Annotated in this window: 58 protein-coding genes and 1 tRNA gene (1 of these 59 only partly in view); 32 read left to right on the forward strand and 27 right to left on the reverse strand. The window is 74.6% G+C overall.

The annotated features are described in order from the left end of the window. On the forward strand, positions 1–285 hold a 285-nt coding region (locus tag KK617_RS04495), incomplete at its 5' end, for a hypothetical protein (RefSeq protein WP_277498362.1). A 37-nt stretch (positions 286–322) separates the two neighbouring features. On the opposite strand, the gene KK617_RS04500 is transcribed toward KK617_RS04495, so the two are convergent. Genes KK617_RS04500 through KK617_RS04510 form a run of 3 tightly spaced genes read right to left on the reverse strand, consistent with a single transcriptional unit; the run spans position 323 to position 3232 of the window. Further along, entirely contained in the window at positions 323–988 is a 666-nt protein-coding gene (locus KK617_RS04500; protein WP_277498363.1) for a pentapeptide repeat-containing protein, read from the reverse strand. Then, positions 985–1446 (reverse strand): PPOX class F420-dependent oxidoreductase, encoded by a 462-nt coding sequence (locus KK617_RS04505; protein WP_277498364.1) that lies wholly within the window; start codon positions 1444–1446, stop codon positions 985–987. The genes KK617_RS04500 and KK617_RS04505 overlap by 4 nt, the downstream gene beginning before the upstream one ends. A 52-nt stretch (positions 1447–1498) precedes the next feature. Further along, a complete protein-coding gene (locus KK617_RS04510; RefSeq protein ID WP_277498365.1) occupies positions 1499–3232 on the reverse strand; it encodes a tetratricopeptide repeat protein in 1734 nt (577 codons plus the stop codon). Between the two features lie 743 nt (positions 3233–3975). Here KK617_RS04510 and KK617_RS04515 point away from each other — a divergent pair. Further along, complete coding sequence (locus tag KK617_RS04515) at positions 3976–4215, forward strand: DUF6458 family protein (protein WP_277498366.1); 240 nt, start codon at positions 3976–3978, stop codon at positions 4213–4215. A 135-nt stretch (positions 4216–4350) separates the two neighbouring features. Here KK617_RS04515 and KK617_RS04520 read toward each other — a convergent pair whose 3' ends face one another. Next, complete coding sequence (locus tag KK617_RS04520; protein WP_277498367.1) at positions 4351–6471, reverse strand: alpha/beta fold hydrolase; 2121 nt, start codon at positions 6469–6471, stop codon at positions 4351–4353. A 91-nt stretch (positions 6472–6562) separates the two neighbouring features. Between KK617_RS04520 and KK617_RS04525 the strand changes: the two genes are divergently transcribed. Next, positions 6563–7282, forward strand: coding sequence for a M50 family metallopeptidase (locus KK617_RS04525; RefSeq protein WP_277498369.1), 720 nt, complete (start codon positions 6563–6565; stop codon positions 7280–7282). 48 nt (positions 7283–7330) lie between these two features. Beyond that, a complete protein-coding gene (locus tag KK617_RS04530; protein ID WP_277498370.1) occupies positions 7331–7738 on the forward strand; it encodes a DUF5709 domain-containing protein in 408 nt (135 codons plus the stop codon). A gap of 116 nt (positions 7739–7854) precedes the next feature. Here the strand turns inward: KK617_RS04530 and KK617_RS04535 are convergent, their stop codons facing one another. Then, positions 7855–9495 carry an MXAN_6640 family putative metalloprotease gene (locus KK617_RS04535; RefSeq protein ID WP_277498371.1) on the reverse strand — a complete coding sequence of 547 codons (1641 nt, stop codon included), beginning with the start codon at positions 9493–9495 and terminating at the stop codon, positions 7855–7857. Positions 9496–9672: 177 nt separating this feature from the next. Between KK617_RS04535 and KK617_RS04540 the strand changes: the two genes are divergently transcribed. Both KK617_RS04540 and KK617_RS04545 read left to right on the forward strand, forming a co-directional pair. Beyond that, positions 9673–10938, forward strand: coding sequence for a DUF445 domain-containing protein (locus KK617_RS04540; protein ID WP_277498372.1), 1266 nt, complete (start codon positions 9673–9675; stop codon positions 10936–10938). Positions 10939–11004: 66 nt separating this feature from the next. Then, positions 11005–11253 carry an RNA-binding S4 domain-containing protein gene (locus tag KK617_RS04545; protein ID WP_277498373.1) on the forward strand — a complete coding sequence of 83 codons (249 nt, stop codon included), beginning with the start codon at positions 11005–11007 and terminating at the stop codon, positions 11251–11253. Between the two features lie 60 nt (positions 11254–11313). Here the strand turns inward: KK617_RS04545 and KK617_RS04550 are convergent, their stop codons facing one another. The 6 genes from KK617_RS04550 to KK617_RS04575 all read right to left on the reverse strand — a co-directional run bounded on the left by KK617_RS04550 (position 11314) and on the right by KK617_RS04575 (position 16118). After that, positions 11314–11682: an FKBP-type peptidyl-prolyl cis-trans isomerase gene (locus KK617_RS04550; RefSeq protein ID WP_277498374.1), complete on the reverse strand. Its 369-nt coding sequence runs from the start codon at positions 11680–11682 to the stop codon at positions 11314–11316. 49 nt (positions 11683–11731) lie between these two features. After that, positions 11732–12169 carry a CBS domain-containing protein gene (locus tag KK617_RS04555; RefSeq protein WP_277498375.1) on the reverse strand — a complete coding sequence of 146 codons (438 nt, stop codon included), beginning with the start codon at positions 12167–12169 and terminating at the stop codon, positions 11732–11734. A gap of 77 nt (positions 12170–12246) precedes the next feature. Then, positions 12247–13128, reverse strand: coding sequence for an inositol monophosphatase family protein (locus KK617_RS04560; protein ID WP_277498376.1), 882 nt, complete (start codon positions 13126–13128; stop codon positions 12247–12249). Positions 13129–13171: 43 nt separating this feature from the next. After that, on the reverse strand, positions 13172–14188 hold the full coding sequence (gene rsgA / locus KK617_RS04565; protein ID WP_277498377.1) for a ribosome small subunit-dependent GTPase A: 1017 nt from the start codon (positions 14186–14188) through the stop codon (positions 13172–13174). A 1-nt stretch (position 14189) separates the two neighbouring features. Beyond that, a complete protein-coding gene (gene aroA / locus KK617_RS04570; protein WP_277498379.1) occupies positions 14190–15512 on the reverse strand; it encodes a 3-phosphoshikimate 1-carboxyvinyltransferase in 1323 nt (440 codons plus the stop codon). Positions 15513–15593: 81 nt separating this feature from the next. Further along, positions 15594–16118 (reverse strand): DoxX family protein, encoded by a 525-nt coding sequence (locus KK617_RS04575; RefSeq protein WP_277498380.1) that lies wholly within the window; start codon positions 16116–16118, stop codon positions 15594–15596. Between the two features lie 49 nt (positions 16119–16167). Here KK617_RS04575 and KK617_RS04580 point away from each other — a divergent pair, with 49 nt between their 5' ends. The 10 genes from KK617_RS04580 (at position 16168) to KK617_RS04625 (ending at position 24478) form a co-directional block, all read left to right on the forward strand. Continuing rightward, complete coding sequence (locus KK617_RS04580; protein ID WP_277498381.1) at positions 16168–16932, forward strand: SOS response-associated peptidase; 765 nt, start codon at positions 16168–16170, stop codon at positions 16930–16932. A 1-nt stretch (position 16933) separates the two neighbouring features. Further along, positions 16934–17641 carry an alpha/beta family hydrolase gene (locus tag KK617_RS04585; protein WP_277498382.1) on the forward strand — a complete coding sequence of 236 codons (708 nt, stop codon included), beginning with the start codon at positions 16934–16936 and terminating at the stop codon, positions 17639–17641. Between the two features lie 167 nt (positions 17642–17808). Beyond that, complete coding sequence (locus KK617_RS04590; RefSeq protein WP_277498383.1) at positions 17809–18474, forward strand: sigma-70 family RNA polymerase sigma factor; 666 nt, start codon at positions 17809–17811, stop codon at positions 18472–18474. After that, positions 18471–18776, forward strand: a complete 306-nt coding sequence (rsrA, locus tag KK617_RS04595; RefSeq protein ID WP_277498384.1) for a mycothiol system anti-sigma-R factor — start codon at positions 18471–18473, stop codon at positions 18774–18776. Before KK617_RS04590 ends, rsrA begins: the two co-directional genes overlap by 4 nt. Before the next feature lie 251 nt (positions 18777–19027). Next, positions 19028–19462 (forward strand): thioesterase, encoded by a 435-nt coding sequence (locus tag KK617_RS04600; protein WP_277498386.1) that lies wholly within the window; start codon positions 19028–19030, stop codon positions 19460–19462. A 116-nt stretch (positions 19463–19578) separates the two neighbouring features. Beyond that, the gene (locus tag KK617_RS04605) at positions 19579–20115 is read left to right on the forward strand and encodes a SigE family RNA polymerase sigma factor (protein WP_277498387.1); all 537 of its coding nucleotides are present in this window, start codon (positions 19579–19581) and stop codon (positions 20113–20115) included. Beyond that, positions 20112–20975 carry a PASTA domain-containing protein gene (locus KK617_RS04610; RefSeq protein WP_277498388.1) on the forward strand — a complete coding sequence of 288 codons (864 nt, stop codon included), beginning with the start codon at positions 20112–20114 and terminating at the stop codon, positions 20973–20975. The genes KK617_RS04605 and KK617_RS04610 overlap by 4 nt, the downstream gene beginning before the upstream one ends. 122 nt (positions 20976–21097) lie before the next feature. Further along, positions 21098–22117, forward strand: a complete 1020-nt coding sequence (locus tag KK617_RS04615; protein WP_277498390.1) for a hypothetical protein — start codon at positions 21098–21100, stop codon at positions 22115–22117. After that, positions 22114–23265, forward strand: a complete 1152-nt coding sequence (locus KK617_RS04620) for a PASTA domain-containing protein (RefSeq protein WP_277498391.1) — start codon at positions 22114–22116, stop codon at positions 23263–23265. The genes KK617_RS04615 and KK617_RS04620 overlap by 4 nt, the downstream gene beginning before the upstream one ends. A 16-nt stretch (positions 23266–23281) precedes the next feature. Continuing rightward, a complete protein-coding gene (locus KK617_RS04625) occupies positions 23282–24478 on the forward strand; it encodes a hypothetical protein (RefSeq protein ID WP_277498392.1) in 1197 nt (398 codons plus the stop codon). A gap of 107 nt (positions 24479–24585) precedes the next feature. Here KK617_RS04625 and KK617_RS04630 read toward each other — a convergent pair whose 3' ends face one another. Genes KK617_RS04630 through KK617_RS04640 form a run of 3 tightly spaced genes read right to left on the reverse strand, consistent with a single transcriptional unit; the run spans position 24586 to position 27683 of the window. Beyond that, positions 24586–25092, reverse strand: coding sequence for a GNAT family N-acetyltransferase (locus tag KK617_RS04630; RefSeq protein ID WP_277498393.1), 507 nt, complete (start codon positions 25090–25092; stop codon positions 24586–24588). Between the two features lie 7 nt (positions 25093–25099). Next, positions 25100–26785 (reverse strand): acetolactate synthase, encoded by a 1686-nt coding sequence (locus KK617_RS04635; protein ID WP_277498394.1) that lies wholly within the window; start codon positions 26783–26785, stop codon positions 25100–25102. 58 nt (positions 26786–26843) lie between these two features. After that, entirely contained in the window at positions 26844–27683 is an 840-nt protein-coding gene (locus KK617_RS04640; protein ID WP_277498396.1) for a DUF2785 domain-containing protein, read from the reverse strand. Positions 27684–27757: 74 nt separating this feature from the next. Between KK617_RS04640 and KK617_RS04645 the strand changes: the two genes are divergently transcribed. Further along, positions 27758–29227, forward strand: a complete 1470-nt coding sequence (locus KK617_RS04645; protein WP_346812811.1) for a histidine kinase N-terminal domain-containing protein — start codon at positions 27758–27760, stop codon at positions 29225–29227. Positions 29228–29338: 111 nt separating this feature from the next. On the opposite strand, the gene KK617_RS04650 is transcribed toward KK617_RS04645, so the two are convergent. Continuing rightward, positions 29339–29590: a WhiB family transcriptional regulator gene (locus tag KK617_RS04650; protein WP_277498398.1), complete on the reverse strand. Its 252-nt coding sequence runs from the start codon at positions 29588–29590 to the stop codon at positions 29339–29341. A 203-nt stretch (positions 29591–29793) separates the two neighbouring features. Between KK617_RS04650 and KK617_RS04655 the strand changes: the two genes are divergently transcribed. Further along, positions 29794–30228: a hypothetical protein gene (locus KK617_RS04655; protein ID WP_277498399.1), complete on the forward strand. Its 435-nt coding sequence runs from the start codon at positions 29794–29796 to the stop codon at positions 30226–30228. A gap of 12 nt (positions 30229–30240) precedes the next feature. On the opposite strand, the gene KK617_RS04660 is transcribed toward KK617_RS04655, so the two are convergent. Together KK617_RS04660 and KK617_RS04665 are read right to left on the reverse strand one after the other, a co-directional pair. After that, entirely contained in the window at positions 30241–31119 is an 879-nt protein-coding gene (locus KK617_RS04660) for an RNA polymerase sigma factor SigF (RefSeq protein ID WP_277498400.1), read from the reverse strand. A gap of 1 nt (position 31120) precedes the next feature. Next, positions 31121–31528, reverse strand: a complete 408-nt coding sequence (locus KK617_RS04665) for an anti-sigma factor (RefSeq protein ID WP_277498401.1) — start codon at positions 31526–31528, stop codon at positions 31121–31123. Between the two features lie 109 nt (positions 31529–31637). On the opposite strand from KK617_RS04665, the gene KK617_RS04670 reads away from it, so the two are divergent. After that, positions 31638–32036 (forward strand): hypothetical protein, encoded by a 399-nt coding sequence (locus KK617_RS04670; protein WP_277498402.1) that lies wholly within the window; start codon positions 31638–31640, stop codon positions 32034–32036. 80 nt (positions 32037–32116) lie between these two features. On the opposite strand, the gene sodN is transcribed toward KK617_RS04670, so the two are convergent. Beyond that, on the reverse strand, positions 32117–32518 hold the full coding sequence (gene sodN, locus KK617_RS04675; RefSeq protein WP_277498403.1) for a superoxide dismutase, Ni: 402 nt from the start codon (positions 32516–32518) through the stop codon (positions 32117–32119). A gap of 73 nt (positions 32519–32591) precedes the next feature. Here sodN and KK617_RS04680 point away from each other — a divergent pair, with 73 nt between their 5' ends. From KK617_RS04680 to KK617_RS04695, 4 genes are all read left to right on the forward strand, one after another. Continuing rightward, positions 32592–32978 carry a S24/S26 family peptidase gene (locus KK617_RS04680; protein WP_277498404.1) on the forward strand — a complete coding sequence of 129 codons (387 nt, stop codon included), beginning with the start codon at positions 32592–32594 and terminating at the stop codon, positions 32976–32978. Positions 32979–33071: 93 nt separating this feature from the next. Continuing rightward, positions 33072–34271: an NADP-dependent malic enzyme gene (locus KK617_RS04685; RefSeq protein ID WP_277498405.1), complete on the forward strand. Its 1200-nt coding sequence runs from the start codon at positions 33072–33074 to the stop codon at positions 34269–34271. A 68-nt stretch (positions 34272–34339) separates the two neighbouring features. Next, a complete protein-coding gene (locus KK617_RS04690) occupies positions 34340–35308 on the forward strand; it encodes a zinc-binding dehydrogenase (RefSeq protein ID WP_277498406.1) in 969 nt (322 codons plus the stop codon). Next, the gene (locus KK617_RS04695; protein ID WP_277498407.1) at positions 35305–36009 is read left to right on the forward strand and encodes an SDR family oxidoreductase; all 705 of its coding nucleotides are present in this window, start codon (positions 35305–35307) and stop codon (positions 36007–36009) included. Before KK617_RS04690 ends, KK617_RS04695 begins: the two co-directional genes overlap by 4 nt. A 7-nt stretch (positions 36010–36016) precedes the next feature. Here KK617_RS04695 and KK617_RS04700 read toward each other — a convergent pair whose 3' ends face one another. Beyond that, on the reverse strand, positions 36017–36652 hold the full coding sequence (locus KK617_RS04700) for a TetR family transcriptional regulator (protein ID WP_277498408.1): 636 nt from the start codon (positions 36650–36652) through the stop codon (positions 36017–36019). A 146-nt stretch (positions 36653–36798) separates the two neighbouring features. On the opposite strand from KK617_RS04700, the gene KK617_RS04705 reads away from it, so the two are divergent. The 4 genes from KK617_RS04705 to KK617_RS04720 all read left to right on the forward strand — a co-directional run bounded on the left by KK617_RS04705 (position 36799) and on the right by KK617_RS04720 (position 41853). Further along, positions 36799–37893 carry a ferredoxin reductase gene (locus tag KK617_RS04705; protein ID WP_277498410.1) on the forward strand — a complete coding sequence of 365 codons (1095 nt, stop codon included), beginning with the start codon at positions 36799–36801 and terminating at the stop codon, positions 37891–37893. Positions 37894–37953: 60 nt separating this feature from the next. Next, entirely contained in the window at positions 37954–39156 is a 1203-nt protein-coding gene (locus tag KK617_RS04710) for an acyl-CoA desaturase (RefSeq protein ID WP_277498411.1), read from the forward strand. Positions 39157–39167: 11 nt separating this feature from the next. After that, on the forward strand, positions 39168–39398 hold the full coding sequence (locus KK617_RS04715) for a hypothetical protein (RefSeq protein ID WP_277498412.1): 231 nt from the start codon (positions 39168–39170) through the stop codon (positions 39396–39398). Between the two features lie 181 nt (positions 39399–39579). Next, a complete protein-coding gene (locus KK617_RS04720) occupies positions 39580–41853 on the forward strand; it encodes a bifunctional serine/threonine-protein kinase/ABC transporter substrate-binding protein (RefSeq protein WP_277498413.1) in 2274 nt (757 codons plus the stop codon). Between the two features lie 18 nt (positions 41854–41871). On the opposite strand, the gene KK617_RS04725 is transcribed toward KK617_RS04720, so the two are convergent. The 4 genes from KK617_RS04725 to KK617_RS04740 form a co-directional block, all read right to left on the reverse strand. After that, complete coding sequence (locus KK617_RS04725; RefSeq protein WP_277498414.1) at positions 41872–42852, reverse strand: LLM class flavin-dependent oxidoreductase; 981 nt, start codon at positions 42850–42852, stop codon at positions 41872–41874. Positions 42853–42932: 80 nt separating this feature from the next. Further along, positions 42933–43109 carry a DUF6104 family protein gene (locus tag KK617_RS04730; RefSeq protein ID WP_277498415.1) on the reverse strand — a complete coding sequence of 59 codons (177 nt, stop codon included), beginning with the start codon at positions 43107–43109 and terminating at the stop codon, positions 42933–42935. A gap of 92 nt (positions 43110–43201) precedes the next feature. Next, positions 43202–46948 (reverse strand): multifunctional oxoglutarate decarboxylase/oxoglutarate dehydrogenase thiamine pyrophosphate-binding subunit/dihydrolipoyllysine-residue succinyltransferase subunit, encoded by a 3747-nt coding sequence (locus KK617_RS04735; protein WP_277498416.1) that lies wholly within the window; start codon positions 46946–46948, stop codon positions 43202–43204. A gap of 184 nt (positions 46949–47132) precedes the next feature. Next, positions 47133–48725 (reverse strand): phospholipase D family protein, encoded by a 1593-nt coding sequence (locus tag KK617_RS04740; RefSeq protein WP_277498417.1) that lies wholly within the window; start codon positions 48723–48725, stop codon positions 47133–47135. Positions 48726–48776: 51 nt separating this feature from the next. Here KK617_RS04740 and KK617_RS04745 point away from each other — a divergent pair, with 51 nt between their 5' ends. Continuing rightward, positions 48777–49271 (forward strand): DUF427 domain-containing protein, encoded by a 495-nt coding sequence (locus KK617_RS04745; protein WP_277498418.1) that lies wholly within the window; start codon positions 48777–48779, stop codon positions 49269–49271. A 3-nt stretch (positions 49272–49274) separates the two neighbouring features. On the opposite strand, the gene KK617_RS04750 is transcribed toward KK617_RS04745, so the two are convergent. Both KK617_RS04750 and purT read right to left on the reverse strand, forming a co-directional pair. Next, complete coding sequence (locus tag KK617_RS04750) at positions 49275–49898, reverse strand: ATP-binding protein (RefSeq protein WP_277498419.1); 624 nt, start codon at positions 49896–49898, stop codon at positions 49275–49277. A 94-nt stretch (positions 49899–49992) separates the two neighbouring features. Further along, entirely contained in the window at positions 49993–51228 is a 1236-nt protein-coding gene (purT, locus tag KK617_RS04755; RefSeq protein WP_277498420.1) for a formate-dependent phosphoribosylglycinamide formyltransferase, read from the reverse strand. Positions 51229–51374: 146 nt separating this feature from the next. On the opposite strand from purT, the gene KK617_RS04760 reads away from it, so the two are divergent. Continuing rightward, entirely contained in the window at positions 51375–51866 is a 492-nt protein-coding gene (locus KK617_RS04760; RefSeq protein WP_277498421.1) for a septum formation family protein, read from the forward strand. Between the two features lie 68 nt (positions 51867–51934). Here the strand turns inward: KK617_RS04760 and KK617_RS04765 are convergent, their stop codons facing one another. Beyond that, on the reverse strand, positions 51935–52291 hold the full coding sequence (locus KK617_RS04765) for a hypothetical protein (RefSeq protein WP_277498422.1): 357 nt from the start codon (positions 52289–52291) through the stop codon (positions 51935–51937). 82 nt (positions 52292–52373) lie between these two features. Next, positions 52374–52446, reverse strand: a tRNA-Arg gene (locus tag KK617_RS04770). Positions 52447–52594: 148 nt separating this feature from the next. On the opposite strand from KK617_RS04770, the gene argS reads away from it, so the two are divergent. The 3 genes from argS to KK617_RS04785 all read left to right on the forward strand — a co-directional run. Further along, entirely contained in the window at positions 52595–54277 is a 1683-nt protein-coding gene (gene argS, locus KK617_RS04775) for an arginine--tRNA ligase (RefSeq protein WP_277498423.1), read from the forward strand. A 1-nt stretch (position 54278) separates the two neighbouring features. Then, on the forward strand, positions 54279–55688 hold the full coding sequence (gene lysA / locus KK617_RS04780; protein ID WP_277498424.1) for a diaminopimelate decarboxylase: 1410 nt from the start codon (positions 54279–54281) through the stop codon (positions 55686–55688). A gap of 67 nt (positions 55689–55755) precedes the next feature. Then, positions 55756–56049, forward strand: the 5' end (the start) of a protein-coding gene (locus KK617_RS04785; RefSeq protein ID WP_277498425.1) for a homoserine dehydrogenase. It continues 1017 nt past the right edge of the window; 294 of the gene's 1311 nt are visible here — the first part of the coding sequence; it begins with the start codon at positions 55756–55758; the stop codon falls past the right edge of the window.

Below are 56049 nucleotides of genomic sequence, written 5' to 3' on the forward strand. Positions count from 1 at the left end.
CTGACCGTCCTGACGCACGGCGTGCCGGAGACCGAGCGCCCGGACGCCAACGCGCTGCGGCCGTTGCGGTACGCCCTGAGCCGCTACCTCTCCGCCGCCGCCGACTCGGGCTGGCCCCGTGACGTGGAGCCCCCGCCCGCGCCGTCACTGGAGACGCTGCGCGAGGCCGGGGTACCCCTCGTGGCGACGGAGATCCTCCGGGCCGCGCTGGACGCCGAGGCCGACCGCCGGGTGCGGTTGCACCGCCTCGTCCTCAGCGACGGCTGGTCCTGGCCCGTGCCCTGACCGGCCGGCGCGGGCGCCGGTCGCCTCGTCGTCCCCGTCAGGGCTCGACGCGCAGCCCGATCCCGGCGGCGAGCAGCGGTGCCAGCGCCTCGAGCTGCTCGGGGGTGACGACAGCCCCGCCGAGGTCCATCGGCCCCTCGACCTCGCTGAGCGTGGCGCCCCGCAGGTCGACGTCACGCATCTCGCTGCGTCGTACGTCGAGACGCCCCACCCGCGTGCCGCTCAGGCGCACCCGCGACAGGCGGGCGTCGGCCAGGTCGAGCTCCTCCACGACACAGTCGGTGAGGGCGACGTCGACCAGCTCGGCGCCGCGCAGGTTGACGAAGCCGAGCTTGCAGCCGACGAGGTGCACCGAGCGCCAGCGTGACTCGTAGGCCTCCATCGAGCCGAGGCGCCCGGTCACCTCGACGTCGCGCCACTGCCCCCGGGAGGCGCGCACCACCGTCAGGTCGACGCCCTCGAGCCCCACGCCGGTGAGGCGCGCGCCGCCCAGGTCGGTCTCGTGGGCGGCCAGGTCGCGCAGGCGGACGTCGGTCAGCACCGCCCCGTCGAGGTCGAGGTGCTCGACCCGGACCTCGCTGACCTGCATGGCCTCGAGGTCGGCGCGGGGCCGGAGGTCGTCGGCGGAGCCGTCGGCGAGCCGCTCCAGGTAGGGCGCCTCGATGCGGGGCGCCGCCACCGCGGCGCGGCGCCGCGCGCTCACGCGAGCCGCGCGGGGAAGCCGCCGGTCGCGACCGGGCTCCACCGGGTCGGCGTGATGCGGATGATCGACTTGCCCTGGTCGAGCATCGCCTGCCGGTACTCGTCCCAGTCCGGGTGCTCGCCCGCGATGTTGCGGAAGTACTCCACGAACGCGTCGAGCGCCTCCGGCACGTCGAGCACCTCGCTCGTGCCGTCGACCTGCACCCACGGGCCGTCCCACTCGTCGGAGAGCACCACGACGCTGGCCTCCGGGCGGCGACGGGCGTTGCGCGTCTTCGCCCGCTCCGGGTACGTCGAGATGACGATGCGCCCGGCGTCGTCGAGGCCGCCGGTGACGGGGGAGGCCTGCGGCGACCCGTCGGCACGCCGGGTCAGCAGCACCATGCGGTGGCGCGGGCGCACGAAGTCCTGCAGGGCGGCGAGGTCGACGTCGGTGGTGGTGGCGATGGTGCGGGGCACGGCGCGGCTCCTCGGAAGGGTTGGCGGGGACCCTGCGATCCTGCCAGGCCCCTCAGCGCGCCAGCACGGCCAGGATCCGGTCGTGCAGCGCCGGCGGCAGCGCACCGGCGCGCTCGCGCACGTCGAGGCCGTGGTGCTCCGCCAGCCCCAGGAGGTCGCGGGCCCGGTCCTCGTCGGGCGCCCCGCCCTCACCGGTCAGCAGCATCACGCCCGCCGTGAACGCCGCCTGCGCGTGACCGCGGTCCGCGGCCCGCTCGTACAGCTCCACCGCACGAGCGGCGTCGGCCGGCACCCCGCGTCCGGTGGCGTGCATCGCCGCGAGGTTGTGCAGCGCCCGGGGATGGTCCTGCGCTGCCGCCTGCTCGAGGTGCTCCAGGGCGAGACGCGGGTCCCGCTCGACGCCCTGGCCCGTCCCGTGGAGCACCGAGAGCTCGAAGTGGGCGTCCGCGTTGCCCCGTCCCGCGGCCGTGCGGTGGTCCGTCGCGGCGGCCGCGGCGTCCTGCGGGTAGCCCCAGCCCTTGAACCGCATCCACCCGCGCAGCACGTGCGCGCGCCCGTCGGCGTCGTCGGCCACGAGCTGCTCGACGCGCGTGACGGCGTGGCGGGGGTCGCCGGTCCCGGCGAAGTAGGTCTCGCGCACCCAGCCGAGGGCCCCGTCGCGCGAGCCCGCGGCGTCGGCTCGTTGGTACGCCGCGATCGCCCGCGCCGGGTCGGGGGACCCGGTCCGCGGCGCGCGCCACCAGTCGCCCAGGTCGACCAGCGCCTCGCCGGTGCCGGCCCGCTCCCACAGCTCGACCAGGACGTCGGGTGCCTCGCCGGGCAGGAGGCCGATGAGGTGCTCGGAGCGCTCGAAGCAGCCGCGCACCTCGCGGGCCGCGGCGAGCAGCTCCGTGGGGGAGGTGTGCTCGCCGTTGAGCGCCTGCACCGCCCGGGCGTACGTCGGGCTGCCGCCGCGCGGGACGGTGCGCTGCGGGCGCGTCGCCCCGGAGGCCGCGGGAGCCGGGCCCGCCGGGCCCGCCGGGCCCGCCGGGGCCGCCTCTGCCTGTCGACGGTCGTGCTCGGCGGCGTCCCAGATCAAGTTGCCGGCCGGGTTGCGGAGGAACGCGGTGCGCCCGCCCGACCACACGGCGCGGAACCCGACGGGGAGCCCCAGGTAGCGGGTGAGCTCGGGTCGGCGCCGCCAGACCTCCTTCGCCGCCAGCACCTCGACGTCGGCGCTCGGGGTGGGCGAGGTGCCGACGTACCACCCGGAGTCGGGGTGCTCGCCCGGCTGACGGCGCAGCAGGTGGACCTCGGGGGCCTCGAGGGACCCCGGCTCGACCGCGACGGTCCGCAGGAAGTTGACGGAGTCCCGCTGCGCGCGGCAGAAGCCCACCATCTCGACCTGCTGGCGCATCACCTCGAGCGCGGGGTCCACGTTCCAGCTGGTCGCGTCCTCGACCCGACCGAGGTCGGAGGCGGCGACGCGCAGGCCGTCGCCCTCGCTGCTCCGGCTGAGCGCGGTCCACCAGAACCCGAACCAGATGCCGCGCCCGCCGGTGATGCGGTCGGCCGGCTGCCGGGTCCACGCGTCCACGAGCTGCTGGCCGAACGGGGCGAGCAACGGGGTCGTGCGCAGCCAGACGCGGGTGCCGTGGGCGTCGGCCTCGCACAGCACCGTGCCCTGCTGCGCGGCGGGCGGGGCCGGCGGGGCGGGAGGAGCCGGGGGGCTGGGGGAGCAGCGGACGCGGTGGTGGTCGTCGCGGGGGCAGGCGGGGCGGCGGGGGTCGGCGTACCGCTGGCCCACCAGCGCACGGCGTCGGCGTTCGGCGGGGGCCAGGGGTGCCGCGTGTTCGCGATCGGGTCCAGCGCGGTCACCTCCCCGTCGAGGCGCACCGCGACGTACCAGTGCCCGGGGCCCTGGTCGCGGTCCACCCCGACGAGCAGGTGGGTGGTGGGGTCGGCGTCGGCGAGCCGCGCCGCGACCTCGTCGGGCGTGGTCGGTCGCAACGGGCTGCCGACGAGGTCCTCGAGCTCGGCCTGGGTGGGCCCGGTCGGCTCGGCGGTGCCCCTCTCGCCGCCCCGCAGGACGCGGATCATCGCCGCCACGGCGGACGCGGCGTGGTTGAGCGGCCGCTCGGCCAGCGTCGCGAGGTCGCTGCGTCGGCCGTGCTGGTGGAAGTCGCGCATCTGCGCCGCGGTGAAGCACGACTCGCGGACGTAGACCGCCTGGTCGAGCCCCATGACGAGCTGCAGGCCGCCCCGCCCGGGGGTCCACACGTGGAAGAGGCCCGCCGCGACGTCGGCGTGGCTGTGGGTCGCCACCTCGCCGGGCAGGAGGCCGAGCAGCCTCCCGGCCGCGGTCGCGTGGAGGGGGAAGTCGTCCGTCCAGTGGGTGTCGCGCTCAGGCACGGAGCCCAGGGTGGTCCGCCGGGGCGGGCGCCAAACATCGGGCGACCAGCCGGGGCCGGTCCTTGTGAACGGGCCCGGGCGTGGGCATGCTGACACGAATCCCTCGCGGGAGTCCCTCTCAAGGAAGCAGGTGCGGCAATGGGTTACGGGTTCGGTGGTTTCTTGCTGGTGGTGGGTCTCGTCCTCGCCCTCGCGGTGCAGGACCGGGTCGAGGCCGTCGACCTGACCATGGTCGGCTGGATCATGGCCGGTGTCGGGCTCCTCGTCATCCTCCTGACCGCGCTGACGCTCAACCGTGGCGGCGGGGCGCGCTCGCGCACGACCGTCACCCACGCCGACGGCACGCAGAGCGTGCGCGACAGCCGCACAGACATCTGACCGGACGGCACGACGGCACGCAGCACTCGACGGGGGGACGAAGCGCGGAGGGGGCCGACCGGTGGTCGGCGCCCTCCGGTGCGTCCGGGTGGTGGTCGGCGGTCGCCAGCGTTGGCCGGCGGTGGCCGGCGGCGCTCAGCCCAGCAGGCGCGGGCGCTCCCACTCCTCGCCCAGCACGTGCTCGGCGAGGAACGCGAAGACCGTCTGGTACCAGACCTTCGCGTGCTGCGGCTTGAGGATCCAGTGGTTCTCGTCGGGGAAGTACAGGTACCGGTGCGGCATCGTGCCGTCCTCGGCGGCGTGGTGCTCCGCCAGGTCCGCCCACAGCCGGTTCCCCTCGCCGATCGGCACCCGGTAGTCCTTGTCGCCGTGGATCACGAGCATCGGCGTCGTGATCCGTTCCACGTGCGTGTGGGGCGAGTTCGCGGCCAGGCCCTCGTCGTCGAAGATCTCGTCCCAGTACGGCGCGCCGTCGGTCGTGCCGCGGAACTGGTCGAGCGCCCACAGGCTGGCGTGGGTGACGATCGCGTCGAAGCGGTCGGTGTGGCCGGCCACCCAGTTCGCCATGTAGCCGCCGAACGAGCCGCCCATCGCGGCGGTGCGGGTGGCGTCGACCTCCTCGCGCACGACGGTCGCGTCGGTGATCGCCATGAGGTCGGTGAAGGGCGCGCCGCCCCACGCGTTCCACCCGCGCGCGATGAAGTCGAGGCCGTAGCCCGTCGACAGCGCCGGGTCGGGCAGCAGCACGGCGTACCCCTGGGCCACGGCGAGCTGGGCGCACCAGCGCCAGCTCCAGGCGTTCCAGGAGTTCAGCGGGCCGCCGTGGATCCACAGCAGCAGCGGGGCCGGCGCCTGCGCCGACGCGGACGGCGGCACGAGCAGCCAGCCGCGCACGCGGGAGCCGTCCTCCGCGGTGGTCTCGACCTCGTCCATGCGGGCCACCGGGGCGGGCGGCGGTGCCGGGGTGGTCAGGGGCGTCACCGTGCCGTCGGGTGCGATGCGCACCGGGTGCGACGGCACCTGCCAGCTGGAGCGCAGGGCGACGAGCGTGCCGTCGCGGGGGTCGACCCGCACGTGGGAGTAGGCGTGGTCGTCGGTCGTCACCTGCACCACCGGGCCGCCGTCGAGCGGGACGCGGAAGACGGGCGCCCGCCCGTCCTGGTCGGCGACGACGACGAGGGCGGCGTCGTCGTGGTCGAACACGAGGCTGGCCGGCCAGCGGTCCCAGCCGTCGGCGAGGCGCCGCGGGTCGCTCCCGTCGATCCCGCTGACCCACAGCTCCTGGTCGGCCGGGCCGGCGGGCGTCGAGAACGCCGAGCGCACGTAGGCGACGAGCCGGCCGTCACGGCTGACGGTGGGTGACTCGACGTAGGTCGACGGCTCGTCGACCAGGGTCGTGCGGGCGCCGGTGGCGACGTCGACGGTCACCAGCGCGAACCGCTCCGCGCGGCCCTGCGGGCGTCGTACCGCCGCCACCAGGGTGCGCCCGTCGGGTGTCAGGGCGACCCCCGCGGTCGCCGCCGAGCGGCCCGGCCGGGGAGTGAGGTCGGTGGGGCGCAGGAGGTGGGCGGGGTACGGCGTGCCCGCCCCCGCGTCGTCGTCCGCGCCGTCGCCGGCGCCGTCGCCGTCCTCGCGGGCGGGCGGGACCACGGTCTCCGGACCGGCCGCGTCCAGGTCGAGGGCCAGCAGGTGGGGCTCGGCCGGTCCGAGGTCGTGGTCCCAGTGGCGCACCGGGTACCGCTCGTGGAGGATCGCCGTCACCTTGCGCCGGGCCCGCTCGGCGCGCAGCGCCGCGTCCTCCTCCAGGGTGGACGCACCCGGCAGCAGCGGGGCGTCGAGCACGACGGTGCCGCTCGCGAGGGCGGTGGCGGCGACCGCGTCGACCCCGCCCGCGAGCGCGGTCACGGGCCGGGCCTCGCCGCCACCGGCGGGCAGCAGCCACAGCTGGCCCACGGGCTTCCCGTCCTGCTCCGGCCCGCCGCCCCCGGTGCGTCCCGAGGTGAACAGCAGGTCGCCCGAGCCGGTGAAGGTGGCGCCGCCCTCGCCGGCGGCGCTGCGCGTGAGGCGCCGGGGCGTGCCGGTCCCGTCGGCGGCGACCTCCCACAGCGCCCGCTCGTAGCGGGTGCGGTCGTCGGTCAGCGTCGCCACGGTCAGCACCACCCGGGTGCCGTCGGGGGAGAGGGCGAGGCCCTCGACGCGGGGGAGGGCGAGGTAGTCGTCCAGGGAGGAGAAGGGTGCAGCATCCGAGAGGGTCACCGCCGCACGCTATCGACCCGGCGGGCCCGCCGCAGCGGCGGCGACGTCACGATGTGGACACGGCTCGCGGCCGCCCCGGCATGCTGGAGGGATGCAGGAGGTCCTCGACCGCGTCCTGGGCGACGTGGTCGCCCGCCAGCCGGCGCTCGACCCGCGACTGGTCGCGCTCACCGCCGTCCTGGCCGCGGTGCTGGTGGTGTGGCGCCCGGCGTGGCGGCGGGCCCGGCACGTGGTGACGATCGTGCACGAGGGCGGTCACGGCGTGGCCGCCCTCGCGAGCGGGCGCCGGCTCGAGGGCATCCGGCTGCACTCCGACACCTCCGGTCTCACCGTCTCCCGCGGTCGTCCGAGCGGTCCGGGGATGGTGGTGACCGCCGCCTCGGGGTACGTCGCGCCCAGCGTCCTCGGCCTCGTGGCCGCGGTCGTGCTCTCGCGGGGCTACGCCCTCGCGGCCCTGTGGGTGGCCCTCGGGCTCCTCGCGCTCCTGCTGCTGCAGATCCGCAACTTCTTCGGCCTGTACGCCGTGCTGCTGGCCGGGCTCGCCGTCTTCGCCGTGTCGTGGTGGGGCAGCGAGCAGCTGCGGGTGGGGGCGGCGTACCTGCTGACCTGGTTCCTGCTCCTGGCCGCCCCACGGCCGGTCGTCGAGCTGCAGGGGCAGCGGCGCCGGGGGCGCGCCCCGCACTCCGACGCCGACGTGCTGGGCCGGCTGACGCCGCTGCCCGGCGGCGCCTGGGTCGTCCTGCTGGGTGCCGCCACGGTCGCCGCGGCCGCGCTCGGCGGCTGGTTGCTGGCCGGGGCTGCCCGCGGCTGACGACGACGCGGCGGCGGGCGTCACCAGCGCCCGCCTAGGTTCGTGGACATGAGTGAGGAGCAGCTGCAGCCGCAGGACACGCTGGACGACCGCGGGGTGGACGACGTCCTGGACGAGGGGTTCTCCCCGCCGGAGCACCTGCGGGGCTCGAACCTGAAGGACGTGACGGCGGCCGGCGAGCTCGAGGGCGAGACGATCGACGAGCGCCTGCGCCAGGAGGAGCCCGAGGAGTGGGCGGGCCTCCAGGAGGAGCTGGACGCCGACGTCGTCGACGGTCCCGTGGGCGGCGAGGTCGGGGGTGCCCGCACGGGCCGCCTGGTCGCGGAGGCCGACGGCACCCGCGCCGACGAGGACCACCTCACGTACGCCGAGGACGAGGGCATCGACGGCGCCGGGGCCAGCGCCGAGGAGGCCGCCATGCACACCATCGACCCCGACGACGACCCGGTCTACTGACGTCCCGCCGGCCGCCCGCAGGGCCGGCACCGAGACGGGCGACGCCCCTGCATCCGGGTGGGTGCAGGGGCGTCGCCGTGTCTGGCCGTCGTGTCTGGCCGGAGCCGTGGGGAGCCTCAGTAGCGCTCGGCGCGGGCGGTCCAGCGCACCTGGACGCCGTTGTCGAGGGGGTAGCCGTAGCAGGCGCGCTCGACCTCGTCGCCCTCACCGCAGGCCATGCGCGACGACGCGTTGGCGAAGGTGACGTAGACGCGTCGCACCTGACCCGTCGTGAACGGCAGCACGACCGTGGTCGAGCCCGCCGTCAGGCGCAGCGGGATGCGCTGCACCCGGCCGGCGGCGTCGTAGACGGCGACGTACGCGCCCGGCGTCGTGGCCGAGGGCGGGGTCGTGAACTGGAAGCGCAGTCGGGTGCGCTGGCCCGTCGCCGCCGGGGAGACGTCGAGGCGCACGGACCGCGTCGTCTGCTGGCGCATCGCGAGCGTGGACCCGAAGGAGCGGCCCGGGGGCATCGTCACGTAGCCGTCGTTCGGCGCCGCGCCGTAGTCGCGCCCGTCGCGGTAGAAGAAGCCCGGCAGCTGGTTGGCCGCGCCGAAGCCGGCGTACTCCTGCCCGTACTCCCCGCGGGCCCCGTTGACGTCGCGGCTGTAGTACAGCGCGAACTTGAGCGCGACGAGCGAGTGGTAGTCGGTGCCCGTGGCGCCGGCCGCCGCCTCCCACGTGGTGCGCACGATGCGCGGCCCGAAGCGCTGCGTCAGGTACTCGAAGAACAGCCAGTTGCCGTAGGAGCTGTCGCCGAAGACGTCCATCGGCACGGACGGGTCACCGAGCTGGCCGTCCGGCAGGTACTGCTGGTTGTCGTCGACCTCCGGCGCGTACTGCTCCTCCATCCAGGTCGCGGTGGCCTCGTAGAGCCAGCCGTCCTCGTTCACGTCGTAGTTGAACTGGATGGCGTGGAAGAACTCGTGAGCCGCGGTGACCCGCAGGCTGTTGAGCGGGGTGTCGGGGAACTCGGCGTAGTCGTTGTCGAGCACGCAGTAGCTCGTGGCGCGCATCCCCGACTCGTCGGCGTACGCCTCCGGCATGCAGTAGCCGTAGACGCCCTGCGACGCGAGGTCGGTGAGGTAGACGTCGAACTTGGCGTTGCCGCCGCGGGTGCCGTCGGGCGCGGGGCCGCGGTAGGACTGCGTGCGGGTCTCGTAGTTCCAGACGTCCTGCAGGGTGCGCAGGGTCTGTGCGGCCCAGACGTCGGTCGCATGTCCCGCCGCAGTTTGCTCTGCCTGCTCCGCCGGGGTGGCGTCGCGCTCCACCGCCCGGTAATGCACACAGACGTTCGTCTGACAGCCCTTCGTCACGGGTGCATTCGTGGGATAGCCGTCCTGGCCTGGGTCTGCGGCCCCGTCGGTCGGGCGCGCAAGCAGGCGCTCAGCCTCGGCGAGCTCTGCGCCGCCGAGGCGGGGCTTGGCGCGGAAGAGGTCGCGCAGCGCGAGGGTGGGGGACTCCACCTCGCCGGTGGCGGGGTCGACGAGGTCGCCCTCCACGGCCGCCTGGGCGCGCTCGAGCGTCCGCGTGGCGACCTCGGGCGTGATGTCGGCCGGGTCGACCGGCAGCGGCACGGGGTCGGTGGGGTCCGCCGTCGTGACGGCGGCCGCGGGGACGGCGGTGGCCGCCTGGGCGGGCGTCGGGACCAGCGCCAGGGCGGCACCGAGCGTGGACAGGACGGCGGCCGCGGCGAGGGGCCGCGCGCGCTTGATCATGCGTTCTCCGGGGCGTCGTGAGGGGGCCGCCCGCGGGCGCGGGGGCGCGGCTCACCCTAGAGCCCCCGGGCCCCCGCCGCCGCCGTTCGTGCACAGCGGACCCGGAGCGGGCCGGCGTACGCGTTCGGGTGCCCCTCTATCGTGGGCCCGGCCCGTCCCCCCCGAGAGGAGCCGAGAGTGTCCACCGACCTGTTCACGGTGCCCGGCTCCGCCGAGGCCGACGTCGTCCGACGCCGCGACCTCAACCGCATGCGCGCGGTCGCGACCGGGCTGCTCGTCGTGGCCGCGATCGTCTACGTCGCCACCCACGGCCGCGACGGCGTGTGGGGGTTCGTGAACGCGGGCGCCGAGGCGTCGATGGTGGGCGCGATGGCCGACTGGTTCGCCGTCACCGCCCTGTTCCGCCACCCGCTGGGGCTGCCCATCCCGCACACGGCGCTCATCCCGCGGCGCAAGGACGAGCTGGGCCGCGGCCTGCAGGACTTCGTCAAGGAGAACTTCCTGGCCGAGGGCGTCGTGCGGGACCGGCTCGCCGCCGCCCAGGTCGCGCGACGCGTGGGGGAGTGGGTCGAGGACCCCGAGCACGCCCGGCGCGTGGTGCGCGAGGTGTCCGACCTGGCCGTCATCGCGCTCGGCAAGGTGCAGGACCGCCACGTCGCCGAGATCGCCGACACCGTCCTGCTGCCGCGGTTCCGCGAGGAGCCCATCGCGCCCATCGCCTCGGCGCTGCTCGGCGAGATGGTCGAGGACGACCTCCACCACGGCCTCGTCGACCTGGCGCTCACCGAGCTGGTGCGCTGGCTGGAGAAGAACGAGGAGACCTTCACCGAGGTGCTGGGCGAGCGTGCCCCCTGGTGGAGCCCGCCGAAGCTCAACGACGCGGTCACGCAGCGCGTGCACCAGGAGGCGATCCGCTGGGTGCAGGACATCCAGGCCGACCCCGGGCACCGGGCGCGGCAGGCCCTCGACTCCATGCTCACCGACCTCGCCCACGACCTGGCGCACGACCGGGCGACCGCCGAGCGGGCCGAGCGGCTGAAGCTCCGCGTGCTCGACCACCCGCAGGTGCTCGCGACCGGGGTGTCGCTGTGGAAGGCCTTCCAGCGGGCGCTGGAGGCGGGCCTGCGCGAGGAGGCCAGCATGCTCCGGGTGCGCCTGGAGCACGAGATCGTCGCCCTGGGTCGCCGCATGCGCACCGACGACGTCCTGCGCGAGCGCATCGAGCGCCGGCTCGCCGACGCCGTGGTCTTCGCCGTCGGCCGCTACGGCGCCGAGCTGACCGACGTCATCACGACGACGATCCAGCGCTGGGACGGCGACGAGGCCGCCCGCAAGATCGAGCTGCACGTCGGGCGCGACCTGCAGTTCATCCGCATCAACGGCACGGTCGTGGGCGGGCTCGTCGGCGTGCTCATCCACACCGTCGCGGTGCTGCTGCCCTAGGGGGCGGCTCCCCCGAGCGGGGCGCCGCGCTTCGTCGTACGACGCGCCGCGGTGTTGGATGGTGGGGTGAGCGAGCCCTTCGACGTCCCCGTCCGCGACGGATCGATCCGTCTCGGCCAGTTCCTCAAGCTGGCCAACCTGGTCGAGTCGGGCGCCCAGGCCAAGCCCGTCATCGCCGAGGGCAAGGTGCGGGTCAACGGGGAGGTCGAGCTGCGCCGCGGGCGGCAGCTGACCACGGGCGACGTCGTGAGCCTGGAGGGCCAGAGTGCACGGGCCGTCGACGCCGCGACGTACGACGACGGCCTGCCCTGGTGAGGACAGGCCGCCGTCGGGGCTGAGCCGGGTGCCGGCCGGGCCGGCCGGTGCGGGGTGCGGTCAGGAGACGCCGAGCAGGTCGACGACGAAGATCAGCGTCTCGCCCGGCTTGATGACGCCGCCGGCGCCGCGGTCGCCGTACCCGAGGTGCGGCGGGATGACGAGCTGGCGGCGACCTCCGACCTTCATGCCCTGCACGCCGGTGTCCCAGCCGGAGATGACCTGGCCGATGCCGAGGCGGAACTGCAGCGGGGTGCCGCGGTCGTACGACGCGTCGAACTCCTCGCCGGTGGAGTGGGCGACGCCCACGTAGTGCACGGAGACGGTCTGGCCGGCCTTGGCCTCCTCGCCCTCGCCGACGGTGACGTCGGTGATGACCAGGTCGGTCGGCGGGTCGAAGTCGGGGAACTCGATCTCGGGCTTGTCCATGCCCGCCAGCCTAGCCACGGCCCGCCGAGCCGTTCGACCGGCCCGGCGCTCACCCCTGGTGCACGTAGGCGTCGAGCTGGTCGCGCTCGAAGGCCAGCTCGTCGAGGCGCGCCTTCACGACGTCGCCGATGCTGACGATGCCGACCAGCGCGCCGTCCTCCAGCACCGGCACGTGGCGCACGCGGTGCTCGGTCATGACCCGCATGACGTCGGCCGTCGTGTCCTGGAGCGCGCACGTGTGGACGACCGCGGTCATGATCGCCTCGACCGGGCGCTCCAGCAGGGGGACCTCGTCGGCCGCGGACCCGGCGGCCAGGCGGCGCACGACGTCGCGCTCGCTGGCGATGCCGGCGAGCCCGCCGCCCCCGTCCAGCACCACGACGGCGCCGATGCCGTGCTCGGTGAGGAGGGCCACGAGGTCGGCCACGCCGGCGTCGGGCCGGGTGGTGACGACCCGGCCGCGTCGGACCACGTCCTGGATGCGCACGACGACCTCCGTCCCGCCCCGGAGGCCCGGGGCCCGTCGGCCCACCCTAGGTGTGACCTGCGTCACGGGGAAGGGCCTCAGCGGGGTCGCAGCTGGCGGACGGTGCCGCCGGAGCCGGCCGGGCGGTGCCCCGGGTCGTCGGGGTCCTCGCCCCCGGCGGTGCCGAGGAACCCGAGGACCGGCTCGTGCAGGTGCCCGTTCGACGCGAGCGCGTTGCCGCCCCAGGGGCCGTCGTCGCCCGCGAGGCTGGTGAACGCGCCGCCGGCCTCGCGCACGATGACGTCGAGGGCGGCCATGTCGTAGACCTCGAGCTCGGGCTCGGCGGCGACGTCGACCGCGCCCTCGGCGACGAGCATGTAGGACCAGAAGTCGCCGTAGGCCCGGGTGCGCCACACGCTGCGCGACAGGGCGAGGAAGTCCTCCAGCCGGCCGCGCTCGTCCCAGCCGGTCAGCGAGCTGTAGGACAGCGACGCGTCGCCCAGGTCGCGCACCGCCGAGACCTCGCAACGGGTGGCCTTGAGCAGCGACTTCCCGGTCCACGCGCCCTGGCCGGCCGCCGCCCACCAGCGGCGCTGCAGCGCCGGCGCCGACACCACGCCGGCGACCACGACGCCGTCGACCTCGAGGCCGATGAGCGTCGCCCAGACCGGCACGCCGCGCACGAAGTTCTTCGTGCCGTCGATCGGGTCGACGATCCAGCGTCGCCCGCCCTGGCCGGGGGTGGAGCCCTCCTCCTCGCCGAGCACGGCGTCGCGGGAGCGCACGCGGCCGAGCTTCGCGCGGATCGCCGACTCCACCGCCCGGTCCGCGTCGGTGACGGGCGTGAGGTCGGGCTTGCTCATGACGTGGAGGTCCATGGCCTTGAACCGGTCGAGGCTGATGGAGTCGGCGTCGTCGGCCAGCAGGTGGGCGAGGCGGAGGTCGTCGGTGTGGTCGACCGCGCCGGCAGCAGGAGCCATGGGCCCGAGGCTATCGGCCGTCGTCCCCGGCCGGGGGCGCCCGTCAGTAGTCGGTGCGCTCGCGGGCGGCCAGCAGCCGCCGGAAGGACCCCACGCGGTCGGGGTCGGCCTCGCCGCGCTCGACGGCGGTGTCGAGACCGCACTCCGGCTCCTCGGTGCCGTGCGTGCACCCCCGGGGGCAGTCCTCGGTCATCTCGTCGAGGTCGGGGAACGCCTCGATCAGGTGCTCGGGCTGCACGTGGGCGAGGCCGAACGAGCGGATGCCGGGGGTGTCGACGATCCAGCCGTCGGGCGTCGTGCCCTCCGCCGCGGGCAGGGCCAGCATGATCGCGGAGGTCGAGGTGTGCCGGCCCCGGCCCGTCACGTCGTTGACCCGGCCGACGTCGCGGTGCGCGTCCGGGACGAGCCGGTTGACCAGCGTCGACTTGCCCACGCCGCTGTGGCCGACGAGCACGCTGGTGCGCCCGGCGAGACGCTCCCGCACCTCGCTGACGTCGGCCCCCTTCTGCGTGACGAGCCACGGCACGCCCAGCGAGCGGTACGTCGAGAGCAGCGTCTCCGGGTCGGCCAGGTCGGCCTTGGTGAGCACGAGCAGCGGTGACATGCGGGCGTCGTACGCCGCGACGAGGGCCCGGTCGATGAGGCCCGAGCGGGGCTCGGGGTTCGCGAGGGCGGTGACGATGACGAGCTGGTCGGCGTTCGCGACGATGACGCGCTCGACGGGGTCGTCGTCGTCGGCCGTGCGGCGCAGGACGGTACGACGCTCCTCGACCACCACGATCCGCGCGAGCGACCCGGGCTCGCCCGAGCTGTCGCCGACGAGGCGCACCCGGTCGCCCACGACGACCGCCTTGCGCCCCAGCGAGCGCGCCTTCATCGCGGTCACCGGCTGCTCGGGGTCGCCCCCGTCGAGCAGCAGCGTGTAGCGCCCGCGGTCGACGCGCACGACGGTGCCGTTCTCGGCCTCGGCGTAGTCGGGCCGGTCCTTCGTGCGGGGACGGGTGCGCCGGCGGGGGCGCTCGTAGTGCTCCTGGTCGAAGCGGTCGTACCCGCGTGCCACGTCAGGCCCCGGCCGTCCCGGGCTCCGCGGTGAGCGCCGTCCAGGCATCCGCGAAGTCGGGGAACGTCTTGCCGGTGGTGGCCACGTCCTCGACCAGCACCCCGTCGGTGACGGCTCCGACGACGACGCCCGCGTGGGCCATGCGGTGGTCGGCGTAGGTGCGGAACACGCCGCCGCGCAGGGGGGCGGGGCGGAACACGAGGCCGTCGGGGGTCTCGGTGACGTCGGCGCCGAGCCCGGCGAGCTCCGTGGCCAGCGCGGTGATGCGGTCGGTCTCGTGGTGGCGGATGTGCGCGACGCCCCGCAGCGTCGACGGCCCGTCGGCGAGGGCGCAGAGGGCGGCGACGACGGGGGTGAGCTCACCGACGTCGTGGAGGTCGAGGTCGACCCCGGAGAGGCGCTCGGGGCCGGTGACGCGCAGGCCGTCGGGGCCGAGGGCGACGGTGCAGCCCATCTCCGTGAGGATGCCGCGCAGGGCGTCGCCGGCCTGGGTGGTGGTGCTCGGCCAGTCGCGCACGACCACGGTGCCGCCGGTGGCCGCGGCGAGCGCGACGAACGGCCCGGCGTTCGACAGGTCGGGCTCGATGAGGTGGTCGACGGGCCGCACGGGCCCCGGCGCGACGCGCCAGCGGTCGGGCACCGTGTCGTCGACCTCGACGCCGTGGGCGCGCAGCACCGTCGTCGTCATCGCGACGTGGGGGAGCGAGGGCACGGGTCCGCCGCGGTGCCGCACCTCCACGCCCTCGTCGAAGCGCGCGCCGGCGAGCAGCAGGGCGGAGACGAACTGCGAGGAGGCCGAGGCGTCGACGACGACCTCGCCGCCGCGCACGGCACCGGACCCGACCACGGTGAAGGGGAGCGCGCCCCGGCCGCCGTCCTCGATCGTCACGCCGAGGTCGCGGAGCGCGGTCAGCACGGTGCCGATCGGGCGGGTGCGCATGTGCGGGTCGCCGTCGAAGGCGACCCGGCCGTGCACGAGGCCGGCGACGGGCGGGACGAAGCGCATGACGGTGCCCGCGAGGCCGCAGTCGACGGACGCGTCGGTGCTGGTCCCGCCCGCCGCCAGCGGCTCGACCGTCCAGTCCTCGCCGCCGGTGTCGACCCGCGCGCCGAGCGCGGTCAGCGCGCCGGCCATGAGCAGGGTGTCGCGCGAGCGGAGGGCACGACGTACGACGGAGGGGCCGGAGGCCAGCGCCGCCAGCACCAGCGCCCGGTTGGTCAGCGACTTGCTGCCGGGCAGCGACACCACGGTGTCGACCGCGTGGCGCACGCGCGGGGCGGGCCAGGGGTCGGCCGGGGACGCAGCAGGGGCCGGGGTCGTCACGGTCGGCAGATTACCGACCCTGGATGACCCCGGCCCCCGCGGCGTGTCGCCGGTGTGGTGCCGGCGCGGCGTGGGTGCGGCTCAGGCGACCTTGGCCCGGGCGAGCTTCGCCTCGCGCTTGGCGCTCTTGGCGAGGGTGCGCGACTGCCGCTGGGCGTCCTTGGCGGCGCGACGTGCGCGCCAGGCGAGGCCGGGCTTGCCCTCGGTGTCGACGGCGGCGAGCACGAGGCCGCCGATGATCGAGAGGTTCTTGAGGAAGTGGGCCTGGTGGTCGGCGCGCGCCGCGCGGTCGCTCTCCGCCCAGAAGGGGTGGTCGGCGACCGTGGCGGGCACGAGGGTCGCCGCGAGGACCATGGCGGACACGCGCGGCGCGCGGCCGGTGGCGAGGGTGAAGCCGCCGAGCACGCTGACCGCGGCCGTGGCCTTGACCAGGGTGGCGGCGTCGCTCGGGACGGGGGCGCCGGCCTGCTGCACCTTGGGCACGATCTTGTCGGTCACCTTCGAGGCCTTGGCCGCGAGGTCGTCGGCGTTGCGGAAGGCGTTCACGCCGCCGACGACGAACACCGAGGCGAGCAGCGGACGGGCGATCAGTCGCGTGAGGGTCATGCGCTCCTTCCTACACGACGCGGCCCAGCACACGCCCTAGCCTGGGTCCATGTGCGGCCGCTACGCCTCCTCCCGTGAGCCCGACGACCTCGCCGACGAGTTCGGCGTCGCCGAGACGGTGCTCGCCGAGCCCCTCGCGCCGAGCTGGAACGTGGCGCCGACGGACCCGGTCTACGCGGTGCTCGAGCGGCCCCCGAAGCCCGAGGAGGACCTCGGGGTACGCCGCCAGCTCCGCGCCCTGCGCTGGGGGCTCGTGCCGTCGTGGGCGAAGGACGCGAAGGGGGCGGCGCGGCTCATCAACGCCCGCAGCGAGACGGTCGCCGAGAAGCCGTCCTTCCGGCGGGCCTTCGCCTCCCGGCGCTGCCTGCTGCCCGCCGACGGCTACTACGAGTGGTACGTCACCGAGCAGCTGACGCGGGCGGGCAAGCCCGTGAAGCAGCCCTACTTCATCCGTCCCGCCGACGGCGGCACCCTCGTCATGGCGGGCCTCTACGAGATCTGGCGCGACCCCGACCGGGCGGAGGACGACCCCGACCGGTTCCGGTGGACCTGCACCGTCATCACCACCCAGGCCACCGACGACCTCGGGCGCATCCACGACCGGATGCCGATGATGGTCGCGCCCGGCGCGTGGGACGACTGGCTGGACCCGACCGCGCAGGCCGGCCCGGACCTCCTCGACCTCCTGGAGCCGGCGCTGCCGGGGCGGCTGACGGCGTACCCGGTCTCCGCGGCGGTCTCGAACGTGCGCAACGACGGGCCCGAGCTGGTCGAGCCGCTGCCGGTCGAGCCGGCGCCCGCCGAGGACGGCTGAGGTGGCGGCTGCCGAGGTCGGCGCGGAGGTCACCTCCGTCGCGATCCCCCACGGCGAGGCGCGCCTGCACCGCGACGCCGCCGAGCGCCCCGTCGCCTGCCTGCTGCTCGGGCACGGTGCCGGCGGAGGCGTCGAGTCGCCCGACCTCGTCGCGCTCGCGGCGGCCCTGCCGGCGGAGGGCGTCACCGTGCTGCGCCTCGAGCAGCCGTGGCGGGTGGCCGGGCGGAAGGTCGCAACGCCGCCGCCGACGCTCGACGCGGGGCTGCGCGCCGCGGTCGAGGCGCGGGTCGCCGCGGACCGTGCGGTGCCACTCGTCGTCGGCGGGCGCTCGGCGGGGGCTCGTTCAGCCGCCCGGTGCGCCGGGCCCCTGGGCGCCGCCGGGGCCGTGCTCCTCTCCTTCCCCCTGCACCCTCCCGGCCGCCCGGAGCGCTCCCGCGCCGGCGAGCTGGCCGGCCTGCTCGCCACGGGTACGCCGACGCTCGTCGTGCAGGGCGAGCGCGACACGATGGGCACCGCCGACGAGCTCGTGGCGGCGCTGGCCGACCCGGCGGTCGCGCCGGCCGGGGGAGTGGGCGCGGACCTGGCCGTCGTGCCGCACGCCGACCACGGGCTGAAGGTGCCGAAGCGGGCGCCGCTGGGGCAGGACGAGGCCCTCGCCCTCGTCGTCGAGGCCGTCCTCGAGTGGGTCGTGCGTGACGTCGTCGGCTGACCCGCGCCGGCCGGAATAGCGGCGTGGGGGGTCGCGTTGGACCCGTCGTACCCCGACGCGAGGAGGAGCGGATGCTGGTCTGCGAGGACCGTCCCGTGGTGACGGGAGCGGGAGCCACGGTCGTGAGCCCGTGGCTGGTCGCGCCCGCGGGAGTAGGCTCGCCGGCGATGACCGACGAGACCGCCACCGGCGACCTGGACCCGAGCCCCGCCGTCGACCCCGCGACCGAGACCGACGAGGAGCGGGGCGCGCGGTTCGAGCGCGACGCGCTGCCCTTCATCGACCAGCTCTACTCGGCGGCGCTGCGGATGACGCGCAACCCCGCCGACGCGGAGGACCTGGTGCAGGAGACGTTCGCGAAGGCGTACTCCTCGTTCCACCAGTTCCGCCCGGGCACGAACCTGAAGGCGTGGCTCTACCGGATCCTCACCAACACGTTCATCAACACCTACCGCAAGAAGCAGCGCCAGCCGCAGCAGTCGATGGCGGAGGACGTGGAGGACTGGCAGCTCGCGCGCGCCGAGTCGCACACGTCGTCGGGGCTGAAGTCGGCCGAGCACGAGGCGCTCGAGCACCTGCCCGACAGCGAGGTGAAGGACGCCCTGCAGCGCCTCCCCGAGGAGTTCCGCCTCGCGGTCTACCTCGCCGACGTCGAGGGATTCCCGTACAAGGAGATCGCCGAGATCATGGAGACGCCCATCGGCACCGTGATGTCGCGGCTGCACCGCGGCCGACGCCAGCTGCGCGACCTCCTGGCCGACTACGTCCGCACCCACGACCTCGTCGCCGCCGACACGGTGGGCGCCGCGCTCCAGAAGGGGGCCTCGCGATGAGCGACCTCCAGCACGACCACGCGCACGACGACGGTCCGGGCGCTGACGGTGCCAAGGGCGTGGAGGGGTGTGCCGACTTCCTCGAGCGGATCATCTACTTCCTCGACAACGAGCTGGACGCCGACGACTGCTCGCTGGTGCAGGCGCACCTCGACGAGTGCGGGCCGTGCCTGCGCAAGTACGACCTCGAGCGCACCGTGAAGGCCGTCGTCGCCCGGTCGTGCCGCGAGTCGGCGCCCGACACGCTGCGCCAGCGGGTGCTGCTGCAGATCCGCGAGGTCCAGATCCGCATCACCGACTAGGCAGATTGGCCCGTCCCGCGGGCCGTCTGCGATGATGCTCGCTGGCCCGCGGGAGACCGACTCGTGAGCCGCAGACCACGAGGAGGCACCCATGGGCAAGACCGGACGCAAGCGTCGCGCTCGCAAGAAGAAGGGCGCGAACCACGGCAAGCGCCCCAACGCCTGAGCGTTGACCCCACGCCACCCCCGCACCTCGGTGCGGGGGTGCGTTGCATTTCGGAGGGTCCGTGCGTCCGGGCAGGATGTGACCCATGACTCCCTCCACCGACGCGACCGACGACGCCGACGCGACGCCGGCCGAGGCCCGGCTGCGCTTCGAGGTCACCGACGACGACACGGCGGTGGCGGTGGGCTCGGGGAGCCTGCCCGTGCTCGGCACGCCGCGCCTGCTGGCCTGGTGCGAGGCGGCGACGGTCGCGGCGCTGGCCCCGGGCATGGCGGAGGGCGCCACGAGCGTGGGCACGCGCGTCGAGCTGGAGCACCGCTCGGCCACTGTGGTCGGGGGTCGGGTCGAGGTGCACGCCGTGGAGTCGTACCTCGACGGGCGCCTGGTGCGGTTCAGCGTGGCCGCCCGCGAGGTCGTCGCGGGACCGGACGGGGGGGACGCGCTCGGCAAGGTGGTGGCCACCGGCGAGGTGACGCGGGTCGTCGTCGACGAGGAGCGGTTCATGGGGCGGCTCGGCTAGGTCGGTCCAGACCACCTCGACCCCGCGGCACACCCGACGGAACCCCCGACCCCGGCTGGCGCGTCTCTCCCCCGAAGCCCTGCGTCGTGGGGCAACGGGGGACGAGGATCGGGAGCATGGACGAGCCGGGGGAGCCGGGGGCGCAGGGGGCGCAGGACGTCCCCGTCGACTTCGACGCCTACGTGGCGCTGCGCTGGACGCGGCTGGTGCGGGCGGCCGTGCTGCTCGGGGCGGGCCGTGAGGAGGCGGAGGACGTGGTGCAGAGCTGCCTGGTGCGCTGCCTCGTGCGGTGGGACCGGGTGCGGGCGGCGGACGACGTGGACGCCTACGTGCACAAGGCGCTGGTCAACACGTTCGTGTCGTCGCGCCGGCGGCGCTGGCACGGCGAGCGCCCCACCGACCACCTGCCCGAGGTGGCGCACACGGATGCCGCCGACGAGGTCGACGACCGCGACGCCGTGCTGCGGGCGCTGGAGAAGCTGGGCACCGACCAGCGCACCGTGGTGGTGCTGCGCTACTACTCCCACCTCACCGAGCGACAGACCGCGGAGGCGCTCGGCGTCGCCCCGGGCACCGTGAAGAGCCGTCTGTCGCGCGCCCTGCGGGTGCTCGCGGCGGACCCGAGCCTGCTGGCCCTGCGAGGTGCGGGATGACCGAGAAGCCGTCCGGAACGACCCCGCCCGACGGGCCCGACCCCGACGTCACGCTCGTCGTCACGCTCCTGCACGGGGCGGTCGCCGACCTCGACGCCGGTACGCCGCCCCTCGCCGCCCTGCACGCCCGCGCGGGCCGCGAGCGTCGCCGTACCCGGGTGTGGGCGGCGGGGGCTGCCGCGGGCCTCGTCGCCGCGGCCGCCAGCGTCGTGGTCGGGGGTGTCACCGTGCTCGGCGCCTCGCTCGAGGCCGACCGGCAGGCGCCGGCGCCGCTCGCGGCGTCCGCGGCCGACGCCGAGCTCGCCGTGCCGCCGGGGAGCCAGCTGGTGGCGGTGGGGAACCAGGCCGTCGTCGTGCCGCGCGACGTGGGTGTCGAGGCCGGCCAGGCCACGGTCCAGGAAGCGGAGTCGGCGGCGGACTTCCACCTCGCTGGGACCCCCGGTCTCCTGTCCGGCGACGCCGTGCCCTACTCGAGCGACTACCTGCTCCCTGCGACCCCCAGGGGTGGGATCGCGCCCAGGGGCGGGTACGCGCCGTACGACGCTCCCCTCCCGGGCTCGGCCGACGCGCTGGGGGTGTTCGCGCCGTTGAACACCTCGACCTCGCTCGTCGAGGCGCGGACGCTGCGCTCGCACGCCGGCATCCCGCCGCTGCACCCCTGGGGCCCCCTCAGCACCAGCGCGGTCGCGGGCGAGGCGCCGTACGTCGCCGCGCTGCGGACCTACGGCCTCGACGTCGAGCTGGCCGAGGAGGTGGGCCGGGGCGAGCCGGGTGACGTGCTCGCCGTGAGTCCTGCGCCCGGGACGATCGTCGACCTCGGCTCGACCGTAACGGTCACCGTCGTCGGGCGCGCGCGGTGAGAGGGCGTCGTACGGCGCTGCTCGCCGTCCTCGCGGCAGCCCTCACCTCGGCCGGGTGCGGGGCGGGCGCAGGTGAGGCTGACGGCAGTGCCTCGCAGGCCGGGGCGGCACCGGAGCCCGGCGTGGCGCCCGCGGGCATGCGACTGGTGGGCGTGGGCGACCTCGTCGTGCCGGTGCCGGAGGGGTGGAGCACCGACGGTGCGCACTGCGCCCAGCCGATCGAGGACACGGTCGTGAACCCGGTGGGCGCCTCGTGCGCCATGCTCGTGCAACGTCCGGCGGACATCACGACGGTGGAGCTGTCCGACGGGCGCTACGGGCAGGACCCGACGGCAGGCGGAGCGGGAGGGCCGGACCCGGGCCGCGACGGGCTCCACCGTTCCCCGGTCACCTGCGAGGAGTACGAGGTCTGGCGCGGGCCGGGCGCCCTGGAGACGCTGCCCCTCTGCTCGGCGACCGTCAGCGACGCGACCGGATCGAGCGCGCTCGTGTCGTCGTCGATGCGGGACGTCGACGCCTCCCGCGCAGCGGTCGAGCAGCTGGTCGCCGGTGCCCGGCCACGCCACGCCGAGGAGGCCGTCGTGCCGACCCTGGAGATCGTCTACGGCGCCGACCAGGGCGACCGCGCGCGGACGTACCTCGAGAACCTCCGCGCCGCCGGGCTCGCCCCCGAGCTGGTCGAGGAGCGGGTGGTACCGACGACCGGCGGCGAGCTGCTGGGGGCCTCGGTCGAGCCGGGATCGGTGCTGCGCCGGGGATCCTCGGTGCAGGTCGAGGTCGCCGCCGCTCCGCGTGGCCCCGCGGAGACCGTCGAGATCACCGGGCGCTACACGCGCCCCGCCGGCTCGCCGACGGGCGAGCTCGTCGACGCCACCGTGCGACAGGGCGCCGCGATCCGACTCCGCGTCGGGGACCTCCTCGTCGTCGACCAGGTGGACGGCGACGCCCGGGGCACGCCTCAGGGCGACGGTGTCGTGGTCGAGGCGCACCTGGACGGCGGCGCGGCCCGACGCGTGACAGAGGGCACCTGGGCGGGGGCGTTCGAGGCCGTCGGGCTCGGATCCAGCACGGTGACGCTGACGGCCAGCGGGGGCGGTACGACGCAGGCCATCGGCACCATCACGATCGAGGTCGTCGGGTGAGCGGCCGTCGGATGATGCGCCCGCGCTCGCTCGCTGCCGGCGTGCTCGTCGGGGTGCTGCTTCTCGGGTGCACGGTGAGGGGCACCGGTGCCGAGTCGACCGGAAAGACTCGGTCGGGGGCGGACACCACCACCGTCGGAGCGACCCCCGGCGACGCGACGCGCGTCAGCATCGGCGGGTGGTCCGTCGTCCTGCCCGGCGAGGTCGACTGCGCCCGCACGCCGCAGGTCGTCCACAGCCTGCTGGGGGCCCCAGAACCCTCGCCCGGCATCTACGCCGCCGACCTCACCTGTCGCAGTGGCGGCCCGTGGCCCACCGGCGAGGTGCAGCTCGCCACGGTCGACGGCGTGCAGTCGTTCGAGACGGTCGACGATGTCCAGATGGAGGGGACCACCTTCGACCGCACCACCCTGTGGTGCCTACCGGCCGACGGCATGCAGGCGGCGTCCTGCACCCAGCAGCTGCTCGAGCCCGCGACGGGCCTGCTCGTCACCGTGAGGGCGTACGTCGACGGGGAGGGCGAGGAGGGGGCGCGCCGGTGGGTCGAGGACGTCGGCGGCACCCTCGCCCCGCTGCCCGAGGACGCCGCCGTCGTACCGAGCGTGATCGAGGAGCAGACCGGACGTGCGATCGACCTGGCAGCGGCCGCGCGCCACGAGGGCCTCGACGTGACGTGGGTCGACGTCCCCCACGCGACCCGGTTCGTCGCCGAGGACGCCGTCTTCGACGTGTCGCCGAGCCCGGGCACCGTGCTCCGACCCGGGGACACCGTCACGGTCGTGCGGTCGGTCCGCCCCGTGACGATCGCCGACAGCGTCTCCGTCTCCATCTCGGCCGGCCCGGGTCCCGGAGAGGGCCCACCGGGGTTCGGCTCCACCCACCTCGACCGCGTCGCCCTCGCCCTCGACCCCACGATCGAGCTCCGCGTCGGCGACACCGTGCGCGCCAATGCGTCGGGCACGCACCAACCCGTCGGACCCTCGGTGGTCGCCTCCCTGACCGGGACGAGTCGGGGCACGGTTCTGCGCCAGCAGGCGCCCGACGGGATCGACGGTGACGGCCAGGTCGAGTGGGCCGCCGTCGCCGCCGGCACGTCCACGTTCACACCATCGAGGCGGCCGACGCGACGTACGAGCTCGGGACCGTGAGCGCGGTGGTGACGGAGTGAGGACCCGGGCGTGGGCCGCGGCCGCCGTGCTCGTGCTGGGCGCGGGCGGTGTGCTGGCGTACGACGTGCGCTCGAGCGACGACGCACGGCAGCCGACCACCCCGGCCACGACCCGCCTGGTCGGCGTCGACGACCTCGCCGTCGAGATCCCCGTCGACGACCTGCGGGCCGGGCACGGCTGCGAGGTCGACTCGTGGGGCCTCGCCGCCGCCACCGACGCCACGCTGCTCCTCGGCGCGGGGCCCGTGCCGGAGGGCCGGACGCCTGGCGTGTTCGGTGGCCCCGACCCGCAACGCCTCAGCTGCGCCTTCACCGGTGACCACGGCGACGAGGCCGCAGTGCGGTTCCACCGGGGCGAGCCGCCCGCGGCCGACGGGTCCGCCGCGGTCGGCGAGCGGGTCCGCGCGGCGCCGGTCGAGTGCGACGACGTGCGGTGCAGCACGACGGCGTGGGTGGAGGGGTCCTCCGACTGGCTCGCCGTCGCCGCGGCCGGCGGTCGTTCAGCCGCCACCGCGGAGGTCGAGCGCATCGTGGCCTCCGTGCGCCACCTCGAGGACGCCGTCGGACTGCCGCCGGCGGACTGGGTGGAGCCGCCGGAGGGCGGGCGTGCCACGACATACGGCGCGTGGCTGCGCGCCCGTGGCCCGGAGGTGGCGGTCGACGTCCACTCGCTGCCGGTCTCCACACCGCCGGTCGCCCGCCCAGGGGTGGGGTCCGTGGTGGCGCGCGGCGACACGGTCATCCTCTTCGAGCACGCCCCGGCACGGACGCCCGCCGACCGCGTCGACCTCCTCGTGCGCGTGCTGCCGGCGACCGACCCGGACGAGCACCCCGAGCCCGCCACCGCGATGGCCGAGATCGACGGCTCGTCCGCGGTCGTCTTCGTCCCGCGGGCGCGCACCGTCCCCGCCCTCGACGTCCGGCTGGGTACGACGGTCCGCCTACAGCGGGGCGACGTCCTCTCCGTAACGGCCGCGCCCGAGCCGTGGAGCGGCGAGACGGTGGCGGAGACCCTGTCCGGCGAGGTGGACGGCGACGCCCTCGAGGAGCGTGAGCGCACGACGTACCGCGACCGGGTGGAGCTCGCGTGGGAGGTCCGCGGGGAGGGGCGGACGACGCTTCGGCTCACCGTCGACCAAGACGGCGAGCGGGTCGAGGTGGGCGAGATCCGTGTCGAGGTGGTCGACCCCTGACGGGCCGCGCCTCCGTCGTCGCACCGCGGGAGTGCGCAGGTTCAGTCACGGCACCCTCGCCGGGCTGAACCTGCGCACTCCGGTCGTGGCCGGCGTGTGCCGCCCCCTCAGAACCGCAGCGCGAACGCCATGAGGTCGACGCCCGGCGCGGCGGACCAGTCGCGGTCGGGGTCGCGCACGAACCCCAGGGACAGGTAGAGCCCGTGGGCCGCGGTCTGCGCCGGCAGCGACGACAGGGCCAGGCCGCGACGGCCCTCCGCCCGGGCGAGGTCGACGCAGTGCTCGACCAGCGCCCGTGCGACGCCGCGCCGATGCAGGTGCGGGTCCACGGCGAGCATCCGGAACTCGCCCTCGTCGTCCGAGGCGATCTCGCGCCACGGCGACCCCGTCGGGCACCACGTCACGGTGCCCGCCACCAGGGGGCCCGTGCGCTCCTCGAGCAGCTCGGCGACCCACACGTCGGCCTCCGCCGCACGGGTCGCCGTGTCGCCCAGGTGGGCCGCGTAGGGCTCGCCCGCGTCGACGAACCCGCCCGCGAGGTACGCCGAGAGCGTCAGGTCCCCGACGCGGGCGTGGTCGGCCGGGCTGGCCGGCCGGATCCTGACCGTGCGCACCGCTCGCTCAGATCCCGAACGTGGCGCGGGGGTAGGCGGCGTCGACGTCCGTGATCACGTTGACCAGGTAGGGCACGTTCGCGGCGAACGCCCGGTCCAGCGCTGCTCCGATCTGGCGGGGGTCGGTGACCGTCTCGCCCGCGCCACCGAGGGCGCGGACGACCTCGTCGTACGCCGTGCGGGGCGCGAGGTCCGCGGCCACGTCGTACCCGTAGAGCATCTGCATCGGGCCCTTCTCCAGCCCCCACGCGGAGTTGTTGCCCATCACCATGACGACCGGCAGGTCGTGGCGGACCAGGGTGTCGACGTCCATGAGCGAGAAGCCCGCGGCGCCGTCGCCGAGCAGCAGCACGACCTGCGCGGAGGGGCGGGCGATCCGCGCGGCGATGGCGGCGCCGAGCCCGGCGCCCAGGCAGCCGTACGGCCCCGGGTCGAGCCAGCCGCCGGGGCGCTTCGGCTCGACGTACTTGCCCGCGAACGACACGAAGTCGCCGCCGTCGCCGATGACGACGGCGTCGTCGGCGAGCCGCGGCACGAGCTCCCCGTAGATGCGGGCCGGGTGGATGGGGTCGGCCTCGGCGCCCAGCAGCTCGCGATCCCGGGCGGCGGCCGCCGCGACCGTCTCCTGCAGCCGGGCCACCCACGTCGCCCAGTCGGGACGGCGGGGCTGACCCTGCAGCGCAACGAGGACGCCGTCGAGCACGCGCGTCAGGTCGCCGGCGACCGAGCCCGCCAGCTCGGCGTGCCCGGAGAGCTGACCGGGGGAGTCGGCCACGTGCACGACCCGGGCGGGGGTCGCCCCGTCCTTCCCGCCGAACACGCCGTACCCGAGACGGAAGTCGAGCGGCGTGCCCACCACGACGACCAGGTCCGCGCCACCCAGTGCCGCGCCGCGCGCCTTCGTCACCAGCAGCGGGTGGCCGCCGGGCACGACACCGCGGCCCATGCCGTTGGTGATGGCCGGGAGACCAGCGTCCTCCACCAGGCGCAGCGCGGCGACCTCCGCGCCGTCGGCCCACACGTCGGTGCCGAGCACCAGCACGGGCCGCTCCGCCTCGGCGAGCAGGCGGGCCAGGGTCACGACCGCCTCGGGGTCGGGCTCGACCGGCTCGGGCCGCGCGCCGGTCGGCGCGGGACCGGAGGCCGACGCGAAGAACTCGTCCATCGGCACGTCGACGAACACCGGACCGCGGTGCGACGACCCGGCCGTGGCGAACGCGGTCGACATCCCGCCGAGCACCTCGCCGGCGGTGTGCAGCGTGCGCGCGTCCTTCGCGACGGGGACGATGATCGGCGGCTGGTCGAGCTCCTGCAGGCTGCCCGACCCCCAGCGGTTGGCGGGGGCGCGGCCACCGACGACGACCATGGGCGACCCGGCGAACTGGGCCTGCGCGATCGCGCTGAGCCCGTTGGTGACGCCCGGACCGGCGGTCAGGACGGCCAGGCCCGGGGTGCGGGTCAGCTTGCCCGTCGCCTCCGCCGCGAAGGCGGCCGTCTGCTCGTGCCGCACGTCGAGCAGCCGCATCGGCGGCGTCGCCTTGACCGCTCCGTCGTACATGGGGAACACGTGCGCCCCCGACAGCGTGAACATCGTCTCGACGCCGTGCGCGCGGGCGGCGGCGACGGCCAGCTCACCGGCGTGCCCGGAGATCTCGGCGCCGTCGACGGAGGGGGTGGTCTCGGAGGCGGTCATGTGAGCCACGTTACTCACGGGTCGCCGTGCGGTGGGGGCGTTCGTCCCTACCGGCGCGTCAGCGGCGGGTGCGCAGGCCCGGGTTCGTCTGGCGCAGCGCGTCGACGAGCACCAGCAGGAGGTCGGGGCGCATCTGCGGCGGGTCCGGCGCGAGCGCCAGCTGCAGGTGGAGCGCCCGCAGGAACGCCTCCGGGTTGCCGGTGACGCGGTAGGGGTCCTGCGTCTCGCTGGGGTACGCCGTCGCGCGGGCGGCGACGCGGCGCACCCACGGCTCGACGACGCTCAGCGGCAGCGCGTTGCGCCGCAGCACCCGCAGCGTCGCCTCGGCGATGCGGTCCGGCTCGCCGGAGACCAGGAGGCGGCCGGGGATCAGCACCCGGTCGGCGAGCACGTCGAGGAGCACGGTCAGCTCGGGGGCCGCCAGGTGGGGGGAGTCGGCGAGCATGCCGATCGCGTCCGCGCCGTGCGCGACGGCGTGGGCCCAGCCCTTGCCGTCGACGAAGCCGCGGTCGTCGCGCTCCCGCAGGTACCACGACACGATGCGGTCGCCCCAGTCGAGCACCTTGCCGCCCGGCACCAGCGCCCGGCGGCTGTCGCGCGCGATGCACTCGCCGAGCAGGAGCGCCGAGAAGCTGCGCCGGAAGACGGTGTCGGTGCCGTCGTCGCCGAGGCCGGTGGCCAGGCCCGCGGCGATGCCGTCGCCGAGACCGGCGAGGAGGTCGTCGTACACCCCGCGGTCGATCCAGGTCGCCAGCGTCGGGTACGCCGTGCGGTCCCGCTCGGCGGGGTCCGTCGACCCCAGCATCGCGGTCAGCTCGGCCGTCAGGTCGGCGAGCGGGCGGTCGCTGGGGACGCCCAGACCGCTGTCGATCACCTGCTTCCAGTACGAACCGACCACGGGTCCATCCTGCCAGCCGGACCGTCCGGTCGGCGGGGTGGGGGAGGGCGTCCTAGGCTGGCCGGGTGGCGTGGATGAGCGACCTGGTCAGGGACCACACGGACCTCGACGAGGACGACCTCGCGTGGCTGCAGCTGCTGATGTCGGACTGGCAGATCGTGGCCGACCTGTCCTTCGCCGACCTCGTGATGTGGCTACCCGACCGCGACGGCAAAGGGTTCTGGGCGGTGGCCCAGATGCGTCCCACCACCGGGCCGACGGCCCTGGTCGACGACGTCGTGGGGGAGTTCGTCGAGGTCGGGCGCCGCCCGCTGCTCGACGGGGCCCTGCGCCACCGCAAGCTGCTGCGCGAGGGCGACCCGGAGTGGCGCGACGACGTGCCGGTGCGGGTCGAGACCATCCCCGTGCAGCGCGGCGGCCGCGTCATCGCCATCGTCGGGCGCAACACCAACCTGCTGGGCGTGCGGACCCCGTCGCGGCTCGAGCTCTCCTACCTGGAGACGGCCTCCGACCTGACCCGGATGATCGCCGGCGGGCAGTTCCCCGTCGTCGGCCAGCGCAGCGCGGACGCCGACTCCCCGCGCGTCGGCGACGGCTTCGTGCGGGTCGAGGCCGACGGCACCGTGCGCTACGCCAGCCCGAACGCCCTGTCGGTGTTCCGACGGCTCGGCCACCGCGGCGACCTGGTGGGCGTGAACCTGGCCGACGTCACCCGCGCCCTGGTGCCGCCGCGCCGCCGCCCCGACGAGGAGACCCTGAGCGCCGTGCTCGGCGGGCGGGCCCACCGCGACACCGAGGTGGCCACCGACTCGGTCGCGGTCATCCTGCGCGCGATCCCCCTGCGGCCCCACGGCGACCACGTCGGCGCGCTCATCCTGCTGCGCGACGTCTCCGAGCTGCGGCGTCGCGACCGCGAGCTCGTCACCAAGGACGCGACGATCCGCGAGATCCACCACCGGGTGAAGAACAACCTGCAGACGGTCGCGGCGCTGCTGCGGCTGCAGTCGCGGCGCATCGACGAGCCCGCGGCCCGGGCCGCCCTCGGCGAGGCCGTCCGGCGGGTCGGGTCGATCGCCATCGTTCACGAGACGCTGAGCCAGGCCGTCGAGGAGAACGTCGACTTCGACCAGGTCGTCGAGCGTCTGGTGCGCATGGTGACCGACGTCAGCGTCGCCGGCGACCGCATCCGCGTCGAGGCGTCGGGGGAGCACGGCGTGATCCCCTCCGAGGTCGCGACCCCGCTGGCGATGGTGGTCACCGAGCTGCTGCAGAACGCGGTGGAGCACGGGTTCGGCGCGCTGCACGACCCGGACGCGACCGGGGTCGTGACGACCGAGGCGCGTCGTACCGAGGGTGCGTTGCGGGTGGTCGTCGAGGACGACGGGCGCGGCCTGCCGCCCGACTTCGACCTCGCGTCGGGCAGCGGGCTGGGGCTCACGATCGTGCGCACGCTCGTCGAGTCGGAGCTGGGCGGCACCCTCGAGCTGGGCGGTCGCGGCGACCTGCCGGGCTCGCGGTTCGTCGTCGACGTGCCGCTGGAGTGAGCCGCGGGCGGGCGTCCACGCGGGCGGGGGCCCGGGAACGGTTCGACCCGCCGGCCGCTGGCCGACGGGTCGTCGTCGTGGGGGCGCCACCCGGGCGCCGGGGTGCGTCGCTCAGACGGCGCGCACGCGGGCGCGGGCGTTGCGCCGCTTCAGCGCACGCCGCTCGTCCTCGCTGAGGCCACCCCACACACCGTGGTCCTGGCCGGCCTCGAGGGCCCACGCGAGGCACTGCTCGCGCACGTCGCAGCGGCGGCACACCTGCTTGGCCTCCTCGATCTGCAGGATCGCGGGACCGGTGTTGCCGATCGGGAAGAACAGCTCCGGGTCCTCGTCGAGACAGGCAGAGCGGTGACGCCAATCCATGATCGGGTGGGTCCTTTTCGTTCGCGGGTGGTGGAGCAGGTGGGGTGGACCCGCTCGAAGACTGAACGCCGTGGTCGTCGACCCGGTGGGGCGCGCTGAACACGTACGGCCTCAACACTGACGCGTGGTGGGGTCGGACACAACCCCTTCGGGCCGTCTGGTGTGTCACAGCCGTTACGTCGCTGTCATCTAGCCTTGGCCGGGTGACCGGTTCCCCGTCGTACGACCGTGCCTCCGGGCCGCTGCCCCTCGCGATGCGGCTCGGGGCCGTCCTGGTCGGTCTGCCGGCCCTGGCCGTGCTCGGCTTCGCGCTGACCGAGCTGGGGTACGGCGTCGTGGAGCGCGAGGGCATGGCCGTCGGCGTCGCGCTCTTCCTGGGAGCGTACGGCGGGGGCCTCGTCGCGGGGGCCGTGCTCCTGCTGCGCCGCCGCTCCGCCGCGCGGTCGCCCCTCGTGCTCGCGCAGCTGCTACACCTCGGCATCGCCTGGAACATGCGGGACGCGCCGACCACGCCCGTCGCGATCGCGCTGGCCGCGAGCGCCCTGAGCGCCCTCGTGCTCCTCATGTGGCCGTCGACCACCGCGGTGCTGATGGCCGCGGACGGCGGCGCGGGCGAGGAGCCCGACCGGGTGTCCTGACCGCCCGCGGTCTCAGACCTCGTCGGCGAGGCTGGCGCGCAGCTGGTCGAGCGTGCGGGCGAGCAGCCGCGAGACGTGCATCTGGGAGACACCGATCTCGGCGGCGATCTGCGACTGCGTCATGTTCTTGAAGAAGCGCAGCAGCAGTATCTTCTTCTCCCGCGCGGGCAGCTGGTCGAGCAGCGGCTTGAGCGACTCGCGGATCTCGACGTGCTGCAGCCCCTCGTCGTCGACGCCGATGGTGTCGAGCATCGTCGTGGTGCTGTCGTCGCTGTTGTCGGTCGCGTCGAGCGACAGCGTCGAGTAGGCGTTGCTCGACTCCATCCCCTCCACGATCTCCTCGCTCGTGCAGCCGATCGCTGCGGCGAGCTCGCTGACGGTGGGGGAGCGGCCGTGCTTCTGGGTGAGCTCGGCGGTCGTCGCGGTGATCTGCATCCGCAGCTCCTGCAGCCGCCGCGGGACGCGGATCGCCCAGCCCTTGTCGCGGAAGTACCGCTTGATCTCGCCGATGATCGTCGGGGTCGCGTACGTCGAGAACTCCACGCCGCGGTCGGTGTCGAACCGGTCGATGGACTTCAGCAGCCCGATCGTCCCGACCTGCACGAGGTCCTCGAACGGCTCGCCGCGGTTGCGGAAGCGCCGGGCGCAGTGCTCCACGAGCGGCAGGTGCAGGTGGACGAGCCCGTCGCGGGCGCCCTGCCGGGCGGCGTCCGAGGCGAGGTCGTCGTGCAGCTCGGCGAAGAGGGCCGCGCTGCGCAGGCGCGTCTGCTCGATGCCGACGGTGCGGGCGTCGGGCTCGCGGGCGGGCACGGGGTCGAGGTCGGGCCCGGCAGCCACGACCGCGGCTCCCGGCTGGCCCTCGCCCGCGACGTCGGGGTCCTGGGCGCTCATCTCAGAGCTCGGTCTCCGCGACGATCGTGAGCCGCACGCCGAACGAACCGTCGCCGGTCAGCTCCTCCGCCGAGGCGGCGAGCGTGGTCAGCACCTGCCACGCGAAGCTCTCGTAGTTCGGCTCCGTCGGGGTGGAGGTCTCGACGCGCACCTCGAGGGTCAGCGAGCGCGGCCCGAAGTGGAACGCGCAGTGCAGGTCGGACTCCGGGTCGGCCTCGGGCAGCACCAGCGCGGTGGCCTCGCCGACTGCGATGCGCAGGTCCTCGATAGCCTCGATCGTGAAGTCGAGCCGCGCGGCCAGGCCGGCGGCCGTCGTGCGGAGGACGGACACGTACGCGCCGTCGGCGGGGAGTCGCAGCTCCACGTCGGGGCGGCCGTGGGGGGCGGGCGCCGCACCGGGCACGGTCATGAGGACGTCCTTCCGGGGTGGCGACGCTGACGGGCCGACCCTAGTGCGTCGGGGTCGCGAACGGCGACAGGGCTCGTGCCCGCCGCAAGCGCCGGCGCATGCTGGGGCCATGACGCGCTTCGCCATCGACGCGGCGACCGCCGTGCGCCTCGTGCGGGACCACACGTGGGTGCCCGGGCGCCACCAGCTGGTCGGTCCGTCCGTGCTGCGCTCCCACGCACTGGCGCTCCTGCACCGCGAGGTCCGCGCGGGGGCGCTGACCGAGCGGGACGGGCGCCGCGACCTCGAGGCCCTCGCCGGGTTGAAGGTGCGGCTGCTGGGCGACCGGGTCTCGCGGGCGGTCGCCTGGTCGCTGGCCCTCCAGCACGGGTGGGACGACACGGCCGACGCCGAGTACCTCGCCGTCGCCTCCCTGCAGGCCGACGCGCTCGTGACCGACGACCCGGCCCTGGCCGCCGCGGCGGAGGGCGTCGTGCCGCTCGCGCCGTACGCCGACCTGCTGCGCTGACGCGCGACTCCGTCGAGACGCCGGAACGCCCCGACCTCGTGGAGGTCGGGGCGTTCCGGGTGGTGCTGCGACGCGGTGCGTCAGGCCTTCTTGGTCTCCCAGAAGATCGCGGCGATCTCGTCGATCTTCGCGAGCAGCTGGTCGGCGACCTCGGCGTCGAGGGTGCCCTTGGCGCCGCCGGCACCGGCGAGCTTCGTCGCCTCGTTCACCAGCTGGTGCAGCTGCGGGTACTTCTCGAAGTGCGGGGGCTTGAAGTAGTCGGTCCACAGCACCCACAGGTGGTGCTTGACCAGCTCCGCGCGCTGCTCCTTGATGAGGATGGCGCGCGTGCGGAAGTCGGGGTCGTCGTTGTCGGCGACCTTGGCGATGATGGCCTTGATGGACTCGGCCTCGATGCGGGCCTGGGCGGGGTCGTAGACACCGCAGGGGAGGTCGCAGTGGGCGGAGACATCGACGGTCGGTGCGAACAGTCGCGCGAACATCCGTGGTCCTCTCGTGTGCTGGGCGATGACGGTCGCGGGCCGGGCCCGCGGCGTGCTTGCGACACTACTCCGCATGGGTGACGAGGCGGAGCGCGGTCCGCGCGCGGCGGTGACCTCCGGGCCCGCCCGCCCCCTCCTGCCGTGGGGCGTCGCGCGGGTGCGCGGCGACTCGATGCGTCCGCACCTGCGACCGGGCGACCGCCTGCTCGTCCGGTACGGCGCACGCCCCCGCCCCGGGGACGTGGTGCTCGCGCGCTTCCCGGACGGCACCCTGGTGGTGAAGCGCGCGGCGGAGCGGCGGGCCGATCGCGCCGGCGTACCGGGGTGGTGGCTGCTCAGCGACGACCCCGGGCGAGGGGTGGACTCGCGCCACCGCGGCGTCGTGCCCGACCGGGACGTGGTCGGCGTGGTGCGGTTGCGCTGGTGGCCGCCGCGGCGGGCGACCCGCCCCGCGCCCTGAGGCGAGCGTCACGCGTCGTGACGTGAGCCACAGGTACGCAGTACCGCTCTGTGGAACACTGACCCGGTCCCCGGATCCCCCTGGAAGTTGGCCATGTCTGCACTCGTCACGTCCCCGTCCACGTCCGCGCACCCCTTCGAGGGTGACCCCGTCTTCGACCTCCACGTCGGCGGCAAGATGGCGGTAGCGGCGACGGTGGGCGTGGGCACGCGGGAGGACCTGTCGCTGGCCTACACGCCGGGCGTCGCCCGGGTGTGCGAGGCCATCGCGGCCGAGCCCGGTCTGACCCAGCACTACACGTGGGTGCCCAACACGGTCGCGGTCGTCACGGACGGCACGGCGGTGCTCGGCCTCGGCGACATCGGCCCGGCCGCGGCGATGCCGGTCATGGAGGGCAAGGCCGTGCTGTTCAAGCAGTTCGGCGGCGTCGACGGCGTCCCGATCTGCCTCGACACGACCGACGTGGACGAGCTCGTCGAGACCGTGGTGCGCCTCGCCCCCAGCTTCGGCGGCATCAACCTCGAGGACATCTCCGCCCCGCGGTGCTTCGAGGTGGAGGACCGGCTCAAGGAGCGCCTCGACATCCCCGTCTTCCACGACGACCAGCACGGCACCGCCGTCGTCGTGCTCGCGGCCCTGGAGAACGCGCTGCGACTCACGGGCCGTCGGCACGCGGGGACCCGGGTCGTCGTCTCGGGCGCCGGCGCGGCCGGGGTCGCGGTCACCAAGATCCTGCTCGAGGCGGGCATCGAGGACCTCGTCGTCACCGACCGCACGGGCATCGTGTCCGAGGACCGCGACGACCTCACCGACGTGAAGCGCGCCCTCGCCGGGCTCACCGCCGCCCGGTCGGTGCGCAACGGGTCGCTGGCGGACGCGATGGCCGGCGCCGACGTCTACATCGGCGTCTCGGGCGGCACGGTCGACGAGGCGGTCGTGGCCACCATGGCCGCCGACGCCATCATCTTCGGGCTGGCGAACCCCACCCCGGAGGTGCTGCCGGAGGTGGCGCACCGCCACGCCCGGGTCGTCGCCACCGGCCGCTCGGACTTCCCCAACCAGATCAACAACGTGCTGGCGTTCCCCGGCATCTTCCGCGGGGCCTTCGACGCCCACGCGACGGCGATCACCGAGAACATGAAGCTCGCCGCCGCCGGGGCGCTCGCGGACCTCGTCGGGGACGACCTGGCCGAGGACCACATCATCCCGTCGCCGTTCGACCCGCGCGTCGCACCGGCGGTCGCCTCCGCCGTCGCCGAGGCCGCGCGCCGCGACGGCGTCGCCCGGCGCTGAGACCCGGCTCTGAGACCCGGCTCTGAGACCCGTCGCGACGCCTGGTCGCCGCCGCTAGGGTCGCCACCATGTTCGCCGTCTACGCCGCCGAGTTCTCCTCCGACGACCCGCTGTCGGGCCTCGTGGTCGGGGAGCGCCCCGACCCCGTCGCCCCCGACGGCTGGACCACGGTCACCGTGCGCGCCGCCTCGCTCAACCACCACGACCTGTGGTCGCTGCGCGGGGTGGGGCTGAAGCAGGAGTCCCTGCCGATGATCCTCGGCTGCGACGCCGCGGGCCTCGACGAGGACGGCAACGAGGTCGTCGTGCACGCGGTGATCTCCGACCCGTCGTGGCGCGGCGACGAGACGCTCGACCCCCGGCGGTCGCTGCTCTCGGAGCGCCACCAGGGCACGTTCGCCGACAAGGTGGTCGTGCCGCGCGGCAACGTGGTTCCGAAGCCGGCGTCGCTGTCGTTCGAGGAGGCCGCCTGCCTGCCGACGGCGTGGCTCACGGCGTACCGGATGCTCTTCACCCAGGGCGGCCTCAAGGCCGGTGACACCGTCCTGGTGCAGGGCGCCGGCGGCGGCGTCGCCACCGCGCTCATCACCCTCGGCCGGGCGGCCGGGCTCAAGGTGCTGGCCACGAGCCGCGACGAGGCCAAGCGCGCGCGTGCGCTCGAGATCGGCGCCCACGACGTGTTCGAGAGCGGCGCCCGGCTGCCGGTCAAGGTCGACGCCGTCATGGAGACGGTCGGGCGGGCCACGTGGTCGCACTCGATCCGCTCGCTGCGCCCCGGCGGCAAGATCGTCATCTCCGGCACGACCTCGGGTCCGCAGCTCGACGACGCGGAGCTGACCCGCATCTTCTTCCTGCAGCTGCAGGTCGTCGGCTCGACGATGGGCACGCGGGCCGAGCTGGCCTCCCTCGTCACCATGCTCGACGCCACCGGCACCCGCCCGCTGCTCGACCGCGTGCTGCCCATGACGGAGGCCCGCGAGGGCTTCGCGGCCATGGCCGGGGGCGACGTCTTCGGGAAGGTCGTGCTGACCCGGTGAGCGCGGACCGCGTCCGGACCCACGTCGTCACCGGCGCCGGCTCGGGCATCGGGCGCGCGGCCGCCGAGCGGCTGCACGCGCGTGGCGACCGGCTCGTGCTGCTGGCCCGCAGCGAGGAGCGGGCGGCGGCGCTGCGCGCGGCGTACGACGGCGCGGTCGTCGAGCTGCTCGACCTCGCCGACCCGGCCGCGGTGGCGGCCTGGACGCCGCCGGCCGACGTGGACCGCGTCGACGCGCTGCTGCACGTCGCCGGCGTCGTCGACCTCGGCCCGGTCGCCGGGCTCGACGTCGGGTCGTGGCAGGAGACGCTGGCCGTGAACCTGACGGCCCCGGCGCTGCTGACCCGCACCCTCCTCCCGGCGCTGCGCGCCGCGCGCGGGACGGTCGTCCTCGTCAACTCCGGCGCCGGACGCACCGCCCACGCCGGGTGGTCGTCGTACGCCGCCTCGAAGTTCGGCCTGCGCGGCTTCGCCGACGCGCTGCGCGAGGAGGAGGCACCGCACGGTGTACGCGTGTCCACCGTCTATCCCGGGCGCACGGCCACCCCGATGCAGGAGGCGGTGCACGCGCAGGAGGGCGCCGCCTACGAGGCGGAGCGGTTCATCGACCCCGCCACCGTCGCCGAGGCCGTGCTGGCGTGCGTCGACCTGCCGCGCGACGCGACGGTCCCCGAGGTCGTCCTGCGCCCCGGCCCGCGCTGAGCAGCGGTCAGTCCGAGCGCCAGTTGAGGGCGCCGATGATCATCATGCGCAGCTGCAGGCGGGCCCGGTGGGCCACCGCCTCCTCCGTCGAGCGTCGACCGGCGGCGACGAGCAGGTCCTCCGCCGTCGCCACGACGGCGTTCACGATGAGGTTGGCGAGCACCGTCAGGTCGTCGCCGGACCACGCGTCGGTGCCGGGCAGGCGCGCCAGGTCGGTTGCCAGCTCGCGCTCGCAGAGCTCGATCTCGTGCCGGATCGCGGCGCGCACGGCGGGCGGCCCTGCGAAGCGCTCGCGCGCGATGAAGGAGAAGTGCTCGTGCTGGGCGCGCACGTGCTCCGTCAGCACCCGCACCGAGCTGTCGATGATGTCGCGGAACGTGGGGTCCGGGCTGCGCACGTCGCGGAGCATCGCCCGCAGGGAGACGAACGCGTCGTCGACGAGGGCCAGCCCGAGCTCCTCGATCGAGGAGAAGTGGCGGTAGAACGCCGTCGGCACGATGCCGACCTCCTTCGCGACCTGCCGCAACGACAGCGCGGACAGGCCCCCCGTCGCGGAGAGGCCGAGCGCGGCGTCGAGGATCGACTGGCGCGTCAGCTCCTTGCGCTCGACGCGCGTCAGCGCCGGGTCACCTGGGGTGGTCACGCCCGCCATCGTCCCACGACCGGTCCGGGGCCGGCACGGTGTGGCCTCGCCCACGGCTCCTTGACCGTGTCCCGGGGCCGAGTGCATCGTTGTGAGTGCACAGGTGTTCACCGAACGGGTGGGCACGGCCACCCGAAGGAGCAGCGATGGGTCTCACCAGCACCCTCCTCGCGTCGCGGACGCTGGCGGCGCTGACCTCCCCCCACGGGGTCGACCGCTACCTCGAGCTCGTGAACCCGATGTGGGCGGCCCGCGAGGTGCGGGCCCGTGTCGTGAGCGTGGAGCGCGAGACGAGCGGCGAGCACCCGGTCGCCACCGTCACGCTGCAGCCCACGTCGACCTGGCGCGGTCACCGCGCGGGGCAGTACGTCCAGGTGGGCGTGGAGGTCCCCGGCGCCCGGCGCACCACGCGGTGCTTCACCATCTCCTCCGCGGCGTCGCAGCCGGGGGAGCGCTTCACCCTCACCGTCCGCGCGCACTCCGAGGGCCTCGTGTCGAAGTGGCTCGTCGAGCAGGCCCGCCCGGGCTTCGTGGTGCACCTCTCGCAGGCGCAGGGCGACTTCACCCTGAACGAGAGCCCGGCGACGCCGACCAACAACCACCTGCTCTTCATCACGGGCGGCTCCGGCATCACGCCCGCCATGTCGATGGTGCGCACCCTCCTGCGGGACGGGTACGACGGGCACGCCGGCCGCAAGGTGACGTTCCTGCACTACGCCCGCGGCCCGGAGGACCAGATCTTCGCCACGGAGCTGGCCGAGATCGCTGCGGCCGACAACGGCGTCCGCGTCGTCCTGCGGCACGAGTCCGCCGGCGACCCGCTGTTCAGCGCCATCGACCTGGCCCGCCTCGTGCCGGACTTCCGCGAGGTCGACACCTGGGTCTGCGGGCCCGCCGGCCTCATGGAGCGCGTCGAGCTCGCGTACGACGGGTCGCCCCGCCTGCGCACCGAGCGCTTCAAGGCGCCGGTCGTCAAGGCCGGCAACGCCGAGGGCGACGTCGTCTTCTCCCGCTCGGGCCAGCAGGTCGCCAACACCGGTGCCTCGCTGCTCGAGCAGGCCGAGGCCGCCGGTCTCACGCCCGAGTTCGGCTGCCGCATGGGCATCTGCTTCTCCTGCACGGCCCGCAAGACCGAGGGCACCGTGCGCAACGTGCTCACCGGCGAGGAGTCGTCCCTGCCCGACGAGGACATCCGCGTCTGCGTGTCCGCCCCGGTCGGCGACTGCGCCGTCGACCTCTGACCACCTGACCGTCCCCGACCACCCGGCGACCACCCGTCGTACCCGACGAAGGAGGAACCCATGTCCGCCCTGACCACGGAGCAGCCCGTCCGCGAGCCGGCCCCCGCGCCGCAGCCCGACGAGCAGCCCATCAGCGCCAACCTGCCGCTCACGCCGTCCCAGCTCGAGGCGTTCGGCGCCGAGATGGACGCCATCCGCCAGCGCATCATCGCCGACCTCGGCGAGGCCGACGCCGACTACATCCGCAAGGTGCTGAAGGCCCAGCGCGGGTTCGAGGTCGCCGGTCGCGCCCTGTTCTACCTCCCGCCGGCGTGGCCGCTGGCCGTCGCGGCGCTCTCGATCTCCAAGATCCTCGACAACATGGAGATCGGGCACAACGTCATGCACGGGCAGTACGACTGGATGGGCGACCCCGCCCTGAACTCGCGCATGTTCGAGTGGGACAACGTGTGCCCCAGCGAGCAGTGGAAGTACTCGCACAACTACATCCACCACACGTTCACCAACATCGTCGGTAAGGACCGCGACGTCGGGTACGGCATCCTGCGGATGGACGCCGACCAGGAGTGGCACCCGTACTACCTGGGCAACCCGGTCTACGCGCTGCTGCTCATGCTGTTCTTCGAGTGGGGCGTCGCGATGCACGACCTCGAGGTCGAGAACATCGTCGCGGGCAAGCGGAAGATGTCGGAGAACGCCGCCCTGCACCGCGGGATCATGCGCAAGGTCAAGCGCCAGGCGCTCAAGGACTACGTGCTCTTCCCGGCGCTCACCGGTCCGCTGTTCCCGCTCACGCTGGCGGGCAACGCGACGGCCAACCTGATCCGCAACATCTGGGCGTTCAACATCATCTTCTGCGGCCACTTCCCGGCCGGCGTGGCCTCGTTCTCCGTGGAGGAGACCGAGGACGAGTCGCGGGGCCAGTGGTACCTGCGCCAGCTGCTCGGCTCGGCGAACATCACGGGCGGCAAGCTCTTCCACGTGATGAGCGGCAACCTGTCCCACCAGATCGAGCACCACCTCTTCCCCGACCTCCCGGCGCGCCGCTACCCCGAGGTCGCCGACGAGGTGCGCGAGATCTGCGAGCGCTACGGCCTGCAGTACAACACCGGCCCGCTCGGCCACCAGCTGTTCAGCGTGGCGAAGAAGATCTGCCGCTTCGCCCTGCCGGACGACGTCGCGCAGGTCCCGGGCGTCGGCCTGGTCCGCGCTCTGCTGGGCAAGGGGAAGCCGCCGGTTGCCGTCGTGGCCGAGGCTGCCTGAGACTGACCGGCATGGGTGACGACCGCGTCGGCGACGACCAGCTCAGCAGGGCCGAGATCGCGAAGGACGTCGCGCAGGCGACCGTCGGCATCGCGGCGACGACGGTGGGGCGCGTGGTCACGATCGTGACCGGTGCGGTCCGCCAGGTCGCGGACGCGGTCGGCGACGGCGCCACGGAGGTCTTCGAGCTCCGCGACGCAGCCCGCAGGGCGGCCGCCGAGCTGGAGCCGCGCAAGGACTGACCGTCCGCCGCACCCGACGGCCCGGACCCCGCGGGGTCCGGGCCGTCGTGCGGCCGCGGCCCGGCGGGCGCGGCGTGGGAGGGTTCGGGGACCGCTCGGCGGGGTAGCGATCACCGGGTCGTGCGCGAGCGGCGGGGTCCGTGCCGCCCGCCGGGCCGTCGACGTCGTGGAGGAGGTGCCCGTGCTGGAGCCGGGAGGGGTGTTCGGGAGCTACCTGGTCGGGGACAGCATCGGCCACGGTGGCATGGGCGTCGTCTACCGCGCCGTGCACCGCGACCTCGACCGCGAGGTCGCCCTCAAGGTCCTGGCACCGCAGTTCTCGACCGACGAGGAGTACCGCCAGCGCTTCCTGAGCGAGGCCCGCACGCTGGCGCGCCTGGAGTCGAACCACGTCGTCGCCATCTACGACGCGGGGGAGCGCGACGGCTCGCTCTTCCTGGCCATGCAGCTCGTCACCGACGGAGACCTGGCCACCTGGTTGCGCGCCTGGGGCCCGATGCCGCCCGCGATGGCCCTCGACCTGCTCCGCCAGGTCACGACGGGCCTGGCGGCCGCGCACGCCGCCGGCGTGCTCCACCGCGACATCAAGGCCTCGAACGTCCTCCTGCGGCGCCTGCCCGACGGCGCGACCCGCGCCTACCTGTGCGACTTCGGCATCGCCCAGACGCAGGACTCCTCCCTCACGCGCCCGGGCGGCGTGGTGGGCACGTGGGCCTACCTGGCCCCGGAGCGCCACCAGGGCGCGCCGGCCTCGCCCGCCACCGACGTCTACGCCCTGGGCTGCCTGCTGTGGGCCATGCTGACGGGCCACGCGCCGTACACGGGCGGCACCGACGTCGAGGTCGCGATCGCGCACATCAAGGCGCCCGTGCCCCAGCTGCCGGTCGCCGGTCCCGCCGAGCACGCGCTCAACCACCTGCTCGCCCGCCTGCTCGACAAGGACCCGTTTGGTCGGCCGCCGTCGGCCGCGGCCGTGCTCGAGGAGGTCGACCGGGCTGCGGCCGTCGTCACCCCGGGGGCGGGCTCGGGGGCGGGCCCCGTGGCGGCGCCCGCCGGTGACCGCACCGCGGGGAGCACCCAGGCCGCGTCGTACGGCGGGTCCCCGCGCCGCTCGCGCCGCGGGCGCTGGATCGCGGCCGCCGTGGCCGCCACGGTGCTCGCGGCCGGCGGCATCGGCGCGGCGGTCGTGCTCGGCGACGAGCCCGGCGGGGGTGGCGGGGGTGGCGGGGGTGAGGTGCCGTACGCCGACGACACCGTCCCCGGAGTCGTGGACGCGCCGCTGAGCGTGACGGAGTGCGACGAGGAGGCCACCGGTCTGCGCATCGGAGGGCTCGTGCCGGCCACGGGGGTGCTCTCCCGACAGGCGCCGGGCACGGCCGGCGGGCTGGGCCTGGCCGTCAGCGACATCAACGCCGCCGGCGGGGTGCTGGGCGAGGACGTCTGCCACACCGTCCTCGACAGCGGCGACGGGGAGCTGCTGGCCACGCTCGAGGACGGCGGGCTCGCCGCGGACGCGGTCGTCGGGCCGGTCGAGTCCGCCCTGGCTGAGGCCGTCGTGCCCTACTTCGAGGAGGAGGAGGTCGTCCACGTGACGCCGGCGGCGTACGCGAGCGACCTGTCGGGCGTCTCGCCGTACTCGTTCCGGACGATCGGCGAGTTCGGGGCCATGGCCGACGCGCTGGCCCGGTTGATCAACGACCGGGCCCGCAACGCCGGCTCCGTCGCCCACCTCGTCGCCGCCGACCTGGCGGCGGTCCGGGCGCGCGACCTCGTGGAGGAGCGGCTCGGTGAGGCCGCGCTGACCTGCGCCTACGGGTGCACCGACGCCGCGCAGGAGATCCCGCAGGACGCGACCGACCTGACGGCGTACGCGCAGGCCGCGGTCGCCTCGGGCGCCGAGGCGGCGGTCGTCAGCGGGTACATGGACGGGGTGGCCCTCTTCACGGCACTCGAGGCGGCGGGGTGGACGGGCCCGATCTTCCTCACCAGCTTCTCCGACGACGCGCTCGCCGGGGCACCGGCCGCGCTGCTCGCCGAGACGTACTCCGTCTTCCCCGCCGTCGTGCCGGAGGAGGAGTTCAGCGCCCGCGTCGAGGAGTGGTACGCCGAGGACTCCGGCGGCACCGTGCCGACGCCGTTCCTCGCCGCGGAGTCGTACGACGCGGTGGTGCTCGCCGCCCTCGCCGCGACCCGCGGCGGGGCCACCGACGGCACGACGATCGCCGAGAACATGCGAGCGGTCTCCGGCAGCGAGGGCGGCACCCAGTGCCGCACCTACCGGCGCTGCCTGGCCCTGCTCGAGGCCGGTGAAGAGGTCGTCTACCGGGGCGTGGCCGTCGCCGGGCCGTTCACGGAGGACCACGACCTCGGGGACGCGTGGTTCAGCGTGTTCACCTTCGACGAGACCGGCGAGGGCACCCGCGAGGACACGCAGCTGCTCGGCCACACCGACTGACGCGGCCGAGCCCCGGCGTCAGGAGGCGTACACCTCGGCGAGCAGCTCCAGCGAGCGCACCCGCCCCTCCGACGTCGTCCCCTGGTGGGCGACCATCAGCTCGTCGGCGCCCGAGTACGCCGCGAAGTCCGCCACCTGCTGCCGCACCACGTCGGGGGTGCCGACGGCGCTGTGCCGCATCATCTCGTGCAGGTGCCGCGCCTGCGGGCTGCGCAGGAGGGCGTCGGCCTGCTCGTCGGTGAACGTCGTGCCGGGCCGCAGCAGGAGGGCGACGCGGCTGCGCATGAGGTCGCGCACCTGCAGCTCGGCGGTGGTCTGGTCGTCGGCGGCGACGACGTTGAGGCCCGCGATGACGTGCGGGCGCTCGAGCTGCTCGGAGGGTTGGAACTCGCGGCGGTAGAGCTCGACCGCGTCGAGGAGCGCGGCCGGCGCGAAGTGCGACGCGAAGGCGTAGGGCAGGCCGAAGGCGGCGGCCAGCGAGGCGCCGAAGAGCGAGGAGCCGAGGATGTAGAGCGGCACCGCCGTGCCGGCACCGGGGTACGCCGCCACGCCCGGCACGAGGCTCTCACCGGCGAGGTAGCCCTGGAGCTCGCGCACCTCCTGCGGGAAGGTGTCGGCCGCCGTCGCGTCGCGGCGCAGCGCCCGCATCGTGTTCTGGTCGGTGCCCGGCGCGCGCCCGAGACCCAGGTCGATCCGGCCCGGGTGGAGCGTCGCCAGCGTGCCGAACTGCTCGGCGACCACGAGCGGGGAGTGGTTCGGCAGCATGACGCCGCCGGACCCGAGCCGGATCGTCGAGGTGTGGGCGGCGACGTGGGCGATGAGCACGGCGGTGGCCGACGAGGCGATGCTCGCCATGTTGTGGTGCTCGGCGTACCAGACGCGGGTGTAGCCGTGCTTCTCCGCGGCCTGCGCGAGGTCGACGGTGGCGGCCAGCCCGTCCGCGACCGTCTCGGTCTTGCCGATGGTCGCGAGGTCGAGCACGGAGAGCGCGGGAGCCACGGGGCGGCACCTTTCTTCGGGGGCGGTCCTCCTCCCAACGCCTGCGCGCCCCGATCCCATCCCGTCGGGCCGTCCCGTGCTCAGTCCTCCGGGTCGTCCAGGCGGGCGAGCCAGGTCGCGAGGCGCTCGACGGCCGTCTCGAACTCGGGGTGGGTGTCGACGAAGGCCTGGAGCTGCTCGGCCAGCCAGGCGAGGCTGACCTCCTCGTCGCCCCGGCGACGCTCCAGCTCCTCGATGCCGCGATCCGTGAAGTACATGGACCCGATTGTGCCCAACGCCCCGGGACGCCGTCGGGCCCGGTCGCTGGACGGCGACCGGGCCCGACGTGCTGCGCCCGAGGGCGCTCGGCTCACGCGAAGGCGCGCGCCATGAGGTCCTTCTGCTCCTCGGTGTGCCGCTTCGCGGTGCCGACCGAGGGGGAGGAGGAGGCCGTCCGGGTGACCGGCTCCACCACGAACTTCTCCAGGCCCGGCCACACGTTCAGCTGGTAGTGCGGCCACGGGCCCATGTTCGCGGGCTCGTCCTGCACCCAGCGCACCGCCTTGAGGTTCGGGTACTTCGCGATCTCCTCGGTGATGGCCTTGTCGGGCGAGGGGTAGAGCTGCTCGACGCGACCGATGGCGAACGCGTCGCCGTTGTCCCGCTTCGTCCGCTCGACCACGAGGTCCCAGGTGACCCGGCCCGAGCAGAGCAGCAGCGTCTCCACCTTCGCGGGGTCGGCCTGGTCGTCGCCGATGAACGGTCGGTACTGGCCGGTGGTGAAGTCCTCCGGCCGCGACGCGGCCTCCTTGCGGCGCAGCATGGACTTCGGCGTGAACACCACGAGGGGGCGGTGACGCTCGCCGAGGGAGTGCTGGCGCAGCAGGTGGAAGTACGACGCCGGCGTCGACGGCTGCGCGGCGACGAACGCGCCGTCGGCGGCCATCTGCAGGAACCGCTCGATGCGGGCCGAGCTGTGGTCGGGGCCCTGGCCCTCGTAGCCGTGCGGCAGCAGCAGCACGACGCCGGAGCGCTGGCGCCACTTGGTCTCGCTCGAGGAGATGAACTCGTCGATGACCGTCTGCGCGCCGTTGACGAAGTCGCCGAACTGCGCCTCCCACAGCACGAGCGCCTCGGGCCGGGCCACGGAGTAGCCGTACTCGAAGCCGAGCGCGGCGTACTCGCTCAGCAGGGAGTCGTAGACGAAGAACTTCGCCTGGTCCTCGCTGAGGTTGGACAGCGGGGTCCACTCGGAGGCGTCCGTGCGGTCGATGATCGTCGCGAAGCGCTGCGCGAACGTGCCGCGGCGCGAGTCCTGCCCGGCGAGGCGGACCGGGCGACGGTCGATCAGCAGCGAGCCGAACGCGAGGATCTCGCCGGTGGCCCAGTCGATGGGGCCCTCGGTGATGGCCGCCGCGCGGCGCTGCAGCTGCGGCAGCACCTTCGGGTGGACGGTGAAGCCGTCCGGCGGCGTCGTGTAGGCGTCCGCCACGCGCTTGAGCACCTCGAACGGCACGGAGGTGTCGAAGTCACCCGCGGGCTTCTCCGGGTAGTCCGGCACGGTCGTCCACTCGGACGGCTGCGTCGTCGCCTCGCGCACCTCGGTGAAGACGCGCTCGAGCTGCTCCTGGTAGTTGCGCAGGACCTGCTCGGCCTCCTCCACCGTGATGTCGCCACGACCGATGAGGGACTCGGTGTAGAGCTTGCGCACCGACCGCTTCTGCTCGATGAGGTCGTACATCAGCGGCTGGGTGAAGCTCGGGTCGTCGCCCTCGTTGTGACCGCGGCGGCGGTAGCAGACGAGGTCGATGACGACGTCCTTGTTGAAGGCCTGGCGGTACTCGAACGCCAGCTGCGCCACCCGGATGCACGCCTCGGGGTCGTCGCCGTTCACGTGGAAGATCGGCGCCTGCACCATGCGGGCGACGTCGGTCGCGTAGAGCGTCGAGCGCGACGAGCCCGGCGAGGTCGTGAAGCCGACCTGGTTGTTGACGATCACGTGGATCGTCCCGCCGGTGCGGTAGCCGCGCAGCTGCGAGAGGTTCAGGGTCTCCGCGACGACGCCCTGGCCGGCGAAGGCCGCGTCGCCGTGCACGAGGAGGGGGAGCACGGGGAACTCGCTGCCGCGGTCCAGCACGTCCTGCTTGGCGCGGGCGATGCCCTCGACCACGGGGTCGACGGCCTCGAGGTGCGACGGGTTGGCCGCGACCGAGACCTTGATCTTCTCGCCGCTGTCGGCGAGGAACTCGCCCTCGGCACCCAGGTGGTACTTGACGTCGCCGGAGCCCTGGACCGTGCGCGGGTCGATGTTGCCCTCGAACTCGCGGAAGATCTGGCTGTACTTCTTGCCGACGATGTTGGCGAGCACGTTGAGGCGACCGCGGTGGGCCATGCCGATCGTGACCTCGTCGAGGCCCGACTCGGCCGCGGCCTCGCAGATCTCGTCGATGACGGGGATCGTGGTCTCGCCGCCCTCGAGGCTGAAGCGCTTCTGGCCGACGAACTTGGTCTGCAGGAACGTCTCGAACGCCTCGGCCTGGTTGAGCTTCAGCAGGATCCGCAGCTGCTCCTCGCGGGGCGTCTTCTTGTGCGGCTGCTCGACGCGCTCCTGGATCCACCGGCGCTGCTCGGGGTCCTGGATGTGCATGTACTCGATGCCCATGGTGCGGCAGTAGCTGTCGCGCAGGATGCCGAGGATGTCGCGCAGCTTCATGAAGCGGCGGCCCTCGCCGCCGAAGGAGCCGGTCGCGAACTCGCGGTCGAGGTCCCACAGCGTGAGGCCGTGGGTCTCCACCTCGAGGTCGGGGTGGCTGCGCTGGCGGTACTCCAGCGGGTCGGTGTCGGCCATGAGGTGGCCGCGCACCCGGTAGGCGTGGATCAGCTCGAGGATGCGCGCCTGCTTGCTGATCTCGTCGTCGTGGCTCGTCGCGATGTCCGCGGCCCAGCGGATGGGCTCGTAGGGGATGCGCAGCGACCGGAAGATGTCGTCGTAGAAGTCGTCGGCGCCGAGCAGCAGCTGGTGCACCCGCTTGAGGAACTCGCCGGACTGCGCGCCCTGGATGACGCGGTGGTCGTACGTCGAGGTGAGCGTCATGACCTTGCTGATGGCGTTGCGCGCGATGGCGTCGGCCGACGCGCCCTGCCACTCCGCCGGGTACTCCATCGCGCCCACGCCGATGATGGCGCCCTGGCCCTTCATGAGGCGCGGCACGGAGTGGACCGTGCCGATGCCGCCGGGGTTCGTCAGCGAGATCGACGTGCCCTGGAAGTCCTCGACCGTCAGCTTGGAGTCGCGCGCCTTGCGCACGATCTCCTCGTACGCCGTCCAGAAGGCGGCGAAGTCCATCGTCTCGGCGGCCTTGATCGAGGGCACGAGCAGCTGGCGCTGGTCGCCCTTCTGGATGTCGATCGCGAGGCCCAGGTTGATGTGGGCCGGCGTCACCAGGTTGGGCTTGCCGTCGACGACCTCGAAGCCGACGTTCATCTCCGGCATCGACTTGAGCGCGCGCACGAGCGCGTACCCGATGAGGTGGGTGAAGGAGACCTTGCCGCCGCGCGCGCGGGCCAGGTGGTTGTTGATGACGGTGCGGTTGTCCCACAGCAGCTTGACCGGCACGGAGCGCACGGACGTCGCCGTCGGCACCTCGAGCGAGGCGTCCATGTTGGCCACGGTGCGGGCCGGGGCGCCTCGCAGCACGGTGTAGGTCGGCTTGTCCGACGCGGTCGCCTTCGGCGTGGCCGGGGCCTCCTTCGCGACGGGCTTCGTGCCGCTGCGGCCCGGCTCGGAGGCGGCCGCGGCCGGACGCGGCTTGGCCTGCGGGGTGGGCGCGGCCTTGGGGGCGTCGACGGCCTTCGCGGGGGCCGAGGAGGCCCGCGGGGGAGCGACGGCCGGGCCACCGGACGCCTTGGGGGCGGACGAGCCGTTCGAGCCGTTCGAGCCGTTCGAGGCCGGGCGTGCGGCCGGGGCGCCGGCCGCTCCCTGGGTGAAGTAGGCCTTCCACTCGGCGCTCACGCTGTCGGGGTCACGGTCGAACTGCTCGCGCATGTCGTCGACGAGCCACTCGTTGGCTCCGAAGTCGACAGGTTCGGTGGACGGGCTGCCAGGGGACTGCGGCACGGCTTGGATCGCCTCTTCCGGGGAGTGCGCTCATCGGGTGGGTTCGGCCATCCAGGCTAGTCCCACGCGGCGACAAATGCAGGGGTGGGGTCGCATGTCGACCGGGCTACCGGCGGGTACCCCGACCGCCCCCCGCGTTGGAACGTTCATGGTGGGCGAGATCACGCCGCACGGGGCCCCGTGCTCAGTAGTGCTGGGACCCGCGGAGGCTCACAGGTCGCCCGTCGGGGTCGTGGACCTGGGCGAGCAGGGCCCGCGCGAGCGGCCGCACCCGGCTCGGCGCGGTGGGGACGGGGAGGGGGCGCAGGCGGCCCGGGGGGCGCTCGCCCTCCCGACCCGCGGCGTGCCAGTCCTCGAGGCGGTGGGCGTGCTCGGCGTACCGGTCGAACATGTCCGCGGGCTCGAGGCAGTCGGCCATCACCTCCACCAGGTCGTCCCCGTCGCGGGCGGGGTCGAGCCGGTCGAGCCGGTCGAGGTGCTCCGCGGCCAGCCGCAGGCGGAGGTCGCGCGCGTAGTCGTCGTCCAGCACGACGGCGGTCAGCTCGGAGTCGTGGGTCCACGAGCGGCGGTTGAAGTTGTCGGAGCCGGTGCTGGCCCAGGTGTCGTCGACGACGCAGACCTTGGCGTGCACGTACACGGGGGTGCCGGCGTGGTTCTCGATCCCGTACGCCGCCACCCGGCCCGGCGCGACCTCCGCGAGCCGGCGCAGGGCACGCCGGCGCCCCAGCAGCTGCGCCGTGCGGTTCGGTCCGGTGACGTCGGTGGCCAGCGGGATGACCACGAGCAGCCGCAGGTCGGGCTGGTCGGCCAGGCGCTGCTCGAACACGCCCGCGACGTCGTGACCCCAGAAGTACTGGTCCTCGATGTAGACGATGCGCTCGGCGCGGCCCACCGCCTTGGAGTAGCCCCGGGCGACGCTGCGCTCGCCGCCGCGGGCGAACGGGTAGTCGCGGTCGAGGCGCAGGTCGGGGTAGGTGCGCAGGAGCTGCACGACGTGGTCGCCGGCCGGCGGCGGGGGCGGTTGCTGCGGCGGCAGCGGGTCGGGGGTCGTGTCGAGGCGGCGCAACCGGTCGGCCACCCGGCGCCAGGGCGCGGACGACAGCGGCGTCGGGTCCTCCCAGCGCTCGCGGAAGACGGTCTCGACGTCGTGGACGACGGGGCCGCGCAGCTCGACCTGCGCGTCGTGCCACGGCGGGGTGTCGCCGTACTCCGGGCTCAGCCGGCGGCCCTGCGGGTCGCCGTGGTGCGCGGAGTCGTCGCGCCGGTTGTGCGCGAGGTCGATGCCGCCGACGAAGGCGACGTCGCGCGTCGGGTCGTCGCGTTGGCGCACGACCACGAACTTCTGGTGGTGCGAGCCGCCCGCGCGGACCCGCATGTCGAGCAGCACCTCCGCCCCACGGGCCTGCAGCTGCTCGCCCAGGTGGCGGTTGGAGGTGGCGAAGAAGCCGGCCTGGTCGAGGTGCGAGCGCCACACGAGGCCCCGCACGTCGACGCCGCGCTCGTCGGCCTGCGACAGCACCTCCACCACCTCCGAGCCCGGCTCGCCGGTCAGCAGCTCGTCGGCGTCGCCCTGCCAGTCGGTGAGGAGCACGAGGTCCCCGGCACGGGTCGCGAGGAGCACCTCGTGCAGGCGGGCGAAGTACGCCGCGCCGTCGACGAGGGGACGCGCCAGGTTGCCCCCGGACCACGCGACGTCGCCCTCGTGGCGGTCGTCGAGGCGGGTGTCGGCGTTGGCGCGCTCCGTCTTGCCCAGGAGCCAGGCGGCCGGGTCGCTCATGGGCCCCAGCATGCACCCCCGGTGGCCCTGCGCCGACCTAGGCTTGGTGGCATGCGACCCACCCCGGAACGGCCCGGCCCCGGTCAGGAGTCCGTCTGGGACTACCCGCGCCCGCCGGCCCTCGACCGGTCCGAGGAGCACGTCGAGGTGTGGCTGGGTGGCGAGCGCGTCGCGGACACCACGACGAGCTGGCGGGTCCTCGAGACGAGCCACCCCCCGACGTACTACCTGCCGCGCTCCGCGTTCGTCGCCGGAGCCCTGCGCCCGGTGGCCGGCACGACGCACTGCGAGTGGAAGGGCGAGGCGGCCTACCTCGACCTCGTCGGCGGCGGGAGGACGGCCGCCCGCGCGGCGTGGACCTACCCGACGCCGGTGCCAGCGTTCGCCGACCTGCTCGACGCGGTCGCCGTGATGCCGGGCCTCGTGGACCGGTGCGTCGTCGACGGCGAGGTCGTGGCGGCCCAGCCCGGTGGCTTCTACGGCGGGTGGATCACGAGCCGGGTCGCGGGCCCGTTCAAGGGGATCCCGGGCAGCTGGGGCTGGTGAGCGTCAGCGGGCGTCGAACGACACGACGGCCGTGACCGTGGTGCCCCCCTCGGAGGTGCTGACGTTCCAGGAGCTGCTGAGCGCGGCGACGAGGTGGAGGCCGCGGCCGCGCTCCTCGAGCATGTCGACGGGGGTCAGCATGCGCCGGCGCCACGCCTCCTCGAGCTCCCAGGCCGCCTCGGCGGGGTCGTCCGTCGCGTCGTCCGCGTCGGTCGGGTCGGCCGGGTCGGTGTCGCGGGCGACGGCGCAGGCGCCCCGCGGCGTCCCGCAGTCGGTCACCTGCATCCGCACCCCGCACGGCTCGAGCGCCCAGGCGACCTTCACCGTGTGGTCCGCGCAGGGCTCGCCGTGCTCGATGCCGTTCTGGAGCAGCTCGTAGAGCACGATCGCGGCGTTCTCGATCGCCGTGCGGGGCACCTCGTGCTCGGTGAGGTGGGCCGTCAGCGCGCGGCGCGAGCGGGCGGGCGAGGTGGGGTCGAACGGGAGCGAGGAGTCGAACGCCGCCTCGCCCTCGGTGGCCACGGTCGCCCGGACCACGTCGGACCCCACGGTGGCGGGGCGGTCGGCGGCGGGGCGGTCGGCGGTGGGGCCGTCGGTGGCGCCCCGCTCGGTGCGCTGGTCCGTCACGGTGCCTCCCTCCGGTCGGCTCGGTCGGCCCTCGTCCAGTCTGACACGGGCGCGGGTGAGGGTCACCTGGCTCCACGCCGGTCGGTCCGGTCGCTCACGCGTCGGGACCGCCCTGGTCGGCGGGGCCCGCCAGCCGGACCTGCGCGGCGGCGCGCCGGGCCCGCGCGCGGGCCGCCTCGACGTCCTCGCCCAGGGCGAGCGTCACGGCCATGCGGCGTCGACCGGAGACGGACGGCTTGCCGAACAGCCGCAGGCTGGTGTCCGGCTCGCGCAGGGCGGCGTCCACCCCGGCGTACGACGGGGCGTCGACCTCGCCCTCGAGCAGCACCGCGCACGACGCGGCGGGGCCCCGGTCCCGGATGTTCGGGATCGGCAGGCCGAGCACCGCGCGGGCGTGCAGCGCGAACTCGGACAGGTCCTGGGAGACGAGGGTCACCAGGCCCGTGTCGTGCGGGCGGGGCGAGAGCTCGGAGAACACGACGTCGTCGCCTCGGACGAACAGCTCGACCCCGAAGAGACCGCGGCCGGTGGCCCCGCACAGGTCGCGCACCACCGCGGCGGCCACCTCCTGCGCCCGGGCGAGCACGGTGGGGGAGAGGGCCTGCGGCTGCCACGACTCGCGGTAGTCGCCGTCGACCTGGGTGTGGCCGATCGGCGCGCAGAACGAGACCACGTCCTCACCGCCGTCGGTCGCGGCGTGCTTGACGGTCAGCAGCGTGATCTCGACGTCGAAGTCCACGAAGCCCTCGACGATGACGCGTCCCGCGCCGGCGCGGCCGCCCTCCTGCGCGTAGCGCCACGACTGCTCCGCGTCGGCGGTCTCCCGCACCACCGACTGACCCTTGCCCGACGACGACATCACGGGCTTCACCACGCAGGGCAGCCCGACGTCGGCGACTGCGGCGACGAGCTCGTCGAGGGTGTCGGCGAACCGGTACGGCGAGGTGGGCAGGCCGAGGGTCTCCGCGGCGAGGCGGCGGATGCCCTCGCGGTCCATCGTCAGGCGGGTGGCCCGGGCGGTCGGCACGACGGTGGTGCCCTCGGCCTCGAGCTCCACGAGGGTGGGCGTGTGGATGGCCTCGATCTCCGGGACGACCCAGTGCGGGCGCTCCAGCTCCACCACCCGTCGTACGGCGGCGGGGTCGAGCATGTCCACGACGTGGCTGCGGTGGGCCACCTGCATGGCGGGGGCGTCGGCGTACCGGTCGACGGCGATCGTCTCCACGCCGAGGCGCTGCAGCTCGATGACGACCTCCTTGCCCAGCTCGCCGGCGCCGAGGAGGAGGACGCGCGTGGCGCCGTCCGAGAGCGGGGTTCCGAGGATCGTCACGGGCGACAGCCTAGGAGCCCGGCGGGTGACCTGGGCCGTGTGACATGGGCGGCGATGCGCCCGAACCGCCACCGCGCGCCCGCACGGGTTGATACGTTCGCGCGGTTTGCCCGCCGGAGGGGCGGGGTTCGAGGAGAGGCACCACCATGAGGAACACCGTCGCGGGCCGCGTGCTCGCCGTCGGGATCGCGCTGGCCGGCATGGGCGCGCTGAGCGCCTGCGGGTCCGAGGACGACGCCACGCGCGACGAGGGCACGCAGGAGGTCACCGAGGCCGGGAACGCGGACGCGTTCTCGCTGCAGGTCGGCGACTGCTTCGACGACCCGGAGGGCACCGAGGTCACCGAGGTCCCGGCCGTGCCGTGCGCCGAGCCGCACGACAACGAGATCTTCGAGGCGTTCGACATGGACGAGGGCGACTGGCCGGGCGACGACGCCGTCCAGGCGGCGGTGGAGGAGGGCTGCGGAGGAGCGTTCGAGGCCTTCGTCGGCACGCCCTACGACACCTCCGCGCTCTACCTCGACGCGCTCACGCCGACCGAGGACAGCTGGACCCAGGGAGACGACCGCGAGATCCTCTGCGTGGTCTTCGACCCCGAGGGCCCCGTCGAGGGCACCCTGGAGGGCTCCGCTCTCTGAGTCCACCGCACCGCACGACGAGCGCCGGTCCCCGCACGGGGGCCGGCGCTCGGTGCGTCGCGGGCGGTTCAGCCGGGTGCGTCGGGTGCGTCGGGCACGTCCAGCGCGTCGAGCTCGGCGAGCGCCGCGCGGGCCCGGGCGACGCGGTCGGCCTCGGGCTCGTCCCACCACCGCGGCCCCCGCTCGCCGAGGCCGTGCTTCGCGAGCGCGGTCCGGCGCCGGGCGGCGGCCACCGCCGCGTCGTCGCCGGCCTGCTTCGCGACCCGGGTGCCGGAACGCCCCCGCCCGAGGTGGGACTTCAGGGCCTCGACCACGTCGTCGGGCAGGCACGGGTCCGTACGACGCCAGCGGCGCCCGTCGACCACGAGCCAGCGCTCGTCCTCGGCGTAGCGCCCCGGATCGGCCCGGTCGGCTCCCTCGTCCACGCCCGCCCTCCTCGTGTCGTCGGCCCGCGGGAAGCGGAACGGGCCCGACCTCGTGGAGGTCGGGCCCGTCTCGTGGTGCTCGCACCCCCGGCAGGATTCGAACCTGCGACTCCTGGTACCGGAAACCAGTGCTCTATCCCCTGAGCTACGGAGGCCCGCCCGCCGACTCGCGCCGGCAACAGGGCTGGGGGAGACCTTACAACCCCGCGCGGTCGGCCGCGAACCAGGTGGCGCGGGCCACGCCCGGCGTCCGCCCCCCGTAGCGGCGCGCGCGGCGGGGCCGGCCGCCGATACCCTGGGGCGGTGACCCCCGAGCAGCTCTCGACCTCCGTCCGCGACGCCCTGACCGGGCTCGTCGCCGACGGCGTCGTCCCCCTGGACCCCGCCGACGTCCCGACGAGCGTCACGGTGGAGCGACCCCGGCAGAAGGGCCACGGGGACTACGCGACGAACGTCGCGCTGCAGCTGGCGAAGAAGGCGGGCACCAACCCCCGTGCGCTGGCGACGCTGCTCGCCGAGCGCCTCGAGCAGGACCCGGGCGTCGCGGCGGTCGAGATCGCCGGCCCGGGCTTCCTCAACATCACCGTCGAGGCCGGGGCCCAGGCGGAGGTCGCCGCACGCATCGTGGCCGCGGGCGCGTCGTACGGGCACACCGAGACGCTGGCCGGCACCCGCTTCAACGTGGAGTTCATCTCCGCCAACCCCACGGGCCCGCTCCACCTGGGCCACACGCGCTGGGCGGTGCTGGGCGACGCGATCGCCCGCGTGCTCGAGGCCGCGGGCGCCGACGTCGTCCGCGAGTTCTACATCAACGACCGCGGCAACCAGATGAACGTCTTCGGCGCCTCGGTCGAGGCTGCGGCGCTGGGCCAGGAGCCGCCGGAGGACGGGTACCGCGGGGCCTACGTCAAGGACCTCGCGGCCCAGGTGCTGGCCGAGCACCCCGGCATCGTCGACCTGCCGCCCGCCGAGCGCCTGCCCGCTTTCCGCGAGGCGGCGTACGTGCTGCAGCTCGCCGAGCAGCAGGCGTCGCTGGAGGCCTTCAACACCCGCTTCGACGTCTGGTTCTCCGAGCGGTCCCTCTACGAGGACGCGGGCGGGCAGGACGCGGTCGCGAGCGGGCTGGCCAAGCTGAAGGACAAGGGGCACCTGTACGACGCGGACGGCGCGCTGTGGATGCGCACCACCGACTTCGGCGACGACAAGGACCGCGTGCTCGTGCGCAGCAACGGCGAGCTGACCTACTTCGCCTCCGACACGGCGTACTACGTGAACAAGCGCGAGCGCGGCTTCGACGTCTGCATCTACCTGCTGGGCGCCGACCACCACGGCTACGTGAAGCGCCTGCAGGCCATGTCGGCCTGCGCGGGCGACGACCCCGGGCGCAACCTCGAGGTGCTCATCGGCCAGCTGGTGAAGATCCTGCGCGGGGGCGAGGAGGTGCGCCTGTCCAAGCGCGCCGGCGACATCGTCACCCTCGACGAGCTGGCCGACGAGATCGGCGTCGACGCCCTGCGCTACTCGCTGGCGCGCTACCCGGCCGACTCCCCGCTGACCCTCGACATCGAGGAGATCACGCGGGCGACGAGCGACAACCCCGTCTTCTACGTGCAGTACGCCCACGCCCGGGTGTCCTCGATCCTGCGCAACGCCGCGGACCTCGGGCTCGGCCCGGCCACGGGCGAGGAGTTCGACGCCGGGCTGCTGGTGCACGAGAAGGAGGGCGAGCTGCTGCGTGCGCTCGCCGCCTTCCCGGGCGTCGTCGCGACGGCGGCCGAGCTGCGCGAGCCGCACCGCGTGGCCCGCTACCTCGAGGACACCGCCTCGACGTACCACAAGTTCAACGACGCCTGCCGCGTGCTGCCCCAGGGTGACGAGGAGCCCGGTGCCCTGCACCGCGCGCGCCTCACGCTCGTGGCCGCGACCCGCCAGGTGCTCGCCAACGGGCTCGACCTGCTGGGCGTCTCCGCCCCCGAGAGGATGTGACGTGGTCCGCGCGCACGAGGCCGGCTGGGCCCACGCCGAGGGAGCCCTCAAGGGCCCCGCGTGGCTCCGGGAGCCCGCCGACACCAACGCCCTGGTCCCGCACCTGTGGTCGACCGGCACGACGAAGGACGAGGCGGGCGTCCTGACGGTCGCCGGCGTCCCCGCGACGCAGCTGGCCGCCGAGCACGGCACGCCGGCGTACGTGCTGGACGAGGACGACTTCCGCGGTCGCGCGCGGGCGTTCCGCGACGGCTTCGCCGGGTGGGACGTCTACTACGCGGGCAAGGCGTTCCTCTGCACGGCCGTCGCCGGGTGGGTGGCGGAGGAGGGCCTGCACCTCGACGTCTGCTCCGAGGGCGAGCTCACCGTCGGGCTGCGGGCGGGGGTCGACCCGGCCCGCATGGGCTTCCACGGCAACAACAAGTCGGTGCGTGCCCTGCGCCGCGCGGTCGAGGCGGGCGTGGGCCGCGTCATCGTCGACTCGTTCCAGGAGGTCGAGCGGCTGGCGGCGGTGGCCGCCGAGGTCGGTCGCACCCAGCCCGTGATGATCCGGGTGACCGCGGGCGTCGAGGCCCACACGCACGAGTACATCGCGACCGCCCACGAGGACCAGAAGTTCGGCTTCTCCATCACCTCCGGCGACGCGCTGGAGGCGGTACGACGGGTGCTCGCCGCCCCGGGTCTCGAGCTGCGGGGCCTCCACAGCCACATCGGCAGCCAGATCTTCGACTCGGCCGGCTTCGAGGTCGCCGCCCGCCGCGTGCTGGCGCTGCACGCGCGGGTGGCGGACGAGCTGGGCACGACGATGCCCGAGATGGACCTCGGCGGCGGGTTCGGCATCGCCTACACCACCCAGGACGACCCCTCGACGCCCGACGTGCTGGCCCGCGAGATGCGCGCCATCGTCGAGCACGAGTGCCGCGGGCTCGGCATCGAGGTCCCGCACCTGTCGATCGAGCCGGGCCGCGCGATCGTCGGGCCCTCGACGTTCACGCTCTACGAGGTCGGCACCGTCAAGGAGGTCGCGCTCGACGGCGGGGCGCGCCGCACCTACGTCTCGGTCGACGGGGGCATGAGCGACAACATCCGCACGGCGCTGTACGACGCGGACTACTCCTGCACCCTGGCCTCGCGCCGCTCCGAGGCGGAGCCCGTCCTCGCCCGGGTCGTCGGCCACCACTGCGAGGCGGGCGACATCGTGGTGAAGGACGAGTTCCTGCCGGCCGACGTCGGGCCCGGCGACCTCGTCGCGGTGCCCGGCACCGGGGCCTACTGCCGCTCGATGGCGTCGAACTACAACCACGCGCTGCGCCCGCCGGTCGTCGCGGTCAAGGACGGGGCCTCCCGCGTCGTCGTGCGCCGCGAGACCGTCGACGACCTCCTCGCCACCGACGTCGGGGACCCGCGATGACCCGCACGATGCCCCCCACGCGGACGCTCCGGGCTACCGTGCCCCCGCGCCCGTCCCAGAGAGGTTGATGACGATGCAGTCCCCTGACGCCCTGCGCGTGGCGGTGCTCGGCTGTGGGTCCGTCGGGTCCCAGGTCGTGCGCCTGCTGCTCGAGCAGTTCGACGACCTCGCGGCCCGTGTCGGCGCGCCGCTCGAGCTCGCCGGGGTGGCCGTGCGCCGGCTCGAGGCCCCGCGCGAGGTCGACGTGCCCGCCGACCTGCTCACCACGGACGCGCAGGCGCTCGTGACCAGCGGCGTCGACCTCGTCGTCGAGGTCATCGGCGGCATCGAGCCCGCCCGATCGCTCATCCTCGCCGCGCTC

Origin of the sequence: Nocardioides sp. ChNu-99, assembly GCF_029493445.1 — a bacterium.
Lineage (GTDB): Bacteria > Actinomycetota > Actinomycetes > Propionibacteriales > Nocardioidaceae > Nocardioides.

Bases quoted from the DNA above. Each gene is read 5' to 3' on its own strand.
- KK617_RS04515 (WP_277498366.1), top strand. From the start codon at position 3,976: ATGGGTTACGGGTTCGGTGGTTTCTTGCTGGTGGTGGGTCTCGTCCTC.
- KK617_RS04525 (WP_277498369.1), top strand. From the start codon at position 6,563: ATGCAGGAGGTCCTCGACCGCGTCCTGGGCGACGTGGTCGCCCGCCAG.
- KK617_RS04530 (WP_277498370.1), top strand. From the start codon at position 7,331: ATGAGTGAGGAGCAGCTGCAGCCGCAGGACACGCTGGACGACCGCGGG.
- KK617_RS04535 (WP_277498371.1), bottom strand. From the start codon at position 9,495: ATGATCAAGCGCGCGCGGCCCCTCGCCGCGGCCGCCGTCCTGTCCACG.
- KK617_RS04550 (WP_277498374.1), bottom strand. From the start codon at position 11,682: ATGGACAAGCCCGAGATCGAGTTCCCCGACTTCGACCCGCCGACCGAC.
- KK617_RS04560 (WP_277498376.1), bottom strand. From the start codon at position 13,128: ATGGCTCCTGCTGCCGGCGCGGTCGACCACACCGACGACCTCCGCCTC.
- KK617_RS04575 (WP_277498380.1), bottom strand. From the start codon at position 16,118: ATGACCCTCACGCGACTGATCGCCCGTCCGCTGCTCGCCTCGGTGTTC.
- KK617_RS04580 (WP_277498381.1), top strand. From the start codon at position 16,168: ATGTGCGGCCGCTACGCCTCCTCCCGTGAGCCCGACGACCTCGCCGAC.
- KK617_RS04590 (WP_277498383.1), top strand. From the start codon at position 17,809: ATGACCGACGAGACCGCCACCGGCGACCTGGACCCGAGCCCCGCCGTC.
- rsrA (WP_277498384.1), top strand. From the start codon at position 18,471: ATGAGCGACCTCCAGCACGACCACGCGCACGACGACGGTCCGGGCGCT.
- KK617_RS04600 (WP_277498386.1), top strand. From the start codon at position 19,028: ATGACTCCCTCCACCGACGCGACCGACGACGCCGACGCGACGCCGGCC.
- KK617_RS04605 (WP_277498387.1), top strand. From the start codon at position 19,579: ATGGACGAGCCGGGGGAGCCGGGGGCGCAGGGGGCGCAGGACGTCCCC.
- KK617_RS04610 (WP_277498388.1), top strand. From the start codon at position 20,112: ATGACCGAGAAGCCGTCCGGAACGACCCCGCCCGACGGGCCCGACCCC.
- KK617_RS04635 (WP_277498394.1), bottom strand. From the start codon at position 26,785: ATGACCGCCTCCGAGACCACCCCCTCCGTCGACGGCGCCGAGATCTCC.
- KK617_RS04645 (WP_346812811.1), top strand. From the start codon at position 27,758: ATGAGCGACCTGGTCAGGGACCACACGGACCTCGACGAGGACGACCTC.
- KK617_RS04650 (WP_277498398.1), bottom strand. From the start codon at position 29,590: ATGGATTGGCGTCACCGCTCTGCCTGTCTCGACGAGGACCCGGAGCTG.
- KK617_RS04660 (WP_277498400.1), bottom strand. From the start codon at position 31,119: ATGAGCGCCCAGGACCCCGACGTCGCGGGCGAGGGCCAGCCGGGAGCC.
- KK617_RS04665 (WP_277498401.1), bottom strand. From the start codon at position 31,528: ATGACCGTGCCCGGTGCGGCGCCCGCCCCCCACGGCCGCCCCGACGTG.
- KK617_RS04670 (WP_277498402.1), top strand. From the start codon at position 31,638: ATGACGCGCTTCGCCATCGACGCGGCGACCGCCGTGCGCCTCGTGCGG.
- sodN (WP_277498403.1), bottom strand. From the start codon at position 32,518: ATGTTCGCGCGACTGTTCGCACCGACCGTCGATGTCTCCGCCCACTGC.
- KK617_RS04680 (WP_277498404.1), top strand. From the start codon at position 32,592: ATGGGTGACGAGGCGGAGCGCGGTCCGCGCGCGGCGGTGACCTCCGGG.
- KK617_RS04685 (WP_277498405.1), top strand. From the start codon at position 33,072: ATGTCTGCACTCGTCACGTCCCCGTCCACGTCCGCGCACCCCTTCGAG.
- KK617_RS04690 (WP_277498406.1), top strand. From the start codon at position 34,340: ATGTTCGCCGTCTACGCCGCCGAGTTCTCCTCCGACGACCCGCTGTCG.
- KK617_RS04705 (WP_277498410.1), top strand. From the start codon at position 36,799: ATGGGTCTCACCAGCACCCTCCTCGCGTCGCGGACGCTGGCGGCGCTG.
- KK617_RS04710 (WP_277498411.1), top strand. From the start codon at position 37,954: ATGTCCGCCCTGACCACGGAGCAGCCCGTCCGCGAGCCGGCCCCCGCG.
- KK617_RS04715 (WP_277498412.1), top strand. From the start codon at position 39,168: ATGGGTGACGACCGCGTCGGCGACGACCAGCTCAGCAGGGCCGAGATC.
- KK617_RS04730 (WP_277498415.1), bottom strand. From the start codon at position 43,109: ATGTACTTCACGGATCGCGGCATCGAGGAGCTGGAGCGTCGCCGGGGC.
- KK617_RS04740 (WP_277498417.1), bottom strand. From the start codon at position 48,725: ATGAGCGACCCGGCCGCCTGGCTCCTGGGCAAGACGGAGCGCGCCAAC.
- KK617_RS04745 (WP_277498418.1), top strand. From the start codon at position 48,777: ATGCGACCCACCCCGGAACGGCCCGGCCCCGGTCAGGAGTCCGTCTGG.
- KK617_RS04760 (WP_277498421.1), top strand. From the start codon at position 51,375: ATGAGGAACACCGTCGCGGGCCGCGTGCTCGCCGTCGGGATCGCGCTG.